56 protein-coding genes and 1 other RNA gene (1 of these 57 only partly in view) are annotated in these 56347 nt (G+C 57.7%); 21 read left to right on the forward strand and 36 right to left on the reverse strand.

Annotated elements, in window-relative coordinates; translation table 11 throughout:
* Nucleotides 1–183 precede the first annotated feature (183 nt).
* Nucleotides 184–1044 carry an alpha/beta fold hydrolase gene (locus tag V8J88_RS07825; RefSeq protein WP_338848817.1) on the forward strand — a complete coding sequence of 287 codons (861 nt, stop codon included), beginning with the start codon at nt 184–186 and terminating at the stop codon, nt 1042–1044.
* Between the two features lie 62 nt (nt 1045–1106).
* Here V8J88_RS07825 and V8J88_RS07830 read toward each other — a convergent pair whose 3' ends face one another.
* The 3 genes from V8J88_RS07830 to V8J88_RS07840 are packed head-to-tail and all read right to left on the reverse strand — an operon-like array spanning nt 1107 to nt 4802.
* On the reverse strand, nt 1107–2150 hold the full coding sequence (locus V8J88_RS07830) for an ABC transporter ATP-binding protein (protein ID WP_338848818.1): 1044 nt from the start codon (nt 2148–2150) through the stop codon (nt 1107–1109).
* 28 nt (nt 2151–2178) lie between these two features.
* Complete coding sequence (locus V8J88_RS07835) at nt 2179–3798, reverse strand: iron ABC transporter permease (protein WP_338848819.1); 1620 nt, start codon at nt 3796–3798, stop codon at nt 2179–2181.
* 2 nt (nt 3799–3800) lie between these two features.
* Nucleotides 3801–4802: an extracellular solute-binding protein gene (locus V8J88_RS07840; protein ID WP_338848821.1), complete on the reverse strand. Its 1002-nt coding sequence runs from the start codon at nt 4800–4802 to the stop codon at nt 3801–3803.
* Between the two features lie 186 nt (nt 4803–4988).
* Here V8J88_RS07840 and uraH point away from each other — a divergent pair, with 186 nt between their 5' ends.
* A complete protein-coding gene (gene uraH, locus V8J88_RS07845) occupies nt 4989–5342 on the forward strand; it encodes a hydroxyisourate hydrolase (RefSeq protein ID WP_338848822.1) in 354 nt (117 codons plus the stop codon).
* 67 nt (nt 5343–5409) lie between these two features.
* The gene (locus V8J88_RS07850) at nt 5410–5757 is read left to right on the forward strand and encodes a hypothetical protein (protein WP_338848823.1); all 348 of its coding nucleotides are present in this window, start codon (nt 5410–5412) and stop codon (nt 5755–5757) included.
* Nucleotides 5758–5771: 14 nt separating this feature from the next.
* On the opposite strand, the gene V8J88_RS07855 is transcribed toward V8J88_RS07850, so the two are convergent.
* Nucleotides 5772–6323 (reverse strand): GNAT family protein, encoded by a 552-nt coding sequence (locus V8J88_RS07855; RefSeq protein ID WP_338848824.1) that lies wholly within the window; start codon nt 6321–6323, stop codon nt 5772–5774.
* Nucleotides 6324–6495: 172 nt separating this feature from the next.
* On the opposite strand from V8J88_RS07855, the gene grpE reads away from it, so the two are divergent.
* The 6 genes from grpE (at nt 6496) to V8J88_RS07885 (ending at nt 12688) form a co-directional block, all read left to right on the forward strand.
* Entirely contained in the window at nt 6496–7047 is a 552-nt protein-coding gene (grpE, locus tag V8J88_RS07860) for a nucleotide exchange factor GrpE (RefSeq protein WP_338848826.1), read from the forward strand.
* Between the two features lie 131 nt (nt 7048–7178).
* Complete coding sequence (gene dnaK / locus V8J88_RS07865; protein WP_338848827.1) at nt 7179–9110, forward strand: molecular chaperone DnaK; 1932 nt, start codon at nt 7179–7181, stop codon at nt 9108–9110.
* A 130-nt stretch (nt 9111–9240) separates the two neighbouring features.
* Nucleotides 9241–10365, forward strand: a complete 1125-nt coding sequence (dnaJ, locus tag V8J88_RS07870; RefSeq protein ID WP_338848828.1) for a molecular chaperone DnaJ — start codon at nt 9241–9243, stop codon at nt 10363–10365.
* A gap of 229 nt (nt 10366–10594) precedes the next feature.
* Nucleotides 10595–11212 carry a chalcone isomerase family protein gene (locus tag V8J88_RS07875; RefSeq protein WP_338848829.1) on the forward strand — a complete coding sequence of 206 codons (618 nt, stop codon included), beginning with the start codon at nt 10595–10597 and terminating at the stop codon, nt 11210–11212.
* Nucleotides 11213–11261: 49 nt separating this feature from the next.
* Nucleotides 11262–11939 (forward strand): carbonate dehydratase, encoded by a 678-nt coding sequence (can, locus tag V8J88_RS07880; RefSeq protein WP_338848831.1) that lies wholly within the window; start codon nt 11262–11264, stop codon nt 11937–11939.
* A complete protein-coding gene (locus V8J88_RS07885; protein WP_338848832.1) occupies nt 11936–12688 on the forward strand; it encodes a helix-turn-helix domain-containing protein in 753 nt (250 codons plus the stop codon). Before can ends, V8J88_RS07885 begins: the two co-directional genes overlap by 4 nt.
* A 51-nt stretch (nt 12689–12739) precedes the next feature.
* On the opposite strand, the gene V8J88_RS07890 is transcribed toward V8J88_RS07885, so the two are convergent.
* From V8J88_RS07890 to V8J88_RS07925, 8 genes are all read right to left on the reverse strand, one after another.
* Complete coding sequence (locus V8J88_RS07890) at nt 12740–13555, reverse strand: glutathione S-transferase N-terminal domain-containing protein (RefSeq protein ID WP_338848833.1); 816 nt, start codon at nt 13553–13555, stop codon at nt 12740–12742.
* A 170-nt stretch (nt 13556–13725) separates the two neighbouring features.
* Nucleotides 13726–14592 (reverse strand): 3-methyl-2-oxobutanoate hydroxymethyltransferase, encoded by an 867-nt coding sequence (gene panB, locus V8J88_RS07895; RefSeq protein ID WP_338848834.1) that lies wholly within the window; start codon nt 14590–14592, stop codon nt 13726–13728.
* A 14-nt stretch (nt 14593–14606) separates the two neighbouring features.
* The gene (locus V8J88_RS07900; protein WP_338848835.1) at nt 14607–14954 is read right to left on the reverse strand and encodes a DMT family protein; all 348 of its coding nucleotides are present in this window, start codon (nt 14952–14954) and stop codon (nt 14607–14609) included.
* 14 nt (nt 14955–14968) lie between these two features.
* Complete coding sequence (gene folK / locus V8J88_RS07905) at nt 14969–15442, reverse strand: 2-amino-4-hydroxy-6-hydroxymethyldihydropteridine diphosphokinase (RefSeq protein ID WP_338848837.1); 474 nt, start codon at nt 15440–15442, stop codon at nt 14969–14971.
* A complete protein-coding gene (gene pcnB / locus V8J88_RS07910; protein WP_338848839.1) occupies nt 15439–16812 on the reverse strand; it encodes a polynucleotide adenylyltransferase PcnB in 1374 nt (457 codons plus the stop codon). The genes folK and pcnB overlap by 4 nt, the downstream gene beginning before the upstream one ends.
* On the reverse strand, nt 16805–17479 hold the full coding sequence (locus V8J88_RS07915; protein ID WP_338848841.1) for an HAD family hydrolase: 675 nt from the start codon (nt 17477–17479) through the stop codon (nt 16805–16807). The genes pcnB and V8J88_RS07915 overlap by 8 nt, the downstream gene beginning before the upstream one ends.
* A complete protein-coding gene (gene hda, locus V8J88_RS07920) occupies nt 17476–18153 on the reverse strand; it encodes a DnaA regulatory inactivator Hda (RefSeq protein WP_338848843.1) in 678 nt (225 codons plus the stop codon). The genes V8J88_RS07915 and hda overlap by 4 nt, the downstream gene beginning before the upstream one ends.
* Nucleotides 18154–18157: 4 nt before the next feature.
* Nucleotides 18158–19240: an AI-2E family transporter gene (locus V8J88_RS07925; RefSeq protein WP_338848845.1), complete on the reverse strand. Its 1083-nt coding sequence runs from the start codon at nt 19238–19240 to the stop codon at nt 18158–18160.
* 106 nt (nt 19241–19346) lie between these two features.
* Here V8J88_RS07925 and purM point away from each other — a divergent pair, with 106 nt between their 5' ends.
* Complete coding sequence (purM, locus tag V8J88_RS07930) at nt 19347–20390, forward strand: phosphoribosylformylglycinamidine cyclo-ligase (RefSeq protein WP_338848846.1); 1044 nt, start codon at nt 19347–19349, stop codon at nt 20388–20390.
* Between the two features lie 16 nt (nt 20391–20406).
* Here the strand turns inward: purM and V8J88_RS07935 are convergent, their stop codons facing one another.
* Complete coding sequence (locus tag V8J88_RS07935) at nt 20407–20604, reverse strand: hypothetical protein (protein ID WP_338848847.1); 198 nt, start codon at nt 20602–20604, stop codon at nt 20407–20409.
* A gap of 80 nt (nt 20605–20684) precedes the next feature.
* On the opposite strand from V8J88_RS07935, the gene V8J88_RS07940 reads away from it, so the two are divergent.
* The 5 genes from V8J88_RS07940 to V8J88_RS07960 all read left to right on the forward strand — a co-directional run bounded on the left by V8J88_RS07940 (nt 20685) and on the right by V8J88_RS07960 (nt 24851).
* Nucleotides 20685–21605, forward strand: coding sequence for a zinc metalloprotease (locus tag V8J88_RS07940; RefSeq protein ID WP_338848848.1), 921 nt, complete (start codon nt 20685–20687; stop codon nt 21603–21605).
* A 98-nt stretch (nt 21606–21703) separates the two neighbouring features.
* A complete protein-coding gene (locus V8J88_RS07945) occupies nt 21704–22237 on the forward strand; it encodes a hypothetical protein (RefSeq protein WP_338848851.1) in 534 nt (177 codons plus the stop codon).
* Nucleotides 22234–23481 (forward strand): MFS transporter, encoded by a 1248-nt coding sequence (locus V8J88_RS07950; RefSeq protein WP_338848853.1) that lies wholly within the window; start codon nt 22234–22236, stop codon nt 23479–23481. The genes V8J88_RS07945 and V8J88_RS07950 overlap by 4 nt, the downstream gene beginning before the upstream one ends.
* Nucleotides 23482–23661: 180 nt before the next feature.
* Nucleotides 23662–24006 carry a DUF1840 domain-containing protein gene (locus V8J88_RS07955; RefSeq protein ID WP_338848855.1) on the forward strand — a complete coding sequence of 115 codons (345 nt, stop codon included), beginning with the start codon at nt 23662–23664 and terminating at the stop codon, nt 24004–24006.
* The gene (locus tag V8J88_RS07960) at nt 24006–24851 is read left to right on the forward strand and encodes a lysophospholipase (protein ID WP_338848857.1); all 846 of its coding nucleotides are present in this window, start codon (nt 24006–24008) and stop codon (nt 24849–24851) included. The genes V8J88_RS07955 and V8J88_RS07960 overlap by 1 nt, the downstream gene beginning before the upstream one ends.
* A 53-nt stretch (nt 24852–24904) precedes the next feature.
* On the opposite strand, the gene V8J88_RS07965 is transcribed toward V8J88_RS07960, so the two are convergent.
* Nucleotides 24905–25873, reverse strand: a complete 969-nt coding sequence (locus tag V8J88_RS07965) for a transglycosylase SLT domain-containing protein (RefSeq protein WP_338848859.1) — start codon at nt 25871–25873, stop codon at nt 24905–24907.
* Between the two features lie 603 nt (nt 25874–26476).
* Between V8J88_RS07965 and ubiD the strand changes: the two genes are divergently transcribed.
* From ubiD to recR, 5 genes are all read left to right on the forward strand, one after another.
* The gene (gene ubiD, locus V8J88_RS07970; RefSeq protein WP_338848861.1) at nt 26477–27961 is read left to right on the forward strand and encodes a 4-hydroxy-3-polyprenylbenzoate decarboxylase; all 1485 of its coding nucleotides are present in this window, start codon (nt 26477–26479) and stop codon (nt 27959–27961) included.
* 63 nt (nt 27962–28024) lie between these two features.
* Nucleotides 28025–28123: signal recognition particle sRNA small type (gene ffs, locus V8J88_RS07975), an RNA gene on the forward strand.
* Nucleotides 28124–28359: 236 nt separating this feature from the next.
* Entirely contained in the window at nt 28360–30519 is a 2160-nt protein-coding gene (locus V8J88_RS07980; RefSeq protein WP_338848863.1) for a DNA polymerase III subunit gamma/tau, read from the forward strand.
* 28 nt (nt 30520–30547) lie between these two features.
* Complete coding sequence (locus V8J88_RS07985; protein WP_338848864.1) at nt 30548–30874, forward strand: YbaB/EbfC family nucleoid-associated protein; 327 nt, start codon at nt 30548–30550, stop codon at nt 30872–30874.
* A gap of 7 nt (nt 30875–30881) precedes the next feature.
* The gene (recR, locus tag V8J88_RS07990; RefSeq protein ID WP_338848866.1) at nt 30882–31478 is read left to right on the forward strand and encodes a recombination mediator RecR; all 597 of its coding nucleotides are present in this window, start codon (nt 30882–30884) and stop codon (nt 31476–31478) included.
* A 158-nt stretch (nt 31479–31636) separates the two neighbouring features.
* On the opposite strand, the gene V8J88_RS07995 is transcribed toward recR, so the two are convergent.
* The 19 genes from V8J88_RS07995 to V8J88_RS08085 form a co-directional block, all read right to left on the reverse strand.
* On the reverse strand, nt 31637–31930 hold the full coding sequence (locus tag V8J88_RS07995) for a hypothetical protein (protein ID WP_338848868.1): 294 nt from the start codon (nt 31928–31930) through the stop codon (nt 31637–31639).
* Nucleotides 31931–32072: 142 nt separating this feature from the next.
* Nucleotides 32073–32444, reverse strand: coding sequence for a hypothetical protein (locus tag V8J88_RS08000; protein ID WP_338848869.1), 372 nt, complete (start codon nt 32442–32444; stop codon nt 32073–32075).
* A gap of 54 nt (nt 32445–32498) precedes the next feature.
* The gene (locus V8J88_RS08005; RefSeq protein ID WP_338848870.1) at nt 32499–35597 is read right to left on the reverse strand and encodes an efflux RND transporter permease subunit; all 3099 of its coding nucleotides are present in this window, start codon (nt 35595–35597) and stop codon (nt 32499–32501) included.
* A gap of 8 nt (nt 35598–35605) precedes the next feature.
* Entirely contained in the window at nt 35606–36715 is a 1110-nt protein-coding gene (locus V8J88_RS08010; protein WP_338848871.1) for an efflux RND transporter periplasmic adaptor subunit, read from the reverse strand.
* Nucleotide 36716: 1 nt separating this feature from the next.
* A complete protein-coding gene (locus V8J88_RS08015) occupies nt 36717–37289 on the reverse strand; it encodes a hypothetical protein (RefSeq protein ID WP_338848873.1) in 573 nt (190 codons plus the stop codon).
* Nucleotides 37286–38527: a TolC family protein gene (locus V8J88_RS08020; RefSeq protein ID WP_338848874.1), complete on the reverse strand. Its 1242-nt coding sequence runs from the start codon at nt 38525–38527 to the stop codon at nt 37286–37288. Before V8J88_RS08020 ends, V8J88_RS08015 begins: the two co-directional genes overlap by 4 nt.
* On the reverse strand, nt 38527–40185 hold the full coding sequence (locus tag V8J88_RS08025; protein ID WP_338848875.1) for an alkaline phosphatase family protein: 1659 nt from the start codon (nt 40183–40185) through the stop codon (nt 38527–38529). Before V8J88_RS08025 ends, V8J88_RS08020 begins: the two co-directional genes overlap by 1 nt.
* Before the next feature lie 40 nt (nt 40186–40225).
* The gene (locus V8J88_RS08030) at nt 40226–40696 is read right to left on the reverse strand and encodes a GNAT family N-acetyltransferase (RefSeq protein WP_338848876.1); all 471 of its coding nucleotides are present in this window, start codon (nt 40694–40696) and stop codon (nt 40226–40228) included.
* Entirely contained in the window at nt 40693–41895 is a 1203-nt protein-coding gene (gene coaBC, locus V8J88_RS08035; RefSeq protein WP_338848877.1) for a bifunctional phosphopantothenoylcysteine decarboxylase/phosphopantothenate--cysteine ligase CoaBC, read from the reverse strand. Before coaBC ends, V8J88_RS08030 begins: the two co-directional genes overlap by 4 nt.
* Nucleotides 41892–42416 (reverse strand): signal peptidase II, encoded by a 525-nt coding sequence (gene lspA / locus V8J88_RS08040; protein WP_338848878.1) that lies wholly within the window; start codon nt 42414–42416, stop codon nt 41892–41894. The genes coaBC and lspA overlap by 4 nt, the downstream gene beginning before the upstream one ends.
* 54 nt (nt 42417–42470) lie before the next feature.
* Entirely contained in the window at nt 42471–45359 is a 2889-nt protein-coding gene (gene ileS / locus V8J88_RS08045; RefSeq protein ID WP_338848879.1) for an isoleucine--tRNA ligase, read from the reverse strand.
* Nucleotides 45360–45452: 93 nt separating this feature from the next.
* Entirely contained in the window at nt 45453–46454 is a 1002-nt protein-coding gene (locus V8J88_RS08050; protein WP_338848880.1) for a bifunctional riboflavin kinase/FAD synthetase, read from the reverse strand.
* Nucleotides 46455–46600: 146 nt separating this feature from the next.
* Nucleotides 46601–46915 carry a hypothetical protein gene (locus tag V8J88_RS08055; RefSeq protein WP_338848881.1) on the reverse strand — a complete coding sequence of 105 codons (315 nt, stop codon included), beginning with the start codon at nt 46913–46915 and terminating at the stop codon, nt 46601–46603.
* Nucleotides 46916–46988: 73 nt separating this feature from the next.
* The gene (locus tag V8J88_RS08060; RefSeq protein WP_338848882.1) at nt 46989–47558 is read right to left on the reverse strand and encodes a biopolymer transporter ExbD; all 570 of its coding nucleotides are present in this window, start codon (nt 47556–47558) and stop codon (nt 46989–46991) included.
* On the reverse strand, nt 47525–48769 hold the full coding sequence (locus V8J88_RS08065; RefSeq protein WP_338848883.1) for a hypothetical protein: 1245 nt from the start codon (nt 48767–48769) through the stop codon (nt 47525–47527). Before V8J88_RS08065 ends, V8J88_RS08060 begins: the two co-directional genes overlap by 34 nt.
* Before the next feature lie 72 nt (nt 48770–48841).
* Nucleotides 48842–49279: a biopolymer transporter ExbD gene (locus tag V8J88_RS08070; protein WP_338848884.1), complete on the reverse strand. Its 438-nt coding sequence runs from the start codon at nt 49277–49279 to the stop codon at nt 48842–48844.
* Between the two features lie 59 nt (nt 49280–49338).
* Nucleotides 49339–49776 carry a biopolymer transporter ExbD gene (locus V8J88_RS08075; RefSeq protein WP_338848885.1) on the reverse strand — a complete coding sequence of 146 codons (438 nt, stop codon included), beginning with the start codon at nt 49774–49776 and terminating at the stop codon, nt 49339–49341.
* Between the two features lie 4 nt (nt 49777–49780).
* A complete protein-coding gene (locus tag V8J88_RS08080; RefSeq protein WP_338848886.1) occupies nt 49781–50692 on the reverse strand; it encodes a MotA/TolQ/ExbB proton channel family protein in 912 nt (303 codons plus the stop codon).
* Between the two features lie 85 nt (nt 50693–50777).
* On the reverse strand, nt 50778–51446 hold the full coding sequence (locus V8J88_RS08085) for an energy transducer TonB (RefSeq protein WP_338848887.1): 669 nt from the start codon (nt 51444–51446) through the stop codon (nt 50778–50780).
* Between the two features lie 554 nt (nt 51447–52000).
* Between V8J88_RS08085 and V8J88_RS08090 the strand changes: the two genes are divergently transcribed.
* Nucleotides 52001–52819 (forward strand): SDR family oxidoreductase, encoded by an 819-nt coding sequence (locus V8J88_RS08090; protein WP_338848888.1) that lies wholly within the window; start codon nt 52001–52003, stop codon nt 52817–52819.
* 51 nt (nt 52820–52870) lie between these two features.
* On the opposite strand, the gene V8J88_RS08095 is transcribed toward V8J88_RS08090, so the two are convergent.
* The 3 genes from V8J88_RS08095 to V8J88_RS08105 all read right to left on the reverse strand — a co-directional run.
* On the reverse strand, nt 52871–54406 hold the full coding sequence (locus V8J88_RS08095) for a SpoVR family protein (RefSeq protein ID WP_338848889.1): 1536 nt from the start codon (nt 54404–54406) through the stop codon (nt 52871–52873).
* Nucleotides 54403–55674 carry a YeaH/YhbH family protein gene (locus V8J88_RS08100; RefSeq protein ID WP_338848890.1) on the reverse strand — a complete coding sequence of 424 codons (1272 nt, stop codon included), beginning with the start codon at nt 55672–55674 and terminating at the stop codon, nt 54403–54405. Before V8J88_RS08100 ends, V8J88_RS08095 begins: the two co-directional genes overlap by 4 nt.
* 74 nt (nt 55675–55748) lie before the next feature.
* On the reverse strand, nt 55749–56347 hold the final stretch of the coding sequence (locus V8J88_RS08105; protein WP_338848891.1) for a PrkA family serine protein kinase. Its footprint extends 1324 nt past the window's final position; 599 of the gene's 1923 nt are visible here — the last part of the coding sequence; its start codon lies beyond the right edge, outside the window; it ends in the stop codon at nt 55749–55751.

Here is a 56347-nt window from a genome sequence, read left to right on the forward strand (position 1 = left end):
AGGTGCGCAGCGATAAGCCGGCGTCCGACAGCGGTGGCGCCACAACACAATAAGAGCCAGCCCCCCGGATCATCAAATAAACAAGTGACATGATGCGGCTGCATACGATTGGAGGAAATGTTCAAGTCGTATGCAAGCGGTTTTGGTGTACAAACTGCAGATCGCATATCTCAGGCCGACGCCATGCATGCTCCCACACTGAAATTGATTCCTGGCCGCCCGGCCATGCAGCATTTCCCGCCCTCAGGCCAAGCCCTGGCGCATCTGGTGATCGCACCGGCAATGGCGGTTTCTCAGCGCTTTTACCGTGATTTTGCGCAATACATGGCGCAACAGGGTTTTGCCGTCACCACCTTCGATTATCTTGGCATGGGCGAGGCAGGGGGCGGTGAGCTGCGCGCATGCCGCGCCGATATCAGCGAGTGGATTGAAAAAGACGCTGATGCGGTCTTGCAAAGCGTGCATCAGGCAGCCCATGGTGCGCCGGTGTTTTTGCTGGGGCACAGCCTGGGCGGCCAGGTGGCGCCCTTGTTGCCTTCGCAACATTTACTGGCCGGCGTGGTGAATATTGCCGTCGGCAGCGGCCATGCCTCCCACAACCGGCCAGATGTGGCGCGCCGCGCACCTTTGCTGTGGCATGTGTTGACGCCTTTGCTATGTCCCTTGTTCGGGTATTTTCCAGGTAAGCGCATCGGCGTCATGGGCGATATTCCGAAGCAGGCGTTTTACCAATGGCGGCGCTGGTGTTTGAGTCCTGAATATGTATTAAGCGGCGAGCCGGGCGCGCGCGAGGCCTATGCGCGCGCCGCCTGGCCGGTGTTGGGACTGACCTTTACCGATGACGAATTATTGAACGAAGCCGGCTCACGCCTGTTGCATGGGGCATACCGTTCGGGCCGGGTCGATTACCGCGAAATCGGGCCGCAGCAATACAAGCTGGCGCGCATCGGGCACTTCGGTTTTTTCAAAGACAGTATGCGCGACAGCTTGTGGCCCTTGGTGGTGGAGTGGTTGCGCGCGCAATTGCAGGCGCCGCGCGCTTGACGGGGACAGTGCCTCTTATGCCCGGCGCGCGCATAAGAGGCATTCAGTCCCGCAACAGTTTTTCACTGACGGCGGAATGCAATCAAATGATCCACCTCAATTCTGATGCCTATCATTTCACCTATCGCGTGATCATGGTGGCTGGGGGCGAGCGATAACACCTTGGCCCCATCGGATAATTCGAGGGTGTATAAAAACTCGGCGCCGCGAAATGCGCGCGCCAGCACGCGCGCTTTGGTCGGGCTGGCGTCGTCGTGCAGGATGTCGTCGGGACGGATCAACACATCCACCACTTCATCCGGCGCGAATTGATTCGCCAGTGTGCCGCGCAATTCGCCAAAGGAGGGGTGCACGCAATCCGCGCCACAGGCGCGCGCCGGCAGCAACACGCCTTCGCCGATAAAGTCGGCCACGAAACGATTCGCCGGGTGGTGGTATAAATCGTATGCCTTGCCCCATTGCTGCATCACGCCTTCATGCAAGAGGCCGATTTGATCGGCCATGGCGAAGGCTTCATGCTGATCATGTGTGACCATGATGGCGGTGCTGCCCTGTTTTTTCAGCAATTCGCGCACCTCAACGCCAAGTTTGACGCGCAAATCCACATCCAGATTGGAAAACGGCTCATCCAGCAAGATCAAGTCCGGCTTGGGGGCCAGGGCGCGCGCCAGGGCGACGCGCTGTTGCTGGCCGCCGGATAATTCATGCGGATATGCTTTGGCGAAGGCGGCAAGGCCGGTGATCTCCAGCATGTCCGCCACCCGGGCGCGCGCTTCGCTTTTGCTCATGGCATGCAAGCCAAAGCCGATGTTGTGCGCCACATCCAGATGCGGGAACAGGGCGTAATCCTGAAACACCATGCCGATTTTGCGTTTTTGCGCGGCCAGCGTGTGCTGTGGCGTGCTGACTTCCTGGCCATTGATCAAAATGCGCCCGCTGCGCAAGCTTTCAAATCCGGCAATGCAGCGCAATGCCGTGGTTTTGCCACAGCCGGACGGCCCCAGCAAACAGGCGATTTCACCGCGCGCCAGGGAAAAAGATAAGGCTTGCAAGGTGCTGCGCGCACCATAGACGTGGCTGATAGCTTCGACTTGCAGCAAATTCATGAATCCATCCTGTTTCACCTGAACGCTTTTATTCTGCGCTGAATTCTTCCTGCCGGCCTAATAAAATCACCGGCAACAATCCCGCCGCCACCAGCGCCAAAGCCGGCGCCGCCGCGCTTTCCCACATGCCCTCAGATGTCATTTGAAACACCCGCACCGACAGGGTTTCCCAGCCGAAGGGGCGCAACATGAGGGTAATCGGCATTTCTTTCATCACATCCACAAACACCATCAAGAGCGCGGTAAATAAGCCGCCCTTGAGCATACCCCAATGCAGGCGGCGCAACAGGGCAAGACCGGACAGTCCCAGGCTGCGCGCGGCGTCTTCCTGGTTGCGTGTGATGCGCTGCATGGCTCCATCCACAGGATGAAACGCCACTGCCAGAAAACGCACCACAAAAGCCAGCAGCAAGACCAGGATGCTGCCGCGTAAAAAACCTTGTGCGCTGACTTGCCAGCCCAGCGCTTGCGCCGCTTCGATCAAGCGCCCGTCCAGCCAGGCAATCGGAATAAAAATGCCGACCGCCAGCACCGCGCCCGGAATCGCATAGCCCAAGGTGGCGGCCTTGATCAAGAGTTGCATGCCAAACGCCTGGTGCAAACGCGCCGCGCGCGCCAGCACCAGCGCGGCGCTGGCCGCCGCCAGCGCCGCGCCGGCGGCGGCCAGCAGCGAATTGCCGACAAAAGACCAAAAACGCTCATCCACCCCTTCGCGGTTTTGCCAGGCCCAGAACAGCAGCTGCAAAATCGGCGCGACAAAGGCCAGCAGCAGCACCAGTACGCAGGCGGCTTGCGCCAGCCAGGCGCGTGCGCCGTGCAAGGGATAGCGCAGCGCGCCGGATTTTCCGCTGGCGTGATAGGCGCGCCGTCTGCGCGCCCAGCTTTCCGAAGCCGCCAGCAGCAGCACCAGCAAGACCAGCAGGGAGGCTAATTGCGCTGCCGCCTGCATGGAAAACATGGCGAACCAGGATTTATAGATGGCGGTGGTGAAGGTGTCGTAATTAAACACTGAGACCGCGCCGAAGTCGGCCAGGGTTTCCATCCACACCAGCAGCAGGCCGCCGGCGATCCAGGGACGGGCGGCGGGCAGGGCGATATGCCAAAAGCCGCGCCAGGGGCCCAGGCCCAGCGATTGGCCGACTTCCAGCGCGCGCCGGCCTTGCGAGGCAAAGGCTTGGCGCGCCAGTAAATAGATATAGGGATAAAACGAGAAAGCCAAGACCAGGGCGACGCCGGCGCGCGAGCGGATCGGCGGTAAGCCGCCTTGCCAGCCCAGTTCATCCCGCAACCAGGTTTGCAGCGGGCCGGTAAAGTCCAGCATGCCGACTGCGGCAAACGCCGCCACATAGGCCGGCAAGGCCAGTGGCAAAGCCAGCGCCCAGGAAAAAAAACGCCGGCCTGGAAAGTCGCAGACCGCGACCAACCAGGCCAGCCCGACACCCAGCGTCAGAGTAAACAAACTGACCCCGGCTAACAGCCACGCGGTATTGCTGAGCAGATCCGGCAGCACATGGGCCGATAGATGCGCCCAGATGGCGCCATCGGGGCGCGCCAAGGCGCCCAGCAATACCAGCAGCGGGGTCAAACACAGCGCAGCCACCAGCAAGCTGGCGTTGCGCCATACAGAAGAATGATGCGCTTGCGCCATCCTTATTTATAGCCGGCGCGGTCCATTAACTTGACCGCTTCGACTTGCAGCTCGCCGGCTTTGGCGACATTGATCAGGTTTTGTTTGAATTGGCCCCAATTCAGCAAAGCCTTGTCCGCCGGCACGGCAGGATTGGCGGGGAATTCATAATCCAGATCGGTAAACAGGTTTTGCGCTTTGTCAGAGGACAGCCATTCCATCAGTTTTTGCGCGCCCTGCGGATTTTTCGCATGCTTGGTCACGCCTGCGCCGGAGACATTCACATGCACCCCTTTGCCCGTCTGATTGGCCCAGTACAGGCCAATTTGCAGGGTCGGTTTTTTCGCCATCAGGCGGCCATAGTAATAAGTGTTGGCGATGCCGACATCGCATTGGCCGGCGCCAATCGCCTCAAGCAGCTTGGTGTCATCGGCAAACACATCGGTGGCCAGATTGCCGACCCAGCCTTTGACGATTTGTTCGGCTTTTTGCTCGCCGTGTTCAGCGATCAAGGTCGCCACCAGGGACTGGTTATACACTTTCTTGGAAGTGCGCAGGCAGAGCCGGCCTTTCCATTGCGGGCCAGCCAGGTTTTCATAGCTGGAGAGTTCAGCCGGGAGGACTTTTTTGCTGTTATAGAAAATCGTGCGTGCGCGCACCGATAAGCCATACCACATTTTTTTCGGATCGCGCAAATGCGCCGGAATGTTTTGCTCCAGTACGCTGGAGTTGAGCGGGCGCAGCAAATCGGCTTGCGCGGCCTGCCACAGATTGCCGGCGTCCACCGTGATCAACATATCCGCCGGGGTGTTGGCGCCTTCCGCTTTCAAGCGCTCCATCAAGGGGCCTTCTTTGTCGGAAATAAACTTGACCGGCACGCCGGTTTGCTTGGTGTAGGCGTCAAACAGCGGCTTGATCAATTGTTCATTGCGGGCGGAGTACACCACCACTTCTTGGGCCAGCGTGTTTGCAGACAAAAGCGCCAGCAATGCAGCGCCAGCCAAGCGGGTCATCACATTTTTCATGCACAAACTCCATACAGGGAAGAGGGGATTGCCATGCAGCAAATGCCGTCAGTGTAACACAATTAAAAATGATTCTCATTTGCGAAAAGAGGATAAATGCATAGGCCGAAAGGATGAGCCGCAGGCGCGCTTCTCCAATCGGGGTGCGGCTGGCATACAATCAGCTGATACTTCAAGGAGAACAGCATGGCCAAACTCAGCACTCATGTTTTAGACACGCACAGCGGACGCCCGGCGCATGGCATGCAATTGCAATTGCACCGCTTGAGCAACGGCCAGTCCGAATTGCTGTTGAGCGCGCGCACCAATGCCGATGGCCGGCTGGATGCGCCGCTGTTGCAAGGCGAGAGCATGCAGACTGGGCGCTACAGCCTGACGTTTCAAGCGGCAGAGTATTTCCGCGCGCAGGGCATGGACTTGCCCGAGCCTGCATTTCTGGAAGAAGTTTGTATTCAATTCGGAATTGCCGACGCCAGCCAAAACTACCATGTGCCGCTGGTGCTTACGCCCTGGAGTTATGCGACTTATCGCGGCAGCTGAGCGCAGCGTGCAAGCGCGTATGCTGTTTGATATGATTGCATATTGATTTGACTGTGTGGAGAGAAACATGCAAACCTGGCCGCTGAATGAAGCAGAAAAAGGATTGATTGCTTTTGAAGTCAGTAACGTTTTGCTTACGCCGTCTGCTGTGGCGCGGCGCTTGCGCCGGATTGCGGGCGTGAGTCAGGTTCAAGTCCGGCCCCTGTTTTCCAGCCAGGATGCGGAAGTTCATGTCAGATTCCAATATCAGGGGCAGGACTGCGTGGTGTGGGAGCCATATGGCGACAGCTCACGCTACTGGATCGGCCCGGCTGATGCGCAGGCGCAGCCGACGGCGTCGCTGGCAGCGTTGGAGCAGGCTTTCAGACAACAAGCTGGCGTCTTGCAAGCTGTATTCAAGCGGCTTGGTTTGTGAAGGCGGGGCGGGCTTTATGCGCCGTCCCCGGGTATTCTGGAGTAGATAAAGTAATCGCGCGATTGGCCCCGGATGATTCTGAAATTGCGCAATCTGCCTTCCAGCACGAAACCGCATTTTTGCAATACCGCCTGGGAGGCCAGATTACTGTCCACCGCTGTGGCCTGGACTCTGCGCCAGCCGCGTTCTTTGAAGGCCCACTCCACCATCGCCAGCGCCAGCGCGCTGGCGATGCCCCGGCCCCAGTAGTCCGGGTGCACGTCATAACTTAATTCCGCTGTCAAAAAACGCGGCATGATGGTGTGAAAGCTGGTGGCGGCGATGACTTTGTGCGGCGCGTCTTGCAGGGTGACGGCAAACATCATCGGCGCATTCGGCGCTTCGCCCCAAAAGGGGGCAAATTGGGTGCGCAAATCCTCCAGACTTTGATAATTGGCGCTGGTGTGCTGCAAAACTTGCGGCAAAAGCGCAAATTCGGCCCAGGATGGCAAGTCGGACATCTCCATTTTACGGATGCGCAAACCGGGCATTGCGGTTTGCGGCATCGTCATGTCTGCAGCATTCATCTTGATCTCTTTGTGCTCATTCATCTGGAATTGTCGCATTCTGCTTGTGCAAAAGCGCAGAAAAAAGTGAAAAAACGCTCTTGAAACCCGCTTGAATAACCCCATATGGCGTCGGGTTAAACCATTCCTGCAATTACAGTAACACACTACATTTTACAGTTGGAGGCTTTCCATGCAAGAACAGCAAGAAGAACAACTTGCAAAAGGCGCTGAGGCGCCGGCAGCGGCAGAAAATTTTGAAGGATTGCCAGGCGCCAATGCGCCGGCTGATTTACTGGCGCAGTTGCAAGCTGCAGAGCAAAAAGTTGCTGAACTGCAAGACGCTTTCATGCGCGCGCGCGCAGAAGGCGAAAACATCCGCCGCCGCGCGCAGGAAGATATCAGCAAGGCGCATAAATTCGCCGTCGAGAGTTTTGCTGAAAGCCTGTTGCCGGTCAAAGACAGTCTGGAAATGGCTTTGAAAGTTGAAGCCCCCACCGTTGAATCCATCAAAGAAGGCGTCGAAATGACGCTCAAACAACTCTCCAGCGCATTCGAGCGCAACCGTCTGCTCGAAGTAACCCCGGCGCGCGGCGAAAAACTCGATCCGATGAAGCATCAGGCGGTGTCCATGGTGCCAGCTGAGCAGGAAGCCAATACGGTGGTCGATGTGCTGCAAAAAGGCTATATGATCGCCGACCGTCTGTTGCGTCCGGCGATTGTCACCGTGGCCCAGGCGAAATAATTCAGCGGGCGCGATTTGGCTGAAAACAGCATAAAAATGCTATTGAAATGCCGCCAAATGCGCCTATATCCGGCTCAACGGATTCAAACGAATCACATGAATAACACTGCATACATACAAGGATAAACATCATGGGCAAAATTATCGGCATCGACCTGGGTACTACCAACTCCTGCGTTTCTCTGGTGGAAAACGGGCAACCCAAAGTGATTGAAAACGCGGAAGGCGCGCGCACCACCCCTTCCATCATCGCTTATCAGGAAGACGGTGAAATTCTGGTTGGCGCACCGGCCAAGCGCCAGGCGGTGACCAATCCCCGCAACACCCTGTACGCGGTGAAGCGTCTGATCGGTCGCAAATTTGAAGAAAAAGAAGTGCAAAAAGACATCAGCCTGATGCCGTATTCCATCGTCAAGGCTGACAATGGCGACGCCTGGGTAGGCGTGCGCGACAAAAAACTGGCGCCGCCGCAAATTTCTGCGGAAGTGCTGCGCAAGATGAAAAAGACCGCCGAAGACTATCTGGGCGAAGAAGTGACTGAAGCCGTGATCACTGTGCCGGCCTACTTCAATGACGCACAGCGCCAGGCCACCAAGGATGCTGGCCGCATCGCCGGTCTGGAAGTCAAGCGCATCATCAATGAACCGACCGCAGCCGCGCTGGCCTTTGGCCTGGACAAAGGCGAAAAGGGCGACCGCAAAATCGCCGTGTATGACTTGGGCGGCGGCACCTTTGACGTGTCGATCATCGAAATCGCTGACGTTGAAGGCGAAAAACAATTTGAAGTGCTGTCCACCAATGGCGACACTTTCCTGGGCGGTGAAGACTTCGACCAGCGCGTGATTGATTACATCATTGAAGAATTCAAGAAAATCAACGGTCTGGATCTGAAGAAAGACCCGATCGCGCTGCAACGCATCAAGGCTTCCGCAGAACGCGCCAAGATCGAACTGTCTTCTTCGCAGCAAACCGAAATCAATGAGCCGTATATCGCCATGGCCAATGGCGCGCCGGTGCACTTGAATATGAAGATTACCCGCGCCAAGCTGGAAGCGCTGGTGGAAGACCTGATCACGAAAACCATCGAACCCTGCCGCATCGCGATTAAAGACGCCGGCGTGAAGGTCAGCGATATCGACGACATCATCCTGGTGGGCGGTATGACCCGTATGCCGAAAGTGCAGGAGAAGGTCAAGGAATTCTTCGGCAAAGACCCGCGTAAAGACGTGAATCCGGACGAAGCGGTGGCGGTGGGTGCGGCGATTCAAGGTTCGGTGCTGGCCGGCGACCGCAAAGACTTGCTGTTGCTGGACGTGACTCCGCTCTCCCTGGGCATTGAAACCCTGGGCGGCGTGATGACCAAGATGATCCAGAAGAACACCACGATCCCGACCAAGTTCAGCCAAACCTTCTCCACTGCTGACGACAATCAGCCGGCGGTGACGATCAAGGTGTTCCAGGGTGAGCGCGAAATGGCGGCGGGCAATAAGAGCCTGGGTGAATTCAATCTGGAAGGCATTCCGCCGGCCCCGCGCGGCGTGCCGCAAATCGAAGTCACCTTCGATATCGACGCCAACGGCATTTTGCATGTGGGCGCGAAAGACAAGGCCACCGGCAAAGAAAACAAGATCACCATCAAGGCCAATTCGGGCTTGAGCGAAGATGAAATCCAAAAGATGGTGAAAGATGCGGAACTCAATGCCGCTGAAGACAAGAAGTTGAAAGAACTGGCTGAGTCGCGCAATCAGGCAGACGCCATGGTGCACTCGACCCGCAAATCGCTGTCCGAATACGGCGACAAGCTCGAAGCTGGCGAAAAGGAAAAGATCGAAGCTGCGATCAAAGACCTGGAAGACAGCATCAAGAGCAGCGACAAGGCGGAAATCGACGCCAAGCTGGCGGCATTGTCCACCGCAGCGCAAAAGCTGGGTGAAAAGATGTATGCCGATATGCAAGCCAAGCAGGCGGCGGGCGGTGCTGAAGGCGCCGGCGCGGCAGGCGCGCAAGCCAAGGATGACGACGTGGTCGATGCCGAGTTCAAAGAAGTCAAGGACAAGCAATAAGATCGCAACCGGGTGCGCCCGGCAGCCGGGGCGAGGGGCTTGCGCCTTGCCCCGGCTTTGAACATTTGAGCGCCTGAAAAGCGCAAAACCATGCCGCCGCTGTGCGGCGTACAAGGGATAGGTGCCTGAAATGGCAAAGCGAGATTATTACGAAGTTCTGGGTCTGGCGAAAAACGCCAGCGAGGACGAAATCAAAAAGGCTTACCGCAAGCTGGCGATGAAATATCACCCGGACCGCAATCCGGACAGCAAGGAAGCCGAGGAAAAGTTCAAGGAAGTCAAAGAAGCCTACGAAATGCTGTCCGATGGCGATAAGCGCGCAGCGTATGACCGCTATGGCCATGCCGGGGTGGATCCGAATATGGGCGCGGGCGGCGGCGGTGGTTTTGGCGGCGGCGGTTTTGCCGATGCCTTTGGCGACATCTTTGGCGATATTTTCGGCGGTGGCCGCAGTCGTGGCGGGCCGCAGGTGTACAAGGGCGCGGATCTGCGCTATGTGCTCGAAGTCAGCTTGGAGCAGGCGGCGTTGGGACATACCGACACCATCAGCATCAATGCCTGGGACAGCTGCGACACCTGTCACGGGACGGGCGCCAAACCCGGCACTTCGCCGACCACCTGCAACACTTGCGGCGGGCATGGCCAGGTGCGCATGCAGCAGGGTTTTTTCAGCATTCAGCAAACCTGCCCGAAATGTCATGGCACCGGCAAGGTGATCCCGGAGCCGTGCACGGCGTGCGGCGGGGTTGGCAATATCAAGCGCAAGAAAACGCTGGAAGTCAAGATTCCGGCCGGCATCGATCACGGCATGCGCATCCGCCATACCGGGCATGGCGAGCCGGGCGTGAATGGCGGCCCGCCGGGTGATTTGCATGTGGAAATCCACATCAAACCGCATCCGGTATTCCAGCGCGAAGGCGATGACTTGCACTGCGAGATGCCGATTTCTTACGCCAAGGCGGCTTTGGGCGGGGAAATTGAAGTGCCGACCTTAAACGGCAAAGTCAGCTTCTCGATTCCTGAGGGCACCCAATCGGGCAAGACTTTCCGCCTGCGCGGCAAAGGCGTCAAAGGGGTGCGTTCGGGTTATGCCGGCGATTTGTTCTGTCATGTGATGGTGGAAACGCCGGTCAAACTGACCGAGCGGCAAAAAGAATTGCTGCGCGAATTCGACAGCCTGACGGATGAAGGCGGCGGCAAACATATGCCGCAGCGCAAATCCTGGTTTGACAAAGCGCGCGAGTTCTTCGGTTAACGCCGCGACTGCTGTTTGAAAAAGGGAGGTGGTCTGCAACCATCTCCCTTTTTTTCTGTGCCGATACCCCATGCACAGCAAGTTTTGCTTACAATATGAAACGATCATGCCAACAGTGTGAATTCATGCACGCCGCACGCTATCCGCATCCGGTTTGCATGCAAATAATACTTAGCGCGCCAGTTTGACTGAGCGCGCCTGATCGCAGATGCATTTTTTTGGAGAGAACATGAACAAGTGGGCATTGCTTGTCAGACAAACGGTTTTTGCAGCGTCGCTGCTGTGTGCGCAACAAGCTTTTGCGCTGGAAGTTTCCGGCGTCAAAGTCGATGAAACAGTCAAGGTGGGCAACACTGAACTCAAACTCAATGGCGCCGGGGTGCGCTATAAATCGTTGTTCAAGGTGTATGTCGCCGCGCTTTATCTGCAAGAGCCGAAGACGAATGTGCCTGATGTGTTGAACGCCACCGGCCCGCGCCGCCTGGTGCTGTCGATGTTGCGTGAGGTCAGCTCGGAAGCGTTCGGCCAAAGTTTTATGGATGGTTTGAACAAGAATTCCAATAAAGCTGAAAAAAGCAAAATCATCATCCAGATGCAAAAATTCGGCGAAATGTTCGCCTCCATTCCTGAGCTGAAAAAAGGCGATGTGGTGGCCATTGAATGGCAGCCGAATGTCGGCTCGGTGTGCACGCTCAACGGCAAACGCGTGGGCGAAGTCTTTCCGGATATCGCTTTCTTTAATGCTTTGCTCAAAATCTGGCTTGGCGATTCGCCGGCTGACGCCTCTTTGAAACGCGCGATGCTGGGCGAGAAGCCGGACAGCGGCGTGCGCCAACGCGAAAACTGATCCCTTCCACTTTCAACCGCACCGGATCAAAACGGTGCGGTTTCTCCGCATGTCTGAAAACAGCAAAACCAATATCAAGGATTTATTGCGCAACAACCGCCAATGGGCGGCGCAGATGGTGGCGCATGATCCGGATTTCTTCCGCAAACTGGCGGCCCAGCAAGCTCCGGAATATCTATGGATAGGTTGCTCGGACAGCCGGGTGCCGGCCAATGAGATTGTCGGTCTGGCGCCGGGCGAGTTGTTCGTGCACCGAAACATTGCGAATGTGGTGGTGTATACCGATTTGAATTGTCTTTCCGTGCTGCAATTTGCGGTGGATATGCTCAAGGTGCGCCATGTGATTGTGTGCGGCCACTATGGCTGCTCAGGGGTGCATGCGGCGATGGCGCATAAGCGCGTCGGTCTGGCCGATAACTGGCTGCGTCATGTGCAGGACGTGCAGCAAAAATACGATGTGTATCTGGGCGATGCGCTGCCTTCGCGCGCGCGGCTGGATCGCATGTGCGAGCTGAATGTGATTGAACAGGTGGCCAATGTGTGTCAAACCACCGTGGTGCATGACGCCTGGGAGCGTGGGCAAGCGTTGAGCGTGCATGGCTGGATTTACGGCTTGAAAGATGGCTTGCTGCGCAATCTCGGCATTACCGTCGATGGCCCGGAGCATCTGGAGGCGCAAATGAGCTGCGCATTGCAACGCTATGAAGATGGGGGAGAGGCAAAATGACGCGCGCTGTCAGTCTGGTGGACGCCTTGAAACGCGAATTAAAAGCGCGCGGTATTACCTATGCCGAATTGGCGCGCCGCATCGATATGTCGGAAGCCTCGGTCAAGCGCATGTTTGCGCAGAAAAATTTCACGCTTTCGCGCTTTGATCAGATTTTGCAAGCTTCCGGCGTCGATTTTGCCGAGTTGACGGCAGGCGAGGGCATGGAAGCGAATTTGATTTCGCAACTCACTTTGCAGCAGGAAAAGGAAATCACGGCCGATTTGAAGCTTTTGATTGTGGCGGTATCGGCGCTTAATCAAGTGCCGCTGGAAAACATCATGAGCGAATTCGGCATTTCCGAGCCGGAGTTGATCAAATATCTGGTGCGTTTGGATCGCATCGGCTTTTTGCAATTGCTGCCGAATAACCGCATCAAGCTGCTGGTGTCGCGCACCTTCCGCTGGTTGCCGCATGGGCCGATTCAAATGTATTTCCAGCAAATGGCGGCAAATGATTTTCTGGCGGCGCGCTTTGATGGCGAACGCGAAAGCATGCAGGTGGTGAATGTGATGCTGTCTGACGCCTCAATCCGTATCGTCTTGACGCGCTTGAAGGCATTGGCGCGTGAAGTGGCGCAATTGCACCAGCAGGACGCCAAACTGCCCTTCGCCGACCGCCATGCGCTGTCTTGTTTGTTGGCCGCGCGTCCCTGGGTGCCGCGCACCTTTGTCAATTTCAAACGGCCCGGCATGCAGGAAGACGAGTGAGCCGATGGGGCGGCATATGCCGCCCCGCCGCCAGTCCAAAAGATCCTGAGATCAAGCCTTGCTTTTCGCCCGCACCACGTTTTTGGCGTAGGTCTGCTCCAGATAATGAATGATGTCATCTGACTCAAAAATACTGGCGCCGCTGTTCGGGTCATGCAACATTGGAATCTGCACCTTGCCATACTGCTGCAAAAACTGCTCCCGCTTGCTGCCCGGCAGTGGCTGGTATGGCCCGGGCGCCAGGCGGCGTTTGGCCGGCCCCATCTCACCCCATTGCTGCTTACCGACATTGATCAAATGATAAGGCAGCTCCAGCGCACATAAACGTTCGCGCACCAGCCGCGCATAGGGGCTGGATTCAAAGCTGTACAAACTCAACATCTTGCGCGGCTGGCTTGCGGGTTCGGCCTGAATCGGGCCTAGCCCGCGTCCCAGTCCGCGCGCCATCCCGGCGAATTGCGCATTCATGCGGTTGATGCGGCCCGGTTGCAGGCGGATATGCGGCGCCTGTCCCAGATATTGGGCAAACAGATATTCAATAATCGGCTTCGCGCCGGCCATCACTTTGCCGGTGTTGGGGTCGTGCAGCAGTGGCAGTTCCGGCTGGCTGTGCAGGGCGCGCGCCTGCAGTTGCAGCCGTTTGCGTTGATGCCGCTGCCCGCCTTTGGGGCAGGGGTAAATCACGGCATCCAGATTCAATTCGGTCAACACTTCGCGCACCTGGCGGCATTGCGCATCGTCTTCACGGTCAAATAATTCCAATTCCTGCGCCGGCGTGTGGGAAGGCAGTTTGCCCCAGGTGCCATTCCATAAACGCAGGCTGGACGTCAGCACTGAAGAGCCGATTTCAAACGGGGTGGGTGGCATGATGATCACTTATCACAGGGGGTATGTCGGGAAAATAATGCAAGTCCCTGTATCTCCTTGTTTTTGATGATAGCAGGTCTGCCCCCTGATGTGAAACAGCTGAGCGCGCGCAATGCGGTGGACGATGGAACTGCGCGGCAGGGGAAGGCGGCCCGCAGGCCGCCAGTGACTCAGAAACAATGCTCAGGCGCGGGAAAGCTGCCATCCTTGACCGCTTTCACATAGGCGGCAAAGGCCGCCACGATATCGGCGGAACCCGGCATGAAATTGCGCACAAACTTGGCTTTGCGGCCCGGGTACACGCCCAGCATATCGTGCATCACCAGCACTTGCCCGGCGCAATCGGGGCCGGCCCCGATGCCAATCGTCGGGATGTGCAGCAAGTCGGTGGTTTCCTTGCCCAGATGCGAAGGAATTGCTTCCAGCACCAGCATCATGGCCCCGGCGGCTTGCAGTTTCAGGGCGTCGTCTTTCAAGATGTTTGCGCTGTCCACCGTTTTGGCTTGCACCTTGTAGCCGCCCAATTGGTGCACCGATTGCGGCGTCAAGCCCAGATGCGCACACACCGGCACTGCGCGTTCGGTCAAAAAGCGCACCGTCGATTCGAGCCAGGCGCCGCCTTCGAGTTTCACCATATGTGCGCCGGCTTGCATCATTTTCACTGCATTCGCATACGCTTGTTCCGGCGTGGCGTAGCTGCCAAACGGCATGTCAGCCACGATCAGCGCATGTTTGGCGCCGCGCGCCACGCTTGCCGTGTGGTACACGATGTCATCCACCGTCACCGGCAGGGTCGAGCTTTGGCCCTGGCACACCATGCCAAGCGAGTCGCCGATTAACAGCACTTCCACGCCGGCCAATTCCATGGCGCTGGCGAAACTGGCGTCATAGCAAGTCAGCATGGCGATTTTGTCGCCACGCCCGCGCATCAAGGCTAAACCGGGGGCGGTAATGGGTTTGCTGAGCGCCTGCGGATGCGCCGTGGCGGCGGCTGCTGCGGCCGGGGGGGCGCCGCTTTCTTGCAGATATCCAGTCATAAATAAATCCTTCCTTAACTGCGGAAAATAAACCAGACCGCGCCCATCATGCACAGCGCGGCCCAGAGGTAATCAAGTTTGAATGGCTGATTCATGTACAGCATGGCGAAAGGGATGAACACCGACAGCGTAATCACTTCCTGCAGAATTTTCAGCTGCGCCAGCGAGAATTCGCCATGGCCGATGCGGTTGGCCGGCACTTGCAGCAGGTATTCAAACAAGGCGATGCCCCAGCTCACCAGGGCGGCGATCCACCAGGGTTTGCTGTTGAGATTTTTCAAGTGGCCATACCAGGCGAAGGTCATGAAGATATTCGACAAGATCAGCAAGCCTGTGGTTTGCAGCCAGACCGGAATTTGCATGTGCGCTCCCTGATTTATGCAGCCAGCAGGCGGATGCGCTGATCCATGGTGCGGCTGGCGAATGTGCTGGCCGGGCCCAGTCCGGGAATCTCGATGGCCGGTGCGATGTCCAGCAGCGGCAGCAGGACAAAGGCGCGTTCTGTCATGCGCGGATGCGGCACTTGCAATTGCGGCAGGGCGATGATCTCGGCGCCATACAGCAGAAGATCCAGATCCAGCGTGCGCGGCGCATTGCGATAGGGACGCTCGCGCCCATGTCCGGCCTCTATCTCAAGCAGGGCTTGCAAGAGTTGCGGCGCGGGCAGGGCGGTTTCCAGCAAGGCCACGCCATTCACATAATCCGCGCCGCTGGAGTCGATCGGCGCGCTGCAATACCAGCGCGAACAGGCGCGCACCGTGCCCAGCGCGGCCAATTCTGCGAGCGCGGTTTGCACTGTGGCCAGACTGGCGCCCAGGTTCGAGCCGATGCCGATATAGGCTGGCGTCATGACGCCTCTCCCGCGCGCGGGCCTTCTGCCTGCCCCTCGCTGCGCGGGCCGCTCTTGCGCCGGCTGCGGCGGCGTTTTTTGGCCGGCGGCGCGCCTTCTTCACGCGGTTTTTGTTGCAACAGGCTTTCGCGGCTGGGGCCGTCGGATTCATAAAAATCACGCCACCATTGCGCCAATTCGGTATCCAGTTCGCCGGAAGCGGCGCGCAATTCGAGAAAATCCAGGCCGGCGCGAAAGCGCGGGTGTTCCAGCAATTTGTAAGGCGTTTTACCCTGGCGGCGTTCAAAGCGCGGTTGCATCGCCCATAAATCGCGCATATCGGTGCAAATCTTGCGTTGCAGCGCCAGTTTGTCGGATTGCGAATCCAGCACGTCGTCCGCCGCCAGATGCAGGGCGGGAATCGGAAATTCGCCAGCGGCTTTATAGGCGTTCCATTTTTCCAGCACTTGATGCCAGAGCAGGGCGGCAAACAGAAAGCCGGGTGAAACCGGTTTGCCCTGTGTCACCCGTTCATCGGTGTTGGCCAGGGCGAGGGTGACGAATTTGGCCCCCAGCGGTTGTTCCAGCACCACATCCAGCAGCGGCAGCAAGCCATGGTGCAAGCCTTCGCTGCGCAACTGCTGCAAGCAGGCCAGGGCGTGGCCGCTGGTCAAGAGCTTGAGCATTTCATCAAACACGCGCGCCGCCGGCACATTGTTGATCAATGGCGCCATGACGGTGATCGGGGCGCGCGTTTCTTCGGCGATTTTGAATTGCAGCTTGGCGGCGAAGCGCACCACACGCAGCATGCGCACCGGATCTTCACGGTAACGCGCTTCCGGTTGTCCGATGATGCGCAGGGTTTTGGCGCGGATATCGGCCATGCCCAGGTGGTAATCCCATACCTCTTGCGTGGCCGGGTTGTAATACATGGCGTTGACAGAAAAATCGCGCCGGGCCGCATCCTGATGCTGTTCGCCAAAAGTATTGTCGCGCAAGACCCGGCCATGCTCATCTTTGGGCGCATCGCCGTTGGCCGGGCCACGGAAGGTGGTCACTTCCAGCAATTCCTGGCCAAACATCACATGCACGATCTGAAAGCGGCGGCCAATGATGAAGGCGCGCCGGAACAGTTTTTTGATTTGCTCCGGGGTGGCGTTGGTGGCGATGTCGAAATCTTTGGGTTTGACGCCGAGCAATAAATCGCGCACCGCGCCGCCGACGATGAAGGCGGCAAAGCCTTCCTGCTGCAAGGTTTGGGTGACGCGCAGCGCATGCGGACTGACCAGCGCGGGATCAATGCCATGTTCCGCCGCGCTTAATATCTGCGGCCGGCTGGGGTCATGTTTTTCTTTGACGCCCAGGATTTTGCGTATCAGTTTTTTAATCATCGAATAAATTCAGCTCTGGCCAGCCCTGCGCTTTGGCGTGCGCGGAGAGGCGGGTGTTCGGATTGGTCGCGACCGGGTGCGAGACCACAGACAGCAGCGGAATATCGTTGTGCGAATCGCTGTAGAAGTGAATCGCATCAAAACTGTCCCAATCATGGCCTAAGCGCTGCAACCAGCTGCGCGTATTATGGATTTTGCCTTCGCCATTATTGTGCCGGCCCGATAAGCGCCCGGTGATGCGTCCCTGGGAGTCGAGTTCCGGCTCGGCCGCCACCAAATGCGGCACGCCCAGCGCTTGCGCAATCGGTTCGGTGACATAGCGGTTGGTGGCGGTGACAATCGCCAGCAAATCGCCGGCGTCGCGGTGGCGTTGCAATAAAGCAAAAGCAGCCGGCAGCAAGGCCGGCTGAATCACTTCCTGCATGAATTGCGCGCGCAAGGCGGCTAAATGTTCCGGCGCGAAACGCGCCAGGGTGCCCAGGGCAAAGCGCAGATATTCGTCCGGGTCCAGCGTGCCGGCCTGATATTGGGCATAAAAATCCGCGTTTTTGCGGCCAAACTCTGCGGCATCGACTTGTCCCTGGCGCACCAGGAATTGGCCCCATTCATTGTCCGAGTCAAGCGGCAACAGGGTGTGGTCGAGATCAAACAAAGCCAGTTTTTTCATGTGCTTGCATCCTGCTGCAATAATTTGCGCAATAAGGGCAGGGTGATCGGGCGCTTGGTTTCGAGTGAGTACTTGTCAAGCGCGGTCAGCATGCCGGAGAGCGAGCGCATATCGCGCCGAAAATGTGTGATGAGATAGGGTAACACGCCCGGCGCGAGCTTGATGTCGCGCGACTTGGCGGTTTGTTCCAGTGCGGCGATTTTCTCTTCGTCGCTTAAAGGGTGCAGCTGGTAAATCAGGCCCCAGCCCAGCCGCGTGCGCAAATCCTCGCGCAGGGGCAGATCCGCCGGCGGCAGATTGCCGCTGGCCACCAGCCAGGCGCCGCGTTCTTTGATTTGGTTGTACAGCGCAAAGGCGTCGATTTGCGCCGAGGCTGACAGATATTGGCAATCATCTAGCAGGTACAGGGTGGCTTTTTGTTGATTGCCTTCGACCTTCATGCGTGCGCGGCCCGGCAGGGCGCGCAGCAGGCAGGCGCGATTGTCTTGCAAAGCATGTAATAGATGAGTTTTGCCGGAGGCGGTTTCACCCCATAGATAAATCATGTGTTCAGGCGCACGCCGCTGGCGCACCTGCTGCATCAGCTGCAATAGCTCATGATTGTTCATGCCAGGGGCAAAAGTGCCAAGACTTTGCTCTTCTTCCTCGAACAAATCGAGTAAAAGCTGTTTCATAGGGTCACGATAAATAAAAACTGCTTTGCAAATACGCATTGCGCAAATGCTTGAATGCCACCATCAACACGGCGGATGCCGGCAGCGCTAACAGCACGCCGACGAAGCCGAACAATTGACCAAAGGCGAGCAAGGCGAAAATCACCGCCAGCGGATTCATGCCGATGCGCTCGCCCACCAAACGTGGCGTCAAGACAAAACTTTCCAGAATTTGCCCCAAACCATACACCACAGCCACCGCAATCAAACCTTGCGGCCCCGGGAATTGTAATACAGCCGCGATCAGAGCCAGCAACAAACCCAGACCATAGCCCAGATAGGGAATGAAAACCAGCAAGCCGGTGATCACGCCGACCGGCAGCGCCACCTCAAAACCGGCCAGCGCCAGGCCCAGCGAATAATAGATGGCCAGCGCCAGCATGACCAGCAATTGACCGCGCAGATATTGTGCGAGCAGGTCATCAACCTCGTTTAACATTTCCTCGGTGCGGGCGACAAAGCGGCGCGGAATCGCGCCCAGCACCTTGGCCACCGCCTTATGCCAGTCCAGCAGGAGATAAAACAACACCACCGGCACCAACAGCATGGTGGCCAGCCAGGATAACACAGCGCCGCCGCCGACTTTGACTGAAGCCAGGACTGTGCTGGCGATTTCTTCACCGCTGCTGGCTAAGTGCCGGGCCACAAAATCCTTGATGTCGGCTCCGCTTTTGGGTATCGGCATGCCCAGTTCGCGCAGGCGCGGAATCACCCAGTCGCTGATTTTGGCGGAAAACAGCGGGATCTGGTCGCGTAATTGTGCGCCTTCTTTTTGCAAAACCGGGGCCACGATCAAAACCAAGGCCAGCAGCGAGGCGCAAAACAAGATCATCACAATCGTCACCGCCAGCGTGCGCGAGAGCGCAAACTTGCCGATTTTGATGGCGGCCAAGCGATCCACCCCGGGATTGAGCGCATACGCCAGAATCGCGGCGGCGAGAAATGGCGTCAATACCGGGCCTAATGACAGCAGCAGAGCAAAGGCTGCCACCCACAGCGTCAGCCAGATCAGGCTCTGTCTTTGTTCCAAACTCAGAGAAAAGGGCATATTGTCCTTGAAAAATGTCCGGGGCCACGCAGGCCTTTGTTAAAATAACGCTTTATGCCGACTTGGCGCACAATCTTTTATTTTACCGCCTACAGCCTGTTTAACCATGAGCACAATTCCTAATGTTTCCCTATCTTACCGCGATGCCGGGGTTGATATTGACGCCGGCGACGCGCTGGTGGAAGCCATCAAGCCCTTTTGCAAACGCACCATGCGCGAGGGCGTACTGGGCGGCATCGGCGGCTTTGGCGGCCTGTTTGAAATCAGCAAGAAATACAAGGAACCTGTGCTGGTCTCCGGCACCGATGGCGTGGGCACCAAGCTCAAACTGGGGTTTGCCTTAAACCGGCATGATACGGTGGGCATCGATCTGGTGGCAATGAGCGTCAATGATATTCTGGTGCAGGGCGCAGAACCGCTGTTCTTCCTGGATTATTTCGCCTGCGGCAAACTCGATGTGGCCACCGCCACCGATGTCATCAAGGGCGTGGCCAAGGGGTGCGAAATCGCCGGCTGCGCATTGCTGGGCGGCGAAACCGCTGAAATGCCCAGCATGTACCCGCCGGGCGAATACGATCTGGCCGGCTTCGCCGTGGGGGCGGTGGAAAAATCGGAAATCATTGACGGCAGCAAGATTGTGCCGGGCGATGTGGTGCTGGGTTTGGCCTCTTCCGGCATTCATTCCAATGGCTATTCGCTGGTGCGCAAAATCCTGGAAGTGGCGAAACCCGACCTGGACGCCGATTTCCATGGCCGCCCTTTATCGGATGTCCTGATGGCGCCGACCCGCATCTATGTCAAACCGGTGCTGGCCCTGATGCAAAACATGCAGTTGAAAGGTCTGGTGCACATCACCGGCGGCGGTCTGGTGGAAAATGTGCCGCGCGTGCTGCAACCGCATCTGGTGGCGGAATTGCGCAAAGACGCCTGGAGCATGCCGCCGCTGTTTTCCTGGTTGCAAGAGCAGGGTGGCGTGGCGGAAGCAGAAATGCATCGCGTCTTTAACTGCGGCATCGGAATGTGCGTGGTGGTGGCGGAGGAAGATGCCGATGACGCCATGGCGCAACTGCAAGCCAGCGGCGAAACCGTGTATCGCATCGGCCAGATCCGCAGCCGCAACGGTGATGAGGCGCAAACCCAGGTGATGTAAAGCGGCCTGATCTGCATCAAAAGGCAGCCTCCCGGCTGCCTTTTTTTATTTTGTCAAGCCTATTTGCAAATTTTTGCTGAATTGTTGCGATATGGCAAAATTTATTGATTTTTATATACCCTTGCTTGACAGCATCTTTCCCGCTGCGGATACTTTTGCGCAGCAAAACCAAGCCGCCAGCCAGCTGTGTTTGGCAGATTGAGCGTTTGCACATTTCCTTTTTGCACTTTCCTGTGGCGATTAAACCGGCGCATGGTTTTGTGCATTCATAAAAAACATACAGAGGGGACCAATATGAATAAATTGATGTTTAAAAGCGGCGCAGCGCTGCTGTTAGGTTTGGTGTGCAATTTTGCGGCGGCGGATAATCTGGCGCAAATTCAACATGCGGCCAACTACAAGCCTTTCCATTTCCGTGGCCTGGAATTTGTCAATCAAAACGCGTTTATTCAAAGCGGCGGGCGTTGCTCCACCCACCATGACCATGAAAAAATCGCTGCCCACGAGCAGGATTTTTCTGAAAAACTCAAAACCCTGCACCCCAGCCTGGCTACTGCCGCGCGCGTGGTGCCGGTGTATGTGCATGTGATTCAAGGCGCTAACAGCAGCAATGGCGGCGTGACTGATCAGATGATTCAAAATCAAATCTCGGTGATGAATAAGGCATTCACCGGCAGCGGCATCAGCTTCTCGCTGGCTGCAATCGATCGCACCACGAATGACAACTGGTTTAATGTCACGCCCGGCACGACTGCTGAGACGCAAATGAAAAACGCTTTGCGTCGCGGCGGCAAAGAATCGCTGAATTTGTACACCGCCAATGTCGGCCAGGGCTTGTTGGGCTGGGCCACATTCCCGGCAGATTACAGCCGCAATCCGAAAATGGACGGCGTGGTGCTGTTGAATCAATCGCTGCCAGGCGGCAATGCTGCGCCCTATAATCTGGGACAAACCGGAACCCATGAAGTGGGGCATTGGGCTGGTCTGTACCACACCTTCCAGGGCGGTTGCACCAAGACCAATGACTCTGTGACAGATACCCCGGCGGAAAAATCGGCCGCTTTCGGCTGCCCGACCGGCCGCGATTCCTGCACCAATTATGCCGGTAAAGATCCGATCAATAACTTCATGGATTACACCGACGACGCCTGCATGACCAACTTCAGCGCAGGTCAAATCACCCGCATGAATCAGCAAATGGCGACTTATCGCTAATCGGGCTAACGCAAGGGGCGGGCGGTTGTGCCACGCCCGCCCCCTGTGCGATAATGCGCCCCGTCGGCCTTGCGCCATCCCTTCCTGTTGATCAAACCATGTCGATTTCTTCCCGCCTGCGTCAAGGCGCATTCCTGTTTTCCGCCGCCGTGTTGCTCACCGCGTGTTCCCCTGCATATGACTGGCGCGAAGCGCGCGGCGCCAAGCTGCCGTTTTACGCCAATATGCCCGGCAAAGTCAGCGAATACACCCGCCCGGTAAAGCTGGGGCCGTATGAATCGGAAATGACAATGAGTGCAACTCAGGTCGATGGCGCCACCTTCGCCGTCGGCGCCGCGCAGATGGCTGACGCCGCCCAATCACAGCAGGCGCTGGCCTATATGAAAGAAGCCTTGCTGCGCAATATTGATGGCAAGATTGTGCGCGAACAGGGTTTGCAGGCGCCGTATTCGCAACTGCAACTGGAAGCCAAAGGCTTGCAGCAAATGGGTTCCAGTCGCAGCCAGGTGATGTTGCTGGGCCGTTTTTATGCCGTCGATAAGCGGATTTATCAGGTGATTGTGGTGGGCAATGACAAGCCGCAAGTGCGTGAAGCGGCGGAAACCTTCTTTGCTTCGTTCAAACCGAATTGAATCCGCCCGCATTAAGCCGGCGCGCCGCGCTGGCGATTTTCCTGTGTTTTGCCGCCGCCTACGTCATGTCGTATGCCATGCGCAGCGTGAATGCTGTGCTGGGGCCTGTCTTGATGCAGGAATTTTCCCTCAGCAGCCGCGATCTCGGCTTGCTCTCCGCCATGTATTTTCTCAGTTTCGCCAGCGTGCAATTGCCGTTGGGGATCTGGCTCGACCGCTATGGCGCCAGAAGGGTGGAAGCGGGGTTGCTTTTGTTTGCCGTGGCTGGTGCGCTGTTGTACGCCTGCGCGCAAAATTTTTGGCAGCTGTGTTTAGGGCGCGCCATGATCGGCCTGGGCGTGTCTTCTTGTTTGATGGCGGCATACAAGGCTTACCGCCAATGGTATCCGCGTCAACAGCAAAGCCGGCTGGCGGCTTGCATGATGGTGGCCGGCACTGCCGGCGCCTTGAGCGTCAGCTCGCCGGTGGCGTATGCCTTGCCGGTATTTGGCTGGCGGCCCTTATTTTGGTTGGCGGCGCTGATTTTTATCGCCCTGGCGATCCTGATTTTCTTTGCCCTGGCGCCGGTTGAGCGCCGCTTTGAGGCGCCGCCGCAAGCTGTTGCCAGCGCCGGCGCCGGCGGCTATGGCGCATTGTTCAGCGATCCGTTTTTCTGGCGTTATGGCATGTTGGCTTTATTGAATCAGGCGGTGTTTGTCGCTTGGCAAACCCTGTGGACCGGGCCATGGTTGCAAGAAGTGCTCGCTTTTTCCAGTTTGCAAAGCGGAGTCATTTTGTTTTATTTCAATCTGGCGCTGCTGCTGGGGTATTTGGCGTTTGCCTGGGCCGCGCCGCGCTATATCCGCAGCGGCCATGAGCACGGCGCGCCGGCGGAATGGGTGATTGGCGGCGGCTTTGCGCTGTGTCTTTTGCTGCAAATCGGCATCGCCGCTTTTGTCGCGCCGTCCAGCTGGGGTTTGTGGCTGTTGCTGGCGTTTTGCGCCAGCGTGGCCAGTCTGCCGCAAACCCATCTCAGCCTGGCGTATCCGGCAGAGATGGCCGGGCGCGTGAATTCCGCCTTTAATTTGCTGGTGTTTGTTGGCGTGTTTTGCGCCCAGAGTTTGATCGGGGTCTTGATTGACGCCTTTGTTGCGCAAGGCGCCAGCCGCGCGCTGGCGATGCGCAGCGCACTTGGCGTCTGCATTTTGGCGCAAGCCCTCAGTTTGTTGTATTTTTGTTGCGCCAAAGCGCGCGCGCCGCGCTGACCCCGGCGCCGCTGCGGCGGCCCTGGCGTGTCACTGTCCCGTGTGCTGATGCCGCTAAAACAAGGCGCAAACGGCTCACACATGCTAAGGTATAAGCAGGGCGTGCAATCTGGCGACCCATTGATGAGCAATTCCGGCATATGGCTGGCATCTTCACGAATCTGAGCAACGGAGGAATAGATGTTGATCACTTTCAAATCCAAGGCGGCGCCCGAGGTCTTGATGTATCAAGAGCATGCCAACCGCATTCTCGATTTATGGCGCAAAGAACATCCGCGCGGCGTCTTGACGGTGGACGAATTGCCGCAGGCGATTGCGCGCCTGCAAGCCGAAATCGAAGACAGTAAGCAGCATCCGGCGTCAGAAGAAGTGCAGCACGATGTCGCCCGTCACCACAACGCCACCACCGATGATGATGAGCACGAGCCGGCGCAGGAAGTCAGTTTCGCCACCCGCGCCTTCCCCCTGATGGAGATGTTGCGTGCAGCGGAGCGTGAAAAGCACGATATTGTCTGGGGCGTGTGATGGCGGATGGGCAGGAAAAGCGTCTGGCTGCTGCTGACGGCACCTTGCTTTACCTGCGTGACTGGCGCGCCGCGCCGACGCTGCGGCAAGCTGTGCTGATTGTGCACGGCTTTGGCGAACATAGCGGACGCTACGCCCATGTGATCCGGTTTTTTCAAGAGTTGGGGTGGGCTGTGCGCGTCATGGATTGGCGTGGCCATGGGCGCTCAGAGGGCGCGCGCGGCGTCTTGCCGAATGGTGCGCCGCTGTTGCAGGATGCTGAAATCGTACTCGATGATTTCAGCCAGAAACTGGGTTATGCGCCGCTCTTATTCGGGCACAGCATGGGTGGCCTGTTTGCCGCCCAATTTGTGTTGCAAAAACGCTCGGCGCTGCGCGGCTTGATATTAAGCGCGCCCGCGCTGGGCATTCCGCTGGCGCGCTGGCAAAGCGTATTGGCGCGGCTGATGTTGCGTCTGGCCCCGGATCTTCCCTTGCCCAGTGGTCTGCAGTCGGACTATCTCAGTCATGATGCGCAAGTCGGCAAAGCCTATCGCGAAGATCCGCTGGTGCATTCCTGGTTAAGCGCACGCATGTTGGCCCACATGCAAGCCGCCGGCGCCGACTGCCTGCAGCACGCCGCCCGGCTTGACTGCCCCTGTCTGCTGATGGTGGCCGGACAGGATAAGCTGGTTGATTCCAGCGCCAGTTTGCGTTGGGCCAGTCTGGTGCAGGCAGCCAAACCCGGCATGCTCACCTGCAAACAATATCCCGATTCCTATCATGAAATTCTGCAAGACCTGGCTGCGCCAGCCGCGTTTGCCGATATGCGCGCCTGGCTGCAAGCGCAGGGTTTGCTCGCCTGAAGGCGAAAAAAAGGCAAGCATGACGCTTGCCTGTTTCCTGATCCAGCGGTTTTTCACAGCGCCGCCAGCTGCTGTTCCGCCTTTGACGGCGTCTCGATTTTGGTATTGTTGGCTGCCGCCAAACCGGATTGGGTGGAGACGTTCTTGCCGCCCGCCACTTCCTTGAGCCGGCTGTATTCCGCCAGCACCCGATTGCCGTAGCCGGAATCGGAGGAAAACGCGGCGGCCCCCACATAGCTCTTCAACGCCCCCTCGACCGAGCCGTCGCGCGCCATATAATCCTTGAGGATTTGCGCGCCGACGCGGATATTCGCATGCGGATTCAAGGCTTCTTTCAAGCCGCCGATCTGTGCGAACTTCTCATGGTGCACTTTGGACATGACTTGCATCAAGCCTTGCGCCCCCATCGGGCTTTCGGCATACGGATTGAAACCCGATTCCACCGCCATCACGGCCAGAATCAGCAAAGGATCAAGCTTGAATTCACGCGCAGTGGCATAGCTGGTCGCCACCAGCATGCTGGCCGCATCGCGCGCCACCCGGTAACGCTTGGACAGCCACAGGCTGACTTGCAGCTGCTCTTGCAAGGTATGCTTGTCGGCTGCGGCATGCCGCGCGGCCGGCGTGAAAGGGCTTTTCGCCAGCGCGGCAGGGGCCTCGACTTTAGCCGCATGCAGCGTTTCGCTGTGTTTTGCCGCCACGGCCAGCGTGTTGTTGCCGGCTGCCGGCGCCACAATCGCGGCGGGGGCCGGATCTGCCGCTTTGGCGGCTGTTTGAGGCTGGTTGGCGTGTTTGGCAAATTGCGGCAATTCATGCAGCCAATCCCGCATTTGCTGGGAGAACTCAGGCTTGAAGTTCATCAAAGCCAGAACGATCAAGACACCCAGGCCGATTAAGCTCAAGGTGTGATGGGCGGTGGTCAGAATCCCCACAGCCGTGCGGCGCACTACAACCGCCCAGGCGATAGGCATCAATGCCACCATGCGCAATATGACAATCGCGCGTTTTATTGCATTTAACATAGACTTCCCCTGAATCTCGACGGCAAAGCGCGGCCCTTGTTGCAAGGGCGTACCTTGCCGCTCATCAGTATTACCGTTTGCCGCGAGGCGCAGAGATGCTCACATGTCGTGAAGCAGCGGCGGCTTGACGCCATGCCGCGCGGAAAATCCGCTCAGTCTGCCGCATGCTGCGGGCAAACGCCGACTTGTCTGCGGGAAATGCCGGACAGCAAACATCCGGTGGCAGACAATGGTTCGGGGGGCGAAGCTTGCGCTTCCTTGAAAAACACTCCTTCATGTTTGTGGGGCCCCGATACCCCGTTGATGATAGGCAGTCAATTCAGAGGCCAGGTTATGCGGGCGGCGGGTTTGAGGCCGATCTGCAAACTTGGCGCCTGATTCACTGCTGCTCATACCTGGCAGGCCAAGGTGGCGGCACAGGCTTTGGATCAGGTTGGCCAGATTGTAGGGGGGTGTTTATATCAAGTCAATACTATAGAAATTAAATTTCATAACTTTTATGTCTTGAAATTTTTGGTGCATTGCGGCAAAACTGAATAAAATCAAGCACTTGGAAAAATGTCTTGAACAATAGAGTTCGGACTCAAGGTAACCAATAAACACATGAAATATACAGATTTGCGAGATTTTATTGCCCGCTTGCAAGAAATCGGCGAACTCAAGCGCGTGGCTATCCCGGTTTCCCCGCATTTGGAGATGACTGAGCTGTGCGACCGCACCTTGCGCGCCGGCGGCCCGGCCCTGTTATTTGAAAAGCCCAGCGGCCACAGCATGCCGGTGCTGGGAAATTTATTTGGCACAACCCGCCGCGTGGCCATGGGCATGGGGGCGCAGGATCTGACTGAATTGCGCCGTATCGGCCATGTGCTGGCCAGCCTGAAAGAACCGGAACCGCCCAAAGGCTTTAAAGATGTGCTGGGCTTGGGCCAATTGGTCAAGGCGGTATGGGATATGGCGCCAAAACTGGAGCGTGGCGCGCCATGTCAGGAAATTGTGTGGGAAGGTGAGCAAGTCGATTTGGCCGGATTGCCGATTCAATATTGCTGGCCGGGCGACGCCGCACCCTTGATCACCTGGGGCCTGGTGATTACGCGCGGGCCGAATAAAAAGCGGCAGAATCTGGGGATTTACCGCCAGCAGGTGATTGCGCGCAATCAAGTGATTATGCGCTGGCTGGCGCACCGTGGCGGCGCACTCGATTTCCGCGAACATGCCTTGAAAAATCCGGGGCAACCCTATCCCGTTGCAGTTGCGCTGGGCGCAGATCCGGCCACCATTTTGGGCGCCGTCACGCCGGTGCCGGACAGCCTGTCGGAATATCAATTCGCCGGACTCCTGCGCGGTTCGCGCACCCGCTTGACGCAAGCCATCGGCAGCGCCTTGCAAGTGCCGGCTTCAGCGGAAATTATTCTGGAAGGGCATATTTACCCGGACCCTGCCCATCCCAGCGGATTTCAACACGCGCTGGAAGGCCCGTATGGCGACCATACCGGCTACTACAATGAACAGGACTGGTTTCCGGTGTTTACCATCGACCGCATCACCATGCGGCGTGACCCGATTTACCACTCGACTTACACCGGCAAGCCGCCGGATGAGCCGGCGGTGCTGGGGCTGGCCTTAAATGAAGTGTTTGTGCCGCTGTTGCAAAAACAATTCTCAGAAATCACGGATTTCTATCTGCCGCCGGAAGGATGCAGCTATCGCATGGCGATTGTGCAGATGAAAAAAGCCTATGCCGGCCACGCCAAGCGCGTGATGTTCGGGGTGTGGAGCTTTTTGCGACAATTCATGTACACCAAATTCATTGTGGTGGTGGATGAGGATGTGAATATCCGCGACTGGCAGGAGGTGATCTGGGCGATTACCACGCGCGTCGATCCGCTGCGCGACACCGTGATGGTGGATAGCACGCCGATTGATTATCTGGACTTCGCTTCGCCGGTTTCAGGTCTGGGCAGCAAAATGGGCTTGGACGCCACCAATAAATGGCCGGGCGAAACCAATCGAGAATGGGGCAGGGTAATTACCATGGATCAGGCGGTCAAAACCCGCGTTGATCAGCTGTGGCAGGAACTGGGTTTATAGTTGCGGCATGGAAATACGCCGGATTTTGGCGTGGCGCCGCAAAAAGCGGTTATAATGCGCGCTGGCGGGCCCCTGCGCATTGTGGGGCGGTGAACCTGGTCAGGTCGGGAACGAAGCAGCCACAGCCGTTTACTGCAAGTGCCGCAGATCAGGCTCGCCTCCTTATTTTTTTTGTATGCGCATGCTGTGCGCATACAGTCTTCATAGCAGTCTGCATTTCTGTTTTTATATTCCTGTTCTGCCCTCCTGTGCCACCGGTCGCTTTTCCGTCCGGCTTTGCGCCTGCGCCCATCCTTTTTGGTTTGATGTTCACGCCTTGCGTCTGCGCTTGCCTGCGGCATGCATCAAACGCGCGCGCCGCAAGTTTTTCAGCATTCCATGCTGTACAATCTCGCACCATGTCCTATCAAGTACTCGCCCGCAAATATCGTCCGAAAAACTTCGCGACCCTGGTTGGCCAGGAGCACGTGGTGCGCGCGCTCAGCCATGCGCTGGCCACGCAACGCCTGCACCACGCCTATCTGTTTACCGGCACACGCGGGGTGGGCAAGACCACACTCTCGCGTATTCTGGCCAAATGCTTTAACTGCATCGGCCCGGACGGGCAGGGCGGCATTACCGCAGAACCATGCGGCCAATGCGAAGTCTGCAGCGCGATTGACGCCGGCCGCTTTGTTGATTACATCGAAATGGACGCGGCCTCCAATCGCGGCGTGGATGAAATGGCGCAATTGCTGGAGCAGGCGATTTACGCGCCTTCCAATGCGCGCTTCAAAGTCTATATGATCGACGAAGTGCACATGCTCACCAATACCGCTTTCAACGCCATGTTGAAAACCCTGGAAGAGCCGCCGCCGCATATCAAATTCATTCTGGCCACCACCGATCCGCAAAAAATCCCGGTCACGGTCTTGTCGCGCTGTCTGCAATTCAATCTCAAGCAAATGCCGCCTGGCCACATCGTGGGCCATTTGCAAAATCTCTTGCAGACCGAGCAGGTCGAGTTCGAGACCCCTGCGTTGCGCTTGCTGGCGCAAGGCGCGCACGGCTCCATGCGCGATGCGCTCTCCCTGACTGATCAGGCGATTGCTTATGCCGCCGGCAAAGTGACGCTGGATGCGGTGCAAGGTATGTTGGGCGCGCTGGATCAAAGTTTTCTGTTACGCCTGCTCGATGCCTTGGCGCGCGAGGATGGCCCGGCCATGCTGGCGGTGGCCGATGAGATGGCCGCGCGCAGCCTCTCTTACAATACCGCGCTGCAAGACTTGGCCACCCTGTTGCATCAATTGGCGTTAGCGCAGATTGTGCCGCAAGCCTTGCCCGAAGATATCCCCGAGCGCGAAGAAGTCATGCGTTTAGCCGGCGTATTTGACGCCGAAGACGTGCAACTGTATTACCAGATCGCGATTTTGGGCCGCAATGAACTGGGCTTGGCCCCGGATGAATACGCCGGTTTTGCGATGACGCTGCTGCGCATGCTGGCGTTTGCGCCGGGCAATCGCGGCGGCGGTGGCGGCGGCGGGCAGCATGCGCCGACCCCGCCAGCGCCAGCGCCAGCGTTAACCCGTCCCGCACAGGCGGCGGCGAATCAAGCCGCGCCGGCTCCGGCCAGCAGCATGGCAGCGCCGGCTGTGAATGCAGCGCCCGCCGCCGCGCCGCAGCACAGCGCAGCCGCGCCCGCCGCGCAGAGTGCTGCGGCAAATGGACAAAAGCTCAGTCCGGCCCGCTTAGCACTGCAGGCAGCGCTCGGTAAACATGCCTCGCCAGCGCCAAGCCGCGCCGCTGCGCCCGTTCCGGCGCCGGCGCCGGCGCCAACCCCGGCGCCAGCGCCTGTTGCAGCCGAGCAGGCTGCAGTGCGCGTCACTCCTGCGCCGCGCGCGCCGCAAGCCGCGCCGCAAAGCGCGCCCAAAGCAGAAGCCAGCCGCAAAGCCGACGATGTGCCGCCCTGGGTGGATGAAGGCAATTGGCAGGATGAGCAATTTTTCGCCAGTCAGCAGGCGCCGGAATTTGCGCTTGATGTTGACGCGGCGCCGGCATCTGCGCCGCCGTCCGCTGTTTCCGGCCAGCAGGCGCAGAACAAGGCCGCGCCGGCTCTGCCGCAAGAACCAATCCCGCCTTATGAGGCGCAGCCCTTGCCCGGTTTGGATTGGGATGGCGATTGGCCAGCCCTGGCCGCTTCATTGCAGCTCTCAGGGTTTGCCCAGGAGGCGGCGAATAATATGGAATTGGCGCAAGCGCGCTTTGACGGCAATACCCTGCTGTTTGAATTGCGCTGCATCACCACCACCCATAGCGAAGAACCCTATTTGGACAAAATCGCCCAGGTCTTGACGCAACGTTTTGCGCGCCCGGTGCGCCTGCAAATCACGGAAGTGACGCGGGTGTGGCATACCGCCCATGTGCGCGCTGAGCTGGCGCGCGCGGCGCGTCAGCGTGAAGCCGAGGCGGAAGTGCAAAACGATCCTTTTGTCAAACAATTGCAAGCCGATTTTGGCGCTTTCATCACTCCGGATTCGGTGCACCCCATCGACCCGGAGCCGCAAGCGCTGGCGGCTTGAGAAATCCCGTTTTATTTGGAGAGAAGCAATGATGAAAAATCAACTCGCTGGCTTGATGAAACAAGCGCAAGCCATGCAGGAAAACATGAAGCGTGCGCAAGATCAACTGGCGCAAATTGAAGTTGAAGGCGTGTCCGGCGCCGGCATGGTGAAAGTCATCATGACTTGCAAAAACGAAGTGCGCCGCGTCACCATCGACCCCAGCCTGTTGGCCGATGACAAAGACATGCTGGAAGATCTGGTGGCGGCGGCTTTCAATGACGCCGTGCGCCGCGCCGCGCAAACCGCAGAAGAAAAAATGAGCGGCCTGACCGCCGGCATGCCCTTGCCGCCAGGCTTCAAGATGCCGTTCTGATTGATCGGTGAAAACCGCAACCGCGCTGGATGCGCTGAGCGAAGCGCTGCGCCGCCTGCCGGGCATCGGCCCGAAGTCGGCGCAGCGCATCGCCTTTCATTTGCTGCGCCACGAGCGCGACACGGCAGCTCAATTGGCGCAAGCCCTGCAAGACGCATTGGCGCGCGTGCAATACTGCCGCTTGTGCAACACCTTTACCGAAACCGAAATTTGCGACACCTGCGCCGATGACAGCCGCGACCCCGGTTTGTTATGCGTGGTGGAAAGTCCGGCAGACCAATGGATGATTGAGCAGACCCTGACTTATAAAGGGCGCTATTTTGTCTTGATGGGCCGGCTCTCGCCGCTGGATGGCATTGGGCCGAAAGACATTCAACTTGAACGCCTGATCAGCCGCGCCTTGGATGGCCTGGTGCGCGAAGTGGTGTTGGCCACCAATTTCACCAATGAAGGCGAAGCCACCGCTTACTACATCGCGCAAATGCTGAAGTCACGCGGCTTAAAAGTCAGCCGCCTGGCGCGCGGCGTGCCGGTGGGAGGCGAGCTGGAGTATGTGGATGCGGGCACGATTGCGCGGGCGATGCTGGATAGGCATGATACTTGAGTCATGACCGGGTTGTTCACTGCTTGGATTGTGACTATTCAGCCTCTTACGTATCTGTTCTGGACTTGTTTCAAGGTATTTGAACGTCTGCGGCTCATATTGCTTATCCCTCGTGGAAATTCCTTTGTTATTCCTGGACGCTAAAATGCGTGAATATCTCAGTTTCCTGTCCGCAACAACACCCGGGCAAACCCCGCAAAAGCCGCGCCAAACAGCAGCAAACTGATGACGCCATCTTGCAAGCGTGCGGAAAATTCGCTGGCGATCATCAGCGGGGCCAGGGCGGCCCAGAGCAGATTGGACGGGAAGGTGGAAAATGGCAGATGGGCGTGGCCGTTCAAATGCGGCCATTGAAGATAGAGCATCAGCACGGCGCCTGCCAGCAGATAGGCCAGTAAAAGTCTGGCGACGACGCCAGCTTTGCCTGGGCCGGGACGTTTGTCTCCACGCATCTGTTTGCCTCCTTGAGCGGTCTGAACGGACGCCTGCGCAGACTTGAGCGGCAGGCAAGGCCGGCTTCCTTGGCAAAAGCGCAGCGCTATGGCATGCGCCTTGCCGCAAGCAAGGGCGGCAGGGCGCTATGCAAATCGCGGCTTACTTCACCACAAAACGCACCTGCACCTTTTTCTTATCTGCAAAGGTGATTGCCGCGACAGCCTTGGCTCCGGCTTTCAGCTGCGCGGCGCCTTCGACTTGCAATTGGTTTTCGGCGGCGGGTTTAAGAACGAATTCTTCTTTTTTGGCGCCGTTTAACACTGTCAGCTTACCGCTGGCGCCGGCGGTGGCGACCGGTTTGTCGTGGTCGTCCACATAAATCACGGTCTTATTGTCACGGCTGACCAGCTCGTATTGCACATCATCCACACTGCGCACAATGCCGCCATGGCGCGCTTCGGCTTCATGGGCGAACGCCGCCTGGGTGCTGCAAGCGGCCAATATGATGGCGCGGGCAATCCACTGTTTCATTTCAATTCTCCATCCTGCGGCGACTTGGAACAGGGCGTCGCCTTGGCCCCATGGCTAAAACGCTTCATTGTCTTGCGCTGTGCACAGCGCTTGCAAGGGTTTGGCGCCGACCTTCCAAAACATCAACGGCGTCAGCAAACTGTCAAGCAGGGTTGAGCTGATCAAACCGCCGAAAATCACCACCGCCACCGGATGCAGGATTTCTTTGCCCGGCGCATCTGCCGCCAGCAGCAAGGGCGTCAAGGCAAACGCGGCCACCAGCGCAGTCATCAAGACCGGGGTTAAGCGCTCCAGCGAACCGCGCACAATCATGGCCTGGCTGAATTGCTCGCCTTCAAATTTGCATAAATTGATGTAATGGCTGATTTTCAAAATGCCATTCCGGGTGGCGATGCCGGACAGCGTGACAAAGCCGACCAGGGAGGCCACTGACAAAGGCTGGCCGGACAGCCACAGCGCGATGATGCCGCCCACCATGGCCAGGGGAATATTCCCCATGATCACCGCCGCCAGCATGGCAGAGCGGTAGCGCGTATATAACACCAGGAAAATCAGCAGCAGCGAGAGCAGGGCGAGCAGGGCGATTAAACGCATGGCTTGTTCCTGGGCTTGGAATTGGCCCTCGATGCTGATGAAATAGCCCGCCGGCAAGGCTTGTTTGGCGACTTCGCGGCGGATGTCGGCGATTACGCGCGCCATATCCGCGCCGGCGGTGTTGGCGTACACAATGATGCGGCGGCGGCCGTTTTCGCGTCCGATCTGATTCGGCCCATCGGCTTCTTCCACACTGGCCAGATGCGAGAGTGGAATCTTGCCGGCTGGCGTATCCAGCAAAACCTGTGCTAAATCCAGTGGCCGGCGTTGTGATTCGGGCAGCCGCAGCACCAACTCAAAGCGGCGCGCGCCATCCACCACCTGCGCTACCCGTTCGCCCTCAGTCAAGCTTTGCAAGACTTGCAAGGCTTCGCCCGGGGCGATGCCATATTGCGCCGCTTTGCGGTAATCCAGGCGCACTTTGATTTGTGGAATCAAGACCTGGCGCTCGACCGTCAAATCCACCAGGCCGGGCGTGGGGGCAATGCGGCTGCGCAAATTTTCCGCCAGCGTGCGCAGGGTGTCGGTGTCATCGCCATACACTTTGAGTGCGATTTGCGCGCGCACCCCGGAAAGTAAATGATCGAGGCGGTGGGAAATCGGCTGGCCGATTGCGATGGCGGCAGGCAGTACCGACAAATTGCGGCGGATTTCGGCCAGCACTTCTTCGCGCTTTCGGTCTGAGGGTTTTAAGTCAATATCAATTTCAGAGGAATGCACCCCTTCCGCATGTTCATCCAGCTCGGCGCGTCCGCTGCGGCGGCCAACTTTGCGCACTTCCGGCGTTTGCTTGATCAGTGTTTCCGCCAAGGCCCCGATGCGGTTGGCTTCTTCCAGCGAGGCGCCGGGATTGAGCATGAGCGACATCACCAGCGAACCTTCATTAAATGCCGGCAGGAAGCTGCGCGCGAAAAACGGCGTGCTGGCCAGACACAGCAGACACAGCAGGCCGGCCGCCGCCAGAATACGGTTCGCGCGCGGGAATGACCATACCAAGAGCGCCTGGTCCCAGGCTTTCAAGCGCCGCACCAGCGGGCTGTCGCCATGCGCCAGTTGCGGCATGCGCGGCAGCAGATAATAGGCGAGCACCGGTGTGAGCGTCATCGACACCAGCATCGAGGCCAGAATCGAGACAATATAGGCAATCCCGAGCGGGGCGAACAGGCGGCCTTCGATGCCCGGCAGCGCAAACAGGGGCACAAACACCAAGACCACAATCGCGGTGGCATACACGATGCCGGAACGCACTTCGACCGAGGCGCGCCAAATCACTTGCAATAGCGGCGGGCCGTCTGGCGTTCGCTGCTTTAAGCGGCGCAGAATATTTTCCACATCCACCACCGCATCATCCACCAACTCGCCAATCGCAATCGCCAAGCCGCCCAGTGTCATCACATTGATGGATTGGCCGAATGCATGAAAAGCCAGCGCCGCCACCGCCAGCGATAGCGGAATGGCAATCAGCGAAATCGCCGTGCTGCGCCAATTCAGCAAAAACGCGAACAAGACGATGGCCACCAGAATCGCGCCATCGCGCAGGGCTTGCGTCACATTATCAATCGAGGCTTGAATGAAATCAGCCTGGCGGAATAAGACTTCCGGAGCCGCCATTCCCGCCGGCAGGCCGGGTTTCATATCCTGCAGCGCGGCTTCAATCTGGCGCGTGAGTTGCAAGGTATCCGCCGCCGGCTGTTTTTGCACGCTGACAATCACCGCAGGCTTGCCGTTTAAGCCGGCGTCGCCGCGTTTTTGCGCCGCCGCCCAGCGCACGGCAGCCACCTGTTCCAGCAATAGCGGCAGGCCATCGCGCAGCCCCAGCGGCAAACCTTGCACATCTTCCAGCCGATTGCTGCGGCCTAAATGGCGGATCAAATATTCACGTCCGTTCAAATCAATAAAGCCGCCGCTGGCGTTGCCGGCAAAGCCGCGCAAAGCGCTCTCTATTTGCGCCAGTGAGACGCCGAATTGCGCCATGCGCGCCAGATCCGGCTCAATCCGTATCTGCCGCACTTCACCGCCAATCGGGATCACTTGCGAGACGCCGGGAATCGACAGCAGGCGCGGGCGCAAGACAAAATCGGCATACTCGCGCGCTTGCATCGGCATCCCTTTGGCCGGCTCAAGCGGCAAGCCGATCAACATGATTTCGCCCATGATGGAGGAGACTGGCCCCATCACCGGACTGACGCCGGCGGGCAATTGCTCACGCAGCACATTCAAGCGCTCGGCCACCATTTGCCGGTTGCGATAGATCTCGGTGTTCCATTCAAATTCGGCGTATACAATCGATAAGCCGGCGCTGGAGGTGGAGCGCACGCGCGAGACGCCAGGCATGCCATTCAAGGCAGTCTCAATCGGAAAGGAAACCAGGGTTTCGACTTCTTCCGGCGCCATGCCGCCGGCCTCAGTCAAGACGGTCACCACCGGCTTATTCAAATCCGGAAACACATCCAGCGGGGTGCGCTGGGCGATGATGGCGCCATACACCATCATCATCAGGGCAGCGGCCAGCACAAACAGCCGGTTGCGCAAGCTGATGGCGACAATCCAGTTAAACATGCTGCGCCTTATTTGATTTGATTGATCAGGGACGCGCCTTCACTCACCACCCGGTTTTCCGGCGACAAGCCTTTGCTGATCAGCACGGTGTTGGCGTCCAATGCGCGCGCGCTAACCGGCATGGCGATAAAGCGCTCGGCCCCGGCTTTGATCCAGACCACATTTTCATTCGCGCTGTTGCGCACCAGGGCTTGCGAGGGCAGCGCAATGCCGGGCGTCTTTTCTTTGAGCTGGGCCAAGACGGTCAGCGGTTGCGCCAGGGCCAGGGCGGCGCCTTTGCTGTCCAACTGAAAATATAGAGGTAACACGCCGTCGCGCATGCCGGCCCCGGCCCCGCGCAAATGTAATTGCACTTGCGGCATGCCGGCCACGCTGGCGCTGGCGATGCGTGTGCGCAGACTGGCGTCGCTGCTGTGCGCCAGCACCATCAGGCGCGCCGGGTCCATGATTTCAAACAATACCTCGCGCCCCTCCACCAATTGGCCAAGGCGCACTTCTTGATGCGCGATGAGACCGGCCACGGGCGCGCGCAGCGCCAGTTTTTCCCTGCTGGCGGCAACTGCCTGTTCGCGCGCTTGCAGACTGGCGAGTTCTGCGCTGGCGGCATCGACTTCCTTTTGCGCCACCACGCCTTCCAACATGTGCAAGCGCGCAAGTTTTTGCGCCGCCAGTTTGCGCATGGCGCGCAATTCAGCCAATTGCGCCGTTTGATTCGCCATTTCTTGCGCAGAATATTGCGGCGTCAGATAGGCCAGAATTTGATTTTTTTCGACCTTGGCGCCAGGCAGTGGCAATCCCTGTGGTCCGGCTTCAATGCGCCCGGCAAAAGGCGCTTGCACGCGTCCTGCGGCGCCCGGATCGGCTTGCACCCGCCCATTCAAGCTCACGGTTTGTGCGTATTCGCCTGCGCGCGCCGGCAAGGTGCGGATGGCCAGCCGGCGCTGTGCCGCTTTCGGGATAAACACACTGCCATCGGGCAGGCGCTGGATGCTATCCGGTGTGGTGTTGGCAGGCCCCGCGTCGAGGTGTTCGCCATTCGGGCCATGTGCGCCAGGCCCGGCTATGGCGCTATGCGCGGCTAAGCCCAGACACAGCATCAGACAGGTGAGGGCGCGCATATTATGCTCCCGCGCGGCGGCGGCGCCAGGCGCGCGCAGCCAGCATGGCCCCGCCTGCTGAGAGCAGCGCAGCGGCAACTCCGGCGCTGCGCCAATTCAGGCCGGGCGCGCCAGAGGCTGGTGCGGATTGGGGCGCATTGACTTCCAGCACGCCTTCAAGCAAATCGCTGTCTTCACCATTTTCCAAGGTGAACAAGAGCGCGTGTTTGCCGGGTTTGGCCAAAGCTTGCAAGAATTGCGCGTCCTTGATGAGGTAATCGCCGTGCGCGGCTTGCAATGCGGCCTGCAGTTTGCGCCCGTTGAATTCAACCTCAAGCTTGGCTTGCAACACCGGCGCATTGCTGTCATAGCGGTCGATCCAGATGGAGAAGGCATCGTGTTGCAAGCGGGCGGTTAATTCATAGGCCTCGCTGAATGTTTCCAAACGCGGCGCGGCCTGGCTTGTGCTTGCGCTGTGCGCCGGCGGGTCCAGATGCTCGCCATTCGGGCCATGTGCGCCCGGCCCGGCCAGCGCTGGCGTATGCAAGGCAGCGTTGAGCGCCAACGCCAAGCCGATTCCCAATTTGCATCTCATGGCAAATTCCCCCAAGCCTGATGGATTCGCGCTTGCGCCAAGCCCAAGGCGATGTGCGCTTGCGCCAGTGCGGCTTGCGCTTCGTGTTGCAGCGTTTGCGCGCGCAGCCGCTCGGCCAGCCCGCGTTCGCCCAGCCGGAACGCTTTTTCCATCAATACCACATATTCCCGGCTCAGTGTGCTGCGTTGTTGCGCGGCTTGCAAGCCGGCCTGCGCTTGCTGCAAACGCGTTTGCGCCACGCTGATGTCGGCTTTGATTTGCATTTCCTGCTGCGTCAAGGCGATATGGGCGCCTTGCAGCCGGCTGTTGGCAGCGGCCTGCGCCAGCTGGTTTTGTGGATTGGCGCCGAGTGGAATTTGCACAGACAGGGCCAGACTGTGGCTGGCCGCGCCGCGCCCTTCCTGTTCACGTTTGAGGCGCATGCCCAGCGTGGGCGGTGCGTAACGCAAAGCGTGTTGCGTCTTCAGGGCGGCGCTGGCGACTGCTTGCGCCTGGCGCGCCGCCGCCAGCAGCGGGTGCTGTGCGAGCGCGCTGTCTGACGGCGCCTGTAAATAGGCGGGCGGCACAGGTTCAGGGCTGGATTCCGGGGGCGCGCTTTGTCCGCTGAGCAATTGCCAATGCTTGCGCTTTTCCGAAAGCGCTGTTTGCGCTGCATGCAAGTCAGTGTGCGCGCGCAAGACTTCCTGTTGCGCCAGCAAGAGTTCGGCGCGCGCCAGTGCGCCGGCTTGCACACTTTGCGCGGCTTGCTGGCGCAATTGCTCCACATGTTGCACATGGTCTTGTGTTTCTTCCAGGGCGGCCTGGGCAGCCGCCAGCGCCCACAGACTGTCGCGCAATTCACCGGCCAGCTGCAAGCGCAGCGCGTGCAATTGCGCCTGCGCATACCCGGCTTCGTGGCCCGCCAAATGCTGGCGCGCCTGTTGTTGCGCCGGCAGCCAAAGCGGCGCAGACAAGGCGATTTCTGTTTCACGCAGACGCGCCCCGTCAGCGCTTGGATTCAGGCTGCGGTTATGTCCCAGCTCCAGGCGTGCGGCATCGGCCAGCTGGCTTTGCGCCAGATTTTGCGCGAATACCGCCTCGTCTTGTCTGGCTTGCAGTAATTGCGCTTGCGGCGCGTGGCGCCAGGCGCTCTCAAGTGCTGCGCGCAAGGCAATGCGCGCCGCCTCCTGAGCTGTCGCCGGCGCTTGGCACAGCAGGCCAAACGCCAGCACCGCCCAGAACTGCCGCGCGCAGGCCATCAGCGCAGCGCTTCAAGCAAAACCCGCCCCTCGCTCGCGGCAGGGGGACGGATGCGCAGCAAATGCGCCAGCGTCGGCGCAATATCCATGACTTCCGCGTACTGGCCGTAATACGCCGGCTTGATCCAGGGTTTGCCCATGATCAACAGCGGCACATTGGTGTCATACGCATACGGTGAGCCGTGCGATGTGCCGCTGTTGCTGGAGCCGAAATACCACCAGGGGCGCAGGCTGACCAGAAAGTCGCCCGACACCTGACGATGCCAGGCGCGTTGCATCAAGCGCGCTTCACGCGTTGCCGGCAGCGCGCCGCTTTCCAGCTGGCTGCGGGTATATACATTGGATACCCCTTCTTGCTGCAGAATCAGGCGCGCCACAAATTGCTCCACTTCACTGCGGGACAGTCCTTTGGCGGCCAGCAGATCAGCGTCAAGCGTGAAATTCGGCGCGGAACCGTAAAATAATTTGTCCACCCCGTATTTTTCTTGCAGCGCCTTATTCACCAGCGCCATCAATTTGCGCGAATCAACCCGTCCCGCATCCTGTTTTTGCTGACTCTTGGCGAATTCCGGGGTGTTTGGAAAACCATGGTCAGCCGTCAGCACCACCACGATGTTTTGCATCCCGATGCGCTTATCCAGCCATTGGAAAAATTGGCCTAATTGCTGATCCAGGTGGAATAAATGATCATGCGATTTTTTGTGCTCCGGCCCCAGTTCGTGATTGATGTAATCATGCGAAGACAGGCTGATGGCCAGCAGATCGCTGACGCCGGCCGGATTGGCGCCGAGCTGCTCGCCTTCAATTGCGGCGCGCGCAAAATCCAGGGTCAATTGATCGACATACGGCCCGCCTTTGAGTTCTTCATAATATTCGGCGTCCGGCTTGCCGCTCTTGCTGACAAACACTTCTTCAAATCCGGCGCCATGCGGGCAGGCCGCTTTGGTTTGCGGCGCTTCGCCGCTGTAGGCGGCATATTTGGCCGGCGGCTGCGCCAGACACCAGGGTTTGCCGTAGAAGCGGTCTTGCGGTTTGGCGGCGGCATATTTTTGCACCCAGGACGGATGTTGCGCCATGTAATAGCTGCTGCTGGCGAAGTTGCCGCTCTTGCCCATATACATATACGCCTGTCCCGCTTTACCGGCCAATAAAATCGCGCCGCGATCTTTGCCGGAGACGGCGATGACTTTGGCTTGATTGCCGCTGGCGTAACGCAGCTCATCGCCCAGTGTCGAGACGCGCAGATTGGCCGGTGAGGTGCCGTCCGATTCTTTGGTTTCTTCCCCCAGGTATTGATAGCGCGTATCTTGCGTGCAATACATCGGCTTTTTGCTCTTGTTGTCGATCCAGCCATTGCTGATCACGCCGTGCTGCGAGGGATAGGCGCCGGATAAAATCGCGGCGTGTCCGACTGCGGTGAAGGTGATGCCGTGCGCCTGATGCGCATCGCTGAAACTGGCGCCGTTTTGCAGCAGGGTTTTAAAGCCGCCCTGGAAATGCGCGCGGTTGCGCATCACTTGTTCATTCGGCAAACCATCGACCACCAGCACCAGCACCAGTTTGGGCATGGCCGCAGCCGGGGCCGGTTTATCAGCAGCGCTGGCCGGCAGTGCGGCGCAACTCAAGCCTAAAGCACACAGCAAAGGGAGAAGCTTCATTGCGGATTCCTTGTCAAAGCAAACAAAAGTCAGTCCGGTTTTATAGCGTCGCCTCCATGAAAGCTGGAACCGGGATAAAACCGTATTCTTGATACAGGCTGCGCCCATCTTCGCTGGCGTGCAGCCAGACGCGGGGGCAGTCACGCAAGCGCGCTTCAGCCAGCGCGGCTTGCAAAACCATGCGCGCGGCGCCCCGGCGGCGCCAGGCCGGCAGCGTCATCATATTCAGTAAATACGCTTCACGCCCGTGCAAATTGCCGGGGTAGGGCGGGCGTTGAAACAGCGCCAGACTGCCGCACGCCACCACCTGATCTTGTGCCGTGACCACCCAGCTGACGCAGTTTTGATCATCCAGATGGCGTGAGAAATAGGCATGATTGGCTTGCCGCACTTGCGCATATCCGCTCTGGCCGGTGAGGATGCCGCCTTCAGCAAATAAGGCCATGCGCAAATCCAGCATTGCTTCCAGATGCGCCATTTGCGCACGCTGCAGCAGCAGCTCTGTGCTCATGCCTGCGCCTTGAAGCGCTGTGCGATTTCCAGCACCAGGTCTTGCGCCAATTGTTTTTTATCCGCCGGCCCCATCGCTTTGTGGCCATCGGCGTCAAACAAAACCAGGCTGTTATGATCCTGGCCAAAGGTTTGCGGCCCCAGATTGCCCACCAACAGCGGGACACCTTTGCGCGCACGCTTTTGCGCACCGTATTCCAGCAGATTTTCCGATTCAGCAGCAAAGCCGACGCAATACGGGGCTTGCGGCAGCGCGGCGACGGTGGCCAGAATATCCGGGTTTTGCACAAATTCGAGCTGCGGCGTTTTGCCAGCCGCATCTTTCTTCAGCTTTTGCTCGCTGCTGTTGGCCACGCGCCAATCCGCCACCGCCGCCACCGCCACAAACAGATCCTGCGCAGCGATATGGCTGAGCGTCACATCATGCATTTGCTGTGCGCTTTGCACATTGATGCGCTGCACCCCATACGGCGCGCTTAAGGCGGTGGGGCCGGACACCAGCAGCACTTCGGCCCCGGCGGCGCGCGCCGCGCGCGCAATCGCATAGCCCATTTTGCCGGAAGACAGATTGGTGATGCCGCGCACCGGGTCAATCGCTTCAAAGGTCGGCCCGGCGGTGACCAGCATGCGCTTGCCGGCCAGCAGCTTGGGCATGAACAGCGCTTCGATTTCCTGCAGCAGATCAGGCGGCTCAAGCATGCGTCCCATGCCGTGCTCACCGCAGGCCTGGGCGCCGGCGTCAGGGCCTGCCAACAGCACGCCATCTGCTTGCAAAAGGCGCAGATTTCTTTGCAAGGCCGGGTTTTGCCACATTTCCACATTCATCGCCGGCGCCGCCAGCAAGGGCAGGTGAGCCGGGCGCGCCATGCATAAGGTGGACAGCAGATCGTCGCACAAGCCATGCGCCAGCTTGCCCAGAAAATCGGCGGAAGCGGGGGCGATGATGATCGCGTCCGCATCACGCGTGAGATCGATGTGCGCCATATTATTGGCTATCCGCGCATCCCATTGCGAGTCATACACCGTCTGTCCCGAGAGCGCTTGCATGGTGACAGCGGTGATGAAGTGCTGCGCCGCATCCGTCATGACCACTTGCACACTGGCGCCGGCTTTTTTCAAGCTGCGCACCAGTTCCGCCACTTTATAGCAGGCGATGCCGCCGCTCATGCCCAAGACCAGGCGCTTGCCTTGCAGATTCATGCTTTTTCCCTTTGCACACGGCGGAATTCATCCACAATGAATAAGACCGCGCCGACGCAGATCGCCGAGTCAGCCAGATTAAACGCCGGCCAGCTCATGCCCTGATAGTGGAAATCGAGAAAATCCACCACCTTGCCGTAGGCGATGCGGTCGATCACATTGCCGATTGCACCGCCCAAAATCAGTGACATGGCCCAGCAAAACAGGCGCTGACCGCCAGCGCGCGCCAGCAACCAGGTGATGTAAATCGCCGCCACTACGCCCAGCACAGTGAAAAACCAGCGCTGCCAGCCGCCGGCATTGGCTAAAAATGAAAACGCTGCGCCGGGGTTATACACAAAGCGCAAATTGAAAAATGAGGTGATGGGAATGACCTGGCCTTCGCTCATGGTTTTGAACACCGTGATTTTGGTGATCTGATCCAAAAGGATGATGATGGCGGCGATGCCAAGCCAGGGCAGCAAGCGGTTATTCGCGCCGGTTTTTGCAGGCGCTGCAGCGGGGGATTTTTTGCCGGCCATAGCAGAAGTCAAAAAAACCCGCAGGACATGCCTGCGGGCAGGGTTGAGAAATAATTATGCAAACTGCCGCGATTCGCCAGCGCCAAACAAATTGGCGTCACAGCGCGCGCAGATTTCCGGGTGTTCCGGGTTGACGCCGACATCGGCGCGGTAATGCCAGCAGCGTTCGCATTTTTGATGCGCGCTGGCGTCAGCCCGCACTTGCAAGGCGCCATCCGCGCTGATACTGAGCGCAACTTCAGAGGTGATGAAGATAAAGCGCAGATCATCGCCCAGCGAAGCCAGCAGCGCGTGATCTTCCGCATTGCTGGCCAATTGCAAACAGGCTTGCAGGGAAGAACCGATCTTGCCTTCGCCGCGCAAGACTTCCAATTCCTTCATCACCACATCGCGGATTTCACGCAAACGCGCATATTTGGCTAATAAAGCGTCGCCATCGCGCACCAGCGGTTGCTGGTAGTAGGTCTGGGTAAACAGGGTTTCATCGCTTTCCGCATATTGTTTTTTGCTGGCGAAATAGCCCCAGGCTTCTTCGCAAGTGAAAGACAAAATCGGCGCCAGCAGGCGCAGCAAGCCGTGCGTGATATGCATTAAGGCGGTTTGCGCCGAACGGCGCGCCTTTGAGCTGACGCCGGCGGTATACAAACGGTCTTTCAGGATATCCAGATAAAAACCGCCCAAGTCTTCCGAACAATACGACTGCAGCTTGGCCACAACCGGGTGGAATTCATAGCGCTCATAATGGGCCAGGATGTCTTGCTGCAATTGATCCATGGCGGCAATCGCCCAGCGGTCGATCTCAAACAGATCGGCAGTTGGCAAGGCGTCCTGTTCCTGATCAAAGTCAGAAGTGTTGGCCAGTAAAAAGCGCAGGGTGTTGCGGATGCGGCGATAGCTTTCCGTAACGCGCTTTAAGATTTCATCCGAGATCGACAGCTCGCCTGAATAATCGGTGGCGGCAGTCCACAAGCGCAGGATGTCAGCGCCCAGGGTGTTAAACACCTTGCCCGGCTCGACCACATTGCCGACCGATTTTGACATCTTGCGTCCTTCGCCATCCACCGCAAAACCGTGCGTCAGCAGCGCTTTGTATGGCGCGCGGCCATCCAGCATGCTGCCGGTCAAGAGCGAAGAATGGAACCAGCCGCGATGCTGGTCGCTGCCTTCCAGATACAAATCGACTTGCCCGGCTTCCGGCGCGCAGTCAGGGTGTGAGCCGGCCAACACTGTTTTATGGGTAGTGCCGGAATCAAACCAAACGTCCAGCGTGTCGCGGTTTTTTTCATATTGATCGGCGTCTGCGCCCAAGAGCTGCGCGGGATCGAGTTGATGCCAGGCTTCGATGCCGCCAGCCTCGATCAATTGCGCCACTTTTTCCAGCAAGGCCGGGGTGTCAGGATGCAGATTGCCGCTTTCCTTGTGCACAAAAAACGCCATCGGCACGCCCCATTGGCGCTGGCGCGAGAGTGTCCAGTCCGGGCGGTTGGCGATCATGCCCTGCAGGCGCGCACGGCCCCAGGCCGGGTAGAAGGCAGTGGCGTCCACTGCCGCCAGCGCGGTTTCACGCAGGCTCTTGCCGCCGGCGACTTCAGTTTTATCCATGCTGGCGAACCACTGCGAGGTGGCGCGGTACACGATGGGCGTCTTATGACGCCAGCAATGCATATAGCTGTGATCAAACATCACCAGCTTGAACAGGCTGCCGGCGGCTTCCAGCGCGCCGCAGATCGGCTTGCTGGCTTCCCAGATGGTCATGCCGGCAAACAGCGGCAGCCAGGAAGCGTATTGGCCATTGCCCAACACCGGTTTCAAGATGTCATCATCTTGCATGCCGTAACGCTTGCAGGTCTGGAAGTCGTCCACGCCATACGCGGGTGAGGAGTGCACCACGCCGGTGCCGCTGTCCTTGGTCACATAGTCGGCCAATTGCACCGGCGACAGGCGGGCAAAGCCCGGATCCTGGCTGGCCAGGGGATGATGGAAGGCCACCAACTCCAGCGCCGCGCCTTTACAGGTGGCCAGCGCCTCGCCCGTCATGCCATAGCGGCTTAAGCAGGATTCCACCAGATCTTGCGCCAGGATCAAGAGCACATCCTGTTCGCCACGCTTGGCGCGCACCAGGGCGTAGTCAAATTCCGGGTGCATATTCAGGGCCTGGTTGGCCGGGATGGTCCAGGGCGTGGTGGTCCAGATCACACACCAGCCAGGCAGGGTTTGCCCATTGGCGTCGGCGGGCAGGGCGTTTAAGCCAAAAGCGGCGGCGACTTTTTCATTTTGCGCAAAGGCAAAGCCGACATCGATCGCCGGATCGCGCTTGTCTTTGTACTCCACTTCCGCTTCAGCCAGCGCAGAGCCGCAATCAAAGCACCAGTTGACCGGCTTCAAACCCCGGTAGATATAGCCTTTTTCCAGCATCTTGCCCAAAGCGCGCAGTTCTTCCGCCTCGTTTTGGAAATGCATGGTTTTATACGGATTATCCCAGTCGCCTAAGACGCCTAAGCGCATAAAGGTTTCTTTTTGACGCTCGATCTGGCCTTGCGCATAAGCGCGCGCCTTTTCCAGCACTTCAGTGGTCGGCAAGCCTTTGCCGAATTGTTTTTCGATTTGGATTTCGATTGGCATGCCATGGCAATCCCAGCCCGGCACATACGGCGCGTCAAACCCGGCCATGGTGCGCGACTTGACCACGATGTCTTTTAAGATTTTGTTTAAGGCGTGGCCCATGTGCAAATCGCCATTCGCATAAGGCGGGCCGTCATGCAGCACAAAACGGGGCCGGCCTTGCGCGGCTTTGCGCACGCGTTGATAGATTTTCTTTTGCTGCCATTCTTTGAGCCACTGCGGTTCACGCTTGGCTAAGTCGCCGCGCATCGGGAACGCGGTTTCCGTCATATTTACCGGATATTTGCTTGCCGGCTTGGCGCCGGATTTTTGATCAGACATGATTTTTCCAAAAAAAGGATGCAGGCGGCTGGGGCCGCGCGGGAAATTCGGTGTTTGGCCCGCAACGCTGTGCGGGCCGGATATGGCGCAGGATCAAATTCGATCGGTGGCGGCGGTCGGCTTGACACTCGGTTTGGCCAGATGCGCATTGCGCGCGGCAAACCAGCTGCGCGCCTGATGCGCATCCTGTTGTATGGCGGCGGTCAGTGTGGCCAGATCATTGTATTTCTGCTCATCGCGCAGCTTGTGCAAAAACTCAATGCGCACAAGGCGGCCATAACAGCTTTCATCGAAATCAAACACATGCACTTCGAGCAGGACGCGACCGGTATTGTCCACCGTGGGGCGGAATCCCAGGCTGGCGACAGCGGGCAGCGGCTGCAGGCCCAGACCATGCACTTGCACCACAAAAATGCCGGACAGGAGGGCGGGGCGTTGGTGCGCCACACGCAGATTCAAGGTGGGAAAACCCAGGCTGCGCCCCAGCTTCTGGCCGTGAATCACATGCCCGGACATGGAATAGGGATGGCCCAAGAGGCGTTGCGCCAGATTGAAATCAGCCTGCGCCAGCGCTTCGCGCACAGCCGAGGATGAGATGCGCATATTATCCAGCACCACCGTATCCATGGTGGCGAAGGTGAAACCGTACTCTTTGCCGGCTTGCGCCAGACTTTGCACATTGCCGGCGCGCCGCGCGCCATAGCAAAAATCTTCGCCTACCATGAGCCAGCGCACATGCAAACCTTCGACCAGGATTTTCCTGGTGAAGTCATGCGCCGCCAGCGAGGCGAAAGGGTGGTTGAAATGTTCGACGATGACGCGATCAATGCCAGCTTGCGCCAGACTTTGCAATTTATCGCGTAAATTGGCGATGCGGGTGGGGGCGCGTGAAGGATCTTTGCTCAACTGGGCAAAAAATTCGCGCGGATGCGGTTCAAACGTCATCACCGCCGCTTCCACCCCGAGCGTATCAGCCGCCTTGCGCACATGCGCAAGCAAGGCTTGATGGCCGCGATGCACGCCATCGAAGTTGCCGATGGTCAGCGCACAGGGTGCGCCCGCCTGGGCATTGGGGAGTCCGCGAAATACCTTCATGGATTACTTTGTATGCTGTAAGCAAAGAACTGATTATAAGGGCAAATCATCCTTGCAGCGCAGCATGTGCAGGTTTGTGTTGAACCGAGATGTGAAAAGCAGGTGTTTTTTACTGTTTTCGGAGGTGCAAACAGGCGCCGGCGGCATTACAGTGTTTGCCTCTGATGTGAAATCGTGACGCCATGAAGTTGGTTTTGCTGCAATACCTTTAGCGCATGCGCCAGATGGCGGTATTGCGCCTGCGGGTGTGTCCACAGCAGGACGCTGACTGTGCTTTGACGCTGATCAATCCGTTTCAGCAAGCTTTGCCATGCTGGCAGGCTGATCGCTTGCTCATCCCATACCAGCGCGCCATCAGCCATGATGTGTAATGTATGCATCTCGTCGGGGATGGTGGCGCAGGTGTAGCCATCGTCATGTTCAATGATATGTTCCGGTCTGGGCAGGCAGAATACGAGCATGCAAATGATCCCCAGCATGACGCCTGACAGAGCGCCAAGCTCAATTGCCGGCTTAAGCGGCGCTGCATCATGTTCACTGCATTCGGAATACATTTTTTTTACCATGCCGATGGTCATAGGCAGATGGGCTGAACAGCCCAATGTTTTGCACGCCACTGGCTTGTGCAATCGCCAGCACCTTCGCCAAAGACTGGTAGTGTGCCAGATCATTGATTCTGATATGCAATTCGTGCGCAGGGTTGCGGCGCACGGCTCGCCCGATGAGCTGCTGGAGCTGCCCGGCTTGGATGATTTCACCATTCCAATACAGGACATCATCGAAGTCGATATTCAGCGCATGTATTTCTGGATCGGGATTGTCAGATACCGTGCAAAAAAAGTACTGGTAAAGCGCAGTGTGATGCTGTTGTCTGGGCAATTCAGTGAGCAGCAGGCAGAGCAGGGCCAGTAAAACAGCGGTCAGACTGCTTAAATCGATTTTGGCGGATGGCAGTGTGGTGCAATCTTGGGACATAGCGCGAATGGATGTGCGTGGAGGCGCATGCCAGTTTGCCATACTCGCAATAAAAAAGGGTGGCTTGCGCCACCCTTTTTGTATATGGGCATGCTTTATTTCATCGGACGTGAAATGATGCTGACCCAATAACGCGCCAGATCGGCGGAGCCATCCGCACCTTGCACGGTTTTTAAGATTTGCACAGCTTTTTGCGACTTGCCGGCTTCTTTATACGCCAGACCCAGGTGCAGTTTCAGGTCTTCCGGGAACTTGGCGCCGCCCATGCTGACAGCTTGTTCCATCAGCGCCAAACCTTTGTCCGCCTGACCCATGGTGACGTAGTTGTAACCGACATCCGCCAAGGCGCGCGCGTCTTTGTTCTTGATCGCTTCGCTTTCAGCAGCAGCGATGCCGGCCTTCATTTCTTCCACTTTCTTGCCGGCCAGATCAAGCAGGCGCTTTTGACGCTCAGCTTCCTTGCCTTCGCCCAACACTTTGCTGGCGAAGCCCTGATCGATGTACTTCTTGCCTTCGATCGCATACTTGGCTTGCAAGGCCAATTGTGTCAATTCCATATAGGCGGCAGCGTCAGTCACCTGACCCAGAGCGTGTTTCATACGGAATACATCAAATTGATGACGGCTGGCGAAACCGGTTTTTTGCGGCAAACGGTTCATCAAATCCAGCCAGTATTCCTTCTTCGGGTGATAAGTGGCCAGTTTTTCCATTGCCGCCACATACGCGGTTTTGTCGGTTTGCTTGCTGGCGCAATTGGCCACCAATTGCAATTGACCTTCAGACGGCGTCTGGCCGGCCTTTTCCGCCGCCTTGATCGCGGCATTCGCGTCCTTGGTGGCGTTGGCGCAGTCATTGGTCTGGAAATACGCTTGCGTCAGCATATCCTGCATGGCGCGGCTGTTACCGCCTTCTTTTTGATAGCGGTTGATCCAGGTAATGGCTTTGCCATAATTGCGTGCGCGGAAATGCAGATTGGCGATCACTTCGATGTATTTCAATTGATCGCCAGCCGGCAGACGGCCAGAATTCAACACCGCCTCATAAGAACGCAGCGCCAATTCATTGTCGCCCAATTGCTGCGCCAGCGAGGCGCGCATCTGGTCGATCACAAAGGATTCATAGCCGCTCTTGCCGCCGACGGCGTCAGCGTCACGCACTTTGGCCAAGGCTTCCTTGTACTTGCCTTTTTTCATCAGATCGCCGGCTTCCTTGAGCGGCTTGGCCACATCCGGGCGCATCGCTTCGGCGGCATATGCGGATGAAACAAGCCCGCTCATGGGGGGCAGGGTGAAACTTACTGCGGCCAAAGCCAGGCCAAGCGCTAGTCGAAACTGTGACATGGTGCTCTCTTTTTGCAAACTGGACGAAAAAATGGCAGGTGAGAACCTGCCAGCAAAGGATTGTAAAACAGATTATTGATTGATGAACTGCTCGTTGCCGACCATGCCGATCTTGCTCACGCCCAGACGCTGGGCCGAAGCCATCACGCCTGCAACATGCTTGTACTCGGCCAGTTTGTTCGGACGCACATGCACTTCAGGTTGATTCGTTTCGCGCGCAGCTTCGAGGAATTTGCCTTCGAGTTCAGCGCGGGTCACGGTCACATTATTCCAGGAGATCGTGCCGTCGAAATCAATATCCACCGTATGCACCACCGGCTCAACTATAGGCGGTGGTGTATTGACATTATTGACCGGCATATTCAAGTTCACCGAGTGATTTTGCACCGGGATCGTGACAATCAACATGATGATCAGCACCAGCATCACGTCGATCAGCGGGGTCATATTGACTTCCATCATCGGTTCCGGGTCAGCGCTCTTACTGCCGCCCCCAACATTCATACCCATGATTGTTTCCTTTTTACTTGATTCGCAAGCTGGCCGCAGCTTGCGCTGCGGCCAGGACATCAGCGAGTGCCGCCGCTGGGGGCCGGTTCAGTAATGAAACCGACCTTGGCGATACCGGCGCGCTGTGCTGTCAGGATGGCTTTACCCACAGCTTCATATTTCGTGGTTTGGTCACCACGGATATGCACCTCGGGTTGCGGCACTTTCACCGCTTCCACCTTCAGCTTGTCGAACAGCGCATTAGTGTCCGGCACCAGACGTTGGTTCCAGTACATCTGACCATCCTTATCAATCGTCAGATTGATGTTTTGCGGATTGGTCTTCAGCGCCTGGTTCTTTTCATCCGGCAATTGCACTTTTACAGTCTTCAACACGACCGGGCTAGTGATCAGGAAGATGATCAGCAGCACCAGCATGATATCCACCAGTGGCGTCGTGTTGATTTCCGACATCACCTGGTCTTCATCTCCGTCTGCGGAGCCGACTGACATACTCATGGGATTAACCCTTCTTGGCAGCGCGGGCGGCTTCGCTGGTGCTCATTGCGCCGGAGATCAGCACGGAGTGCACGTCAGCGGAGAAAGAGCGCACATCTTCCATTGCGGTTTTGTTACGACGCACCAGCCAGTTGTAACCCAACACCGCCGGAACTGCAACGAACAGACCGAAAGCGGTCATGATCAGCGCTTCACCCACCGGACCTGCAACCTTGTCGATCGAAGCTTGACCGGAGGCGCCGATCTTGGTCAGTGCGCCATAAATACCCCACACCGTACCGAACAGACCAACGAACGGAGCGGTCGAACCCACGGTAGCCAGGAAAGACAGGCCATCTTGCAGACGGCTTTGCACTTTTTCCACTGCGCGCTGGATCGACATGGTGACCCAGGTGCTCAGGTCGATTTGCTCCAGCAAAGCGCCTTCATGGTGTTGCGAAGCCTTAAGGCCGGTGTCGGCGATGAAGTGGAAGGGGCTGCCCACTTCCAGTTGTGCGGCGCCGTCTTTGATGGAAGCGGACTTCCAGAACTTTTGACGCACTTCACGGGCTTGACGTGCAACTTTCATCTGGTCCAGCAGTTTGGACACGATGATGAACCAGGAACCCAGCGACATCAGGGACAGAATGATAACGGTGGATTTGGCAACCCAGTCGCCTTCATTCCACACAGCTTCCGGGCCGTAGGGGTTGTGAATCACTTCTTTCGCGGTTTCGCCGGCGGCCGGGGCGGATGCTGCCGGAGCGGAGGCGGCCGGAGCCGGCGCTGCAGCTGCGGCGTCAGGGGCAGGAGCTGCAGCGGATGCAGCCGGCGCTTCAGCAGATGCCGACTGGGCAAGCGCGGGAGCGGCAAACAGCGTGGCTGCGCTCAGTGCGGCTGCCGCCAGGATCGCGGAAAGACGGGAATGATTGAACATGTTTCCTCCAAAATTTTAATAGAACAACTGCTTGAATGTGTCAGGATTTTGTATCAGGACTGGCTATTTTGCCAAACCTCTGATGTTAATCCAATTTCCATTGATACTCGACGGTGGCCCAGGCTTCGACCGGCTTGCCATCTTGCGTGCCGGCGCGGAACTTGTTGCACTCCATCAGCTTGTCTTTTGCTGCGCGATCCAGATCACGGTTGCCGCTCGTTTTTTCGATGCGTGCTTCCCTCACCCGGTTGTCGGCGCCCACCAGGAACGCAATTCGCACAGTGCCTTCAGCGCCTTCGCGTGCTGCTTTGGCCGGATATTCCGGCTTTTCGCAATCACTTACGCTCAGGTGCGCCGGCGTCTTGGCTGGCGGCGCCGGTTTGGCGGCTGGCTCAGTGCCGGTTGGCGACGGTGTTGCACGGGGCAGCTCGCTGCTGGTCGGTTTGACTGCAGTGGTCTGCGAAATCGTGGGCTGCGGCGGCGGCGGTGTATTCACGACCACTTCCGGCGGCGGAATGAACGGCGGTGGCGGCGCTTTCACTTCCGGCGGCGGCGGCGGTGGCGGCAGCTCCTTCGGTGGCGGCGGTTTCACTTCCTCGATGATCTTGGTTTCTACCGGTTTCTTGATGACATCAATCACCTTCGTCGCCAAGCCTGTGACCACAGCGTAACCCACGAATCCATGCAAGGCGACGATGGCGGCAAAGCCAACCATTTTTTTGGTAGGATTTTCGTGCTTATCGCTGAAATCCATGTCTACCTCCTTCCAAACAATTACATTTTCATGCTTGTTAACCCCACTCCATCTCAAGGTGATTTACCTGTCAAATCCGGGACATCGGCGAATTATACATACGATTTTCCATTTGACCAGACAATTTTTAGCAGGGGGAATTGCCAAAATTGCACGGAGATCGTGGTACTTGGACAGACGTTCAAAGAAGATGCTTCCGTTGTTTTTGTTGTAAGCCATATAAAATTCGGCATGTTTTGCCGCTTGTGCAGTTTCCATCAGGATACTTTGCTGTTATTGTCAGCGCGCCGAAGATTCTATGGCGAGCGCATGCTCGCTTTTGTGCGAAAATCGGACTTTGCATACCAGTTTTGGCCTGGAAAATTTTCAGACTGGACAAAATTTTTTCAGTAACTTCTCATATGAGACCAATTGAAGACCAGTCGACCGGCAGTTTGATGCGCTGCAACAAATTGTTTGTTGGTGCAATTTTCTGAAATACTCCGGCCACAAAATGCTGCAAACTGTGAGAATCGGTAACTTCTGATTCTTCAAACACTTTTGGAGTCAAGCAGATGAAAAAGAATCCCGGGCGCAGCAAGCGCCATATCCAGCCCGCCTGTCTGATCACGGGCGCATCCGGCGGCATCGGATTGGCCTTGGCGCATCAGGCCGCCGCTGCCGGGCGCAATCTGGCGCTGGTGGCGCGCAGCGAGGCGCGTTTGCAGGAAATCGCCGCTGAACTGCACAGCAGGTATGGGGTGCAGACCTGGGTTGTGGCGCTGGATCTGGCCCAGCCCGGCGCGCCGCAGCAGCTGGCCCGCGCCCTGGAGCGGCTGGGGGTGGAGGTGGAGATATTGCTGAATAATGCGGGCGTGCTGGAGCAGGGCGCTTTTATCGAGATATCGCCAGAACGGCATCAGCAGATCATTGATTTGAATATCTCTGCCTTGACGGCAATGCTGGGGGTATTTCTGCCCGGCATGCTGGCGCGCAAAACCGGCAAAATTATGAATGTGGCCTCGATTGCCGCTTTTCAACCGGTGGTCGGGCTGGCCTGTTATGCCGCCAGCAAAGCCTATGTGCTGTCCTTGAGCGAGGCGCTGGCGGAAGAATGCAGAGGCAGCGGCGTGACGGTGACGGCGCTGTGCCCCGGCATCACAGATACTGGCATGATGCAATATGCGCAGGGCAAAAATCAGCAATTGCGGATTCCGGCGGCAGTGATTGCGGATCCGGACACCGTGGCGCGTCAGGCCTGGGCGGCGCTGGAGGCGGGACAGGCGGTGATCACACCGGGTTTATTGAATCAGGCCGCTGTGCTGGCCTCGCGCGCCACGCCGAAATGGCTGGTGCGGCGCATCTCCGGCCTGCTCGGGCGTTCGGCAATCTGATGAAACGCGCCGGGGCAGGCAACTTCACCGGCGCCATATTCAGACTGGATATCAGAAGCGGTTGCGTTTCTCGCGCCGGCATTCTTTCACATCCAATACCTTGCCATGCGGATCGACGGTTTCCAGGCGCACATCAAAGCCCCATAATCTGGCCACATGGCGCAAGACTTCTTCGGTTTGATTGTTTAAAGGACGGCGCTGATATTGATTGTGGCGCAAAGTCAGGGCCCGATCATCGCGCGTGTTGACCGACCAGACCTGAATATTCGGCTCACGGTTGCCCAGATTATATTGCTCGGCCAACTGGCGGCGCAGATAACGATAACCGGACTCATCATGAATCGCGGAGATGTACAGCTTATCGTTACGGTCATCATCCAGCACAGAAAAGAAATGAAAATCGCGGATCAGCTTGGGGGATAAGAATTGCGCAATGAAGCTTTCATCCTTGTAGTTGCGCATGGCAAAGTCCAGCGATTTGAGCCAGTCGCTGCCGGCCAGATCCGGGAACCATTCGCGATCCTCCTCAGTCGGGTGCTCACAGATGCGGCGGATATCGCTCATCATCGCAAAGCCCAGCGCATAGGGATTGATGCCTGAATAATAGGGACTGTCTATCCCCGGCTGATAGATGACATTGGTATGGCTTTTCAAAAATTCCAGCATGAAGCCATCGCCGACGATGCCTTCATCATAGAGCTGATTGAGAATGGTGTAGTGCCAGAAGGTGGCCCAGCCCTCATTCATCACCTGGGTCTGGCGTTGCGGATAAAAATATTGCGAGATCTTGCGCACAATACGCACGATTTCACGCTCCCACGGTTCGAGCAGGGGCGCGTATTTTTCAATAAAGTACAGCAGGTTTTCTTGCGGCTCAGGCGGGAAGCGCTGCTCCACCTCATCCACATGTTGCAAGGGTTTGCGCGGCAGGGTGCGCCATAAATCATTGACTTGCGACTGCTGATATTCTTCGCGCTCTTTCTGGCGTTGGGTTTCCTGCGCCAGACTTAGTTTGGCCGGACGTTTGTAACGATCCACGCCATAGTTTTGCAGCGCGTGACAGGAATCGAGCAATAATTCGACCGCCTCGAAACCATGGCGGCGCTCGCACTCAGCCACATAATTCTTGGCAAACAGCATGTAATCAATGATGGCGTCAGCGTCAGTCCAGGTGCGGAACAGATAATTGCCCTTGAAAAAGGAATTATGTCCATAGGCCGCATGGGCGATCACCAGCGCCTGCATGGTCAGGCTGTTTTCTTCCATCAGATAAGCGATGCAAGGATTGGAGTTGATCACAATCTCATATGCCAAGCCCATCTGGCCGCGCCGATAGCTTTTCTCGGTGGACAGAAAATGCTTGCCGAAAGACCAATGTTGATAAGTGACAGGCATGCCGACCGAGGCATACGCATCCATCATCTGTTCGGCGGTGATGATTTCCAGCTGATTCGGATAGGTGTCGAGTTTGAAATGCTCGGCCACTCGGCGGATTTCCTCATGCGCCTGCTCGATCAACTCGAAAGTCCATTCCGACTGCTCAGGCAGGCGGCGACCGGGGGCGGCGGGGGGCGTGATCTTCCTCATTTTGGCTGCTTTTTAAACAGTTCGCGGAACACAGGATAGATATCAGCCGGTTTTTCGATTTTTTGCATCGCGAAGTGCGCATGATGGGCCGGGATCTGGCTGTATTGTTCCCACAGATTTTGCGGCGGGCCATCGGTGATTTCCACATAGGTGAAATATTGCACCGAAGGCATGATGGTATTGATCATCAATTGCTTGCACAGCACAGAGTCGTTATCCCAATTATCGCCATCCGAGGCTTGCGCCACATAGGCGTTCCAATCACTGCTGGAATAACGTTCGGCAATCACCTTGATCAGCAAGTGCAGGGCGGAAGAAACCACGGTGCCGCCCGATTCGCGCGAGTGGAAAAACTCATGTTCATCGACTTCCGCCGCCGCCGTGTGATGGCGGATGAAAACGACTTCGATTTTTTCATACGCGCGCGTCAAAAACAGATAGAGCAGAATGAAAAAGCGCTTGGCCGTGTCTTTCTTTGACTCATCCATAGAGCCGGACACGTCCATGATGCAAAACATCACCGCCTGGGTCATCGGCTTGGGTACTTTGATGCGGTTGGTGTAGCGCAGATCGAAGGGGTCAATGAAAGGGATCGCCAGCAAGCGCGTATGCAAGGCGTGAATTTCCTTTTTCAGCTCAAGCACCCGCTCATCTTCTTCGCTGACGCCCTGTTCCAGTAATTGCGCCAACTGGCTCTCGGCTTCGCGCAAACGGCGTTTGCTCGGCCCGCCGACGGCGATGCGGCGGCCGAGCGCGCCGCGCAAAGAGCGCAAAACGTGAATATTCGAGGGAGTGCCGGAAATATTGTAGCCGGCGCGCTGATTCTTCAAGTCCGTGGTGGCGGCCAACTGGGTTTTCACCAGATTGGGCAACTCCAGATCCTCAAAGAAATAGTTCATGAACTCTTCACGCGAGAGTTCAAAAATGAAATCGTCTTCGCTCGTGCCTTCGCTGTTGTCGGCCTTGCCCTTGCCTTTACCGCCGCCGCCGCCTTTCGGGCGCGGCACGCGGTCGCCTTTGATGTATTCCTTATTGCCGGGGTTGACGCTTTCCCACACCCCGCCATGGGTATGGCCAAAACTCGGTTCTCCCACATCCTTGGCGGGGATCGACACTTTCTCGCCCGTCTCCATCTCCTTGATGGAGCGGCCTTTGATCGCGCGCGTCACCGCGTCCTTGATCTGCGCCTTGTAGCGCTTCAAAAAGCGCTCACGGTTGATCGCAGACTTGTTCTTGCTCTGCAAGCGACGGTCAATTAAATAAGTCAAGACTCTCTCCATGTCTGCCTGGCGTCACTGGCCAACGCCAATTTCCGGGCGGCTATGCCGCCCGGCGCAAGTCATCAGGACGATTTTCTGACCCGCAGATACCATTCACACAACAGGCGCACTTGCTTGGTGGTGTAGCCTTTTTTCTTCATGCGCTCCACAAAGTCGGCGTGCTTGCTGGCGTCTTCGGCGCTGGCTTTGGCGTTGAAGGAAATCACCGGCAGCAATTCCTCAGTGTTGGAGAACATCTTCTTCTCGATCACCGTGCGGAATTTCTCATAACTGGTCCAGTTCGGATTCTTGCCGGCGTTTTGCGCCCGGGCGCGCAGGCAGAAATTGACGATTTCGTTACGGAAATCCTTGGGATTGGAAATCCCGGCCGGTTTTTCGATTTTCTCCAGCTCATTATTCAACGCATCGCGGTTAAAGCTCTCGCCGGTGTCCGGGTCGCGGTATTCCTGATCCTGAATCCAGAAATCGGCGAAGGTCACATAACGGTCGAAAATGTTTTGCCCATACTCGGAATAGCTCTCAAGGTAGGCAGTCTGGATTTCCTTGCCGATGAATTCGACATAGCGTTGCGCCAGATGCTCTTTGATGAACGCCAGATATTTGGCCTCGGTTTCCGGCGGGAATTGCTCACGCTCGACTTGCTGCTCCAGCACATACAGCA

The organism is Massilia sp. W12 (genome assembly GCF_037300705.1).
In the GTDB taxonomy this organism is placed as follows: domain Bacteria; phylum Pseudomonadota; class Gammaproteobacteria; order Burkholderiales; family Burkholderiaceae_D; genus JACPVY01.

Excerpts from the sequence above, each read along its gene's own strand:
- V8J88_RS07825 (WP_338848817.1), top strand. The coding sequence starts at position 184 with ATGCATGCTCCCACACTGAAATTGATTCCTGGCCGCCCGGCCATGCAG.
- V8J88_RS08000 (WP_338848869.1), bottom strand. The coding sequence starts at position 32,444 with ATGAAACAGTGGATTGCCCGCGCCATCATATTGGCCGCTTGCAGCACC.
- V8J88_RS08055 (WP_338848881.1), bottom strand. The coding sequence starts at position 46,915 with ATGCTCGTATTCTGCCTGCCCAGACCGGAACATATCATTGAACATGAC.
- panB (WP_338848834.1), bottom strand. The coding sequence starts at position 14,592 with ATGACTGGATATCTGCAAGAAAGCGGCGCCCCCCCGGCCGCAGCAGCC.
- V8J88_RS07900 (WP_338848835.1), bottom strand. The coding sequence starts at position 14,954 with ATGCAAATTCCGGTCTGGCTGCAAACCACAGGCTTGCTGATCTTGTCG.
- V8J88_RS08080 (WP_338848886.1), bottom strand. The coding sequence starts at position 50,692 with ATGTTCAATCATTCCCGTCTTTCCGCGATCCTGGCGGCAGCCGCACTG.
- V8J88_RS07855 (WP_338848824.1), bottom strand. The coding sequence starts at position 6,323 with ATGAATGCTGCAGACATGACGATGCCGCAAACCGCAATGCCCGGTTTG.
- grpE (WP_338848826.1), top strand. The coding sequence starts at position 6,496 with ATGCAAGAACAGCAAGAAGAACAACTTGCAAAAGGCGCTGAGGCGCCG.
- V8J88_RS08085 (WP_338848887.1), bottom strand. The coding sequence starts at position 51,446 with ATGGATTTCAGCGATAAGCACGAAAATCCTACCAAAAAAATGGTTGGC.
- ubiD (WP_338848861.1), top strand. The coding sequence starts at position 26,477 with ATGAAATATACAGATTTGCGAGATTTTATTGCCCGCTTGCAAGAAATC.
- V8J88_RS07875 (WP_338848829.1), top strand. The coding sequence starts at position 10,595 with ATGAACAAGTGGGCATTGCTTGTCAGACAAACGGTTTTTGCAGCGTCG.
- V8J88_RS07890 (WP_338848833.1), bottom strand. The coding sequence starts at position 13,555 with ATGCCACCCACCCCGTTTGAAATCGGCTCTTCAGTGCTGACGTCCAGC.
- folK (WP_338848837.1), bottom strand. The coding sequence starts at position 15,442 with ATGACGCCAGCCTATATCGGCATCGGCTCGAACCTGGGCGCCAGTCTG.
- purM (WP_338848846.1), top strand. The coding sequence starts at position 19,347 with ATGAGCACAATTCCTAATGTTTCCCTATCTTACCGCGATGCCGGGGTT.
- V8J88_RS07995 (WP_338848868.1), bottom strand. The coding sequence starts at position 31,930 with ATGCGTGGAGACAAACGTCCCGGCCCAGGCAAAGCTGGCGTCGTCGCC.
- V8J88_RS07940 (WP_338848848.1), top strand. The coding sequence starts at position 20,685 with ATGAATAAATTGATGTTTAAAAGCGGCGCAGCGCTGCTGTTAGGTTTG.
- V8J88_RS07955 (WP_338848855.1), top strand. The coding sequence starts at position 23,662 with ATGTTGATCACTTTCAAATCCAAGGCGGCGCCCGAGGTCTTGATGTAT.
- can (WP_338848831.1), top strand. The coding sequence starts at position 11,262 with ATGTCTGAAAACAGCAAAACCAATATCAAGGATTTATTGCGCAACAAC.
- V8J88_RS08050 (WP_338848880.1), bottom strand. The coding sequence starts at position 46,454 with ATGAAGGTATTTCGCGGACTCCCCAATGCCCAGGCGGGCGCACCCTGT.
- V8J88_RS07835 (WP_338848819.1), bottom strand. The coding sequence starts at position 3,798 with ATGGCGCAAGCGCATCATTCTTCTGTATGGCGCAACGCCAGCTTGCTG.
- V8J88_RS07840 (WP_338848821.1), bottom strand. The coding sequence starts at position 4,802 with ATGAAAAATGTGATGACCCGCTTGGCTGGCGCTGCATTGCTGGCGCTT.
- V8J88_RS07925 (WP_338848845.1), bottom strand. The coding sequence starts at position 19,240 with ATGCCCTTTTCTCTGAGTTTGGAACAAAGACAGAGCCTGATCTGGCTG.
- V8J88_RS07830 (WP_338848818.1), bottom strand. The coding sequence starts at position 2,150 with ATGAATTTGCTGCAAGTCGAAGCTATCAGCCACGTCTATGGTGCGCGC.
- V8J88_RS08005 (WP_338848870.1), bottom strand. The coding sequence starts at position 35,597 with ATGTTTAACTGGATTGTCGCCATCAGCTTGCGCAACCGGCTGTTTGTG.
- V8J88_RS08075 (WP_338848885.1), bottom strand. The coding sequence starts at position 49,776 with ATGAGTATGTCAGTCGGCTCCGCAGACGGAGATGAAGACCAGGTGATG.
- V8J88_RS07885 (WP_338848832.1), top strand. The coding sequence starts at position 11,936 with ATGACGCGCGCTGTCAGTCTGGTGGACGCCTTGAAACGCGAATTAAAA.
- ileS (WP_338848879.1), bottom strand. The coding sequence starts at position 45,359 with ATGTCTGATCAAAAATCCGGCGCCAAGCCGGCAAGCAAATATCCGGTA.
- V8J88_RS07980 (WP_338848863.1), top strand. The coding sequence starts at position 28,360 with ATGTCCTATCAAGTACTCGCCCGCAAATATCGTCCGAAAAACTTCGCG.
- dnaJ (WP_338848828.1), top strand. The coding sequence starts at position 9,241 with ATGGCAAAGCGAGATTATTACGAAGTTCTGGGTCTGGCGAAAAACGCC.
- pcnB (WP_338848839.1), bottom strand. The coding sequence starts at position 16,812 with ATGATTAAAAAACTGATACGCAAAATCCTGGGCGTCAAAGAAAAACAT.
- uraH (WP_338848822.1), top strand. The coding sequence starts at position 4,989 with ATGGCCAAACTCAGCACTCATGTTTTAGACACGCACAGCGGACGCCCG.
- V8J88_RS08030 (WP_338848876.1), bottom strand. The coding sequence starts at position 40,696 with ATGAGCACAGAGCTGCTGCTGCAGCGTGCGCAAATGGCGCATCTGGAA.
- V8J88_RS07985 (WP_338848864.1), top strand. The coding sequence starts at position 30,548 with ATGATGAAAAATCAACTCGCTGGCTTGATGAAACAAGCGCAAGCCATG.
- V8J88_RS08070 (WP_338848884.1), bottom strand. The coding sequence starts at position 49,279 with ATGGGTATGAATGTTGGGGGCGGCAGTAAGAGCGCTGACCCGGAACCG.
- V8J88_RS07850 (WP_338848823.1), top strand. The coding sequence starts at position 5,410 with ATGCAAACCTGGCCGCTGAATGAAGCAGAAAAAGGATTGATTGCTTTT.
- V8J88_RS07960 (WP_338848857.1), top strand. The coding sequence starts at position 24,006 with ATGGCGGATGGGCAGGAAAAGCGTCTGGCTGCTGCTGACGGCACCTTG.
- V8J88_RS07935 (WP_338848847.1), bottom strand. The coding sequence starts at position 20,604 with ATGTGCAAACGCTCAATCTGCCAAACACAGCTGGCTGGCGGCTTGGTT.
- V8J88_RS08065 (WP_338848883.1), bottom strand. The coding sequence starts at position 48,769 with ATGTCACAGTTTCGACTAGCGCTTGGCCTGGCTTTGGCCGCAGTAAGT.
- lspA (WP_338848878.1), bottom strand. The coding sequence starts at position 42,416 with ATGGCCGGCAAAAAATCCCCCGCTGCAGCGCCTGCAAAAACCGGCGCG.
- dnaK (WP_338848827.1), top strand. The coding sequence starts at position 7,179 with ATGGGCAAAATTATCGGCATCGACCTGGGTACTACCAACTCCTGCGTT.
- V8J88_RS08015 (WP_338848873.1), bottom strand. The coding sequence starts at position 37,289 with ATGAGATGCAAATTGGGAATCGGCTTGGCGTTGGCGCTCAACGCTGCC.
- V8J88_RS07945 (WP_338848851.1), top strand. The coding sequence starts at position 21,704 with ATGTCGATTTCTTCCCGCCTGCGTCAAGGCGCATTCCTGTTTTCCGCC.
- V8J88_RS07965 (WP_338848859.1), bottom strand. The coding sequence starts at position 25,873 with ATGTTAAATGCAATAAAACGCGCGATTGTCATATTGCGCATGGTGGCA.
- V8J88_RS08095 (WP_338848889.1), bottom strand. The coding sequence starts at position 54,406 with ATGAGGAAGATCACGCCCCCCGCCGCCCCCGGTCGCCGCCTGCCTGAG.
- V8J88_RS07915 (WP_338848841.1), bottom strand. The coding sequence starts at position 17,479 with ATGAAAAAACTGGCTTTGTTTGATCTCGACCACACCCTGTTGCCGCTT.
- coaBC (WP_338848877.1), bottom strand. The coding sequence starts at position 41,895 with ATGAATCTGCAAGGCAAGCGCCTGGTCTTGGGCATGAGCGGCGGCATC.
- V8J88_RS08090 (WP_338848888.1), top strand. The coding sequence starts at position 52,001 with ATGAAAAAGAATCCCGGGCGCAGCAAGCGCCATATCCAGCCCGCCTGT.
- V8J88_RS08025 (WP_338848875.1), bottom strand. The coding sequence starts at position 40,185 with ATGAAGCTTCTCCCTTTGCTGTGTGCTTTAGGCTTGAGTTGCGCCGCA.
- V8J88_RS08010 (WP_338848871.1), bottom strand. The coding sequence starts at position 36,715 with ATGCGCGCCCTCACCTGTCTGATGCTGTGTCTGGGCTTAGCCGCGCAT.
- V8J88_RS08020 (WP_338848874.1), bottom strand. The coding sequence starts at position 38,527 with ATGGCCTGCGCGCGGCAGTTCTGGGCGGTGCTGGCGTTTGGCCTGCTG.
- hda (WP_338848843.1), bottom strand. The coding sequence starts at position 18,153 with ATGAAACAGCTTTTACTCGATTTGTTCGAGGAAGAAGAGCAAAGTCTT.